This window comes from Aeromonas sp. CU5 (genome assembly GCF_002586745.1).
GTDB classification, from domain to species: domain Bacteria; phylum Pseudomonadota; class Gammaproteobacteria; order Enterobacterales; family Aeromonadaceae; genus Aeromonas; species Aeromonas sobria.
In genome coordinates this window covers 3677501-3722500 of record NZ_CP023817.1, presented here as the reverse complement: position 1 = coordinate 3722500, position 45000 = coordinate 3677501, and the positions used below count along the sequence as shown (strand labels likewise).

The window sequence follows — 45000 nt, the reverse complement described above, 5'->3', positions numbered from 1 at the left end:
GGAGATATCAGAAGTGCGAATGCTGACGTAAGTAACGATAAAGGGGGTGAAAAACCTCCTCGCCGGAAGACCAAGGGTTCCTGTCCAACGTTAATCGGGGCAGGGTGAGTCGACCCCTAAGGTGAGGCCGAAAGGCGTAATCGATGGGAAGCAGGTTAATATTCCTGCACGACTTGTAATTGCGATGGGGGGACGGAGAAGGCTAGGTGGGCCAGGCGACGGTTGTCCTGGTGAAAGTGCGTAGGCGGTATTTCTAGGCAAATCCGGAGATACAACGCTGAGACACGAGACGAACGCACTACGGTGCGGAAGCCATTGATGCCATGCTTCCAGGAAAAGCCTCTAAGCTTCAGATTACAAGTCATCGTACCCCAAACCGACACAGGTGGTCGGGTAGAGAATACCAAGGCGCTTGAGAGAACTCGGGTGAAGGAACTAGGCAAAATAGAACCGTAACTTCGGGAGAAGGTTCGCTCTTGACAGTGAAGTCCCTTGCGGATGGAGCAGTTGGGAGTCGCAGTGACCAGATGGCTGGGACTGTTTATCAAAAACACAGCACTCTGCAAACACGAAAGTGGACGTATAGGGTGTGACACCTGCCCGGTGCCGGAAGGTTAATTGATGGGGTTAGCGCAAGCGAAGCTCTTGATCGAAGCCCCGGTAAACGGCGGCCGTAACTATAACGGTCCTAAGGTAGCGAAATTCCTTGTCGGGTAAGTTCCGACCTGCACGAATGGTGTAACCATGGCCATGCTGTCTCCACCCGAGACTCAGTGAAATCGAATTCGCCGTGAAGATGCGGTGTACCCGCGGCTAGACGGAAAGACCCCGTGAACCTTTACTACAGCTTGGCACTGAACATTGAACCTACATGTGTAGGATAGGTGGGAGGCTTTGAAGCGATAACGCTAGTTGTCGTGGAGCCGTCCTTGAAATACCACCCTTGTATGTTTGATGTTCTAACGCAGGGCCCTGAATCGGGCTCGCGGACAGTGCCTGGTGGGTAGTTTGACTGGGGCGGTCTCCTCCCAAAGAGTAACGGAGGAGCACGAAGGTTGGCTAATCCTGGTCGGACATCAGGAGGTTAGTGCAATGGCATAAGCCAGCTTAACTGCGAGACGGACAGGTCGAGCAGGTACGAAAGTAGGTCATAGTGATCCGGTGGTTCTGAATGGAAGGGCCATCGCTCAACGGATAAAAGGTACTCCGGGGATAACAGGCTGATACCGCCCAAGAGTTCATATCGACGGCGGTGTTTGGCACCTCGATGTCGGCTCATCACATCCTGGGGCTGAAGTCGGTCCCAAGGGTATGGCTGTTCGCCATTTAAAGTGGTACGCGAGCTGGGTTCAGAACGTCGTGAGACAGTTCGGTCCCTATCTGCCGTGGGCGTTGGATGATTGAAGGGAGTTGCTCCTAGTACGAGAGGACCGGAGTGAACGAACCTCTGGTGTTCGGGTTGTCACGCCAGTGGCACTGCCCGGTAGCTAAGTTCGGAATCGATAACCGCTGAAAGCATCTAAGCGGGAAGCGAGCCCTGAGATGAGTCATCCCTGACCCCTTGAGGGTCCTAAAGGGCCGTTGGAGACCACAACGTTGATAGGTGGGGTGTGTAAGCGCGGCGACGTGTTGAGCTAACCCATACTAATTACCCGTGAGGCTTAACCATACAACACCCAAGAAGTGTTCTGAGACTTGTAGCAAATACCAAGTGAACTACTAACTAATTCAGTGATAGTGATGAAGCCATGAGCGACATCATTACTCACGTCAGCTTTCTCAGATTGAATTAATTTGCCTGGCGGCCATAGCGCCGTGGAACCACCTGATCCCATGCCGAACTCAGAAGTGAAACGCGGTAGCGCCGATGGTAGTGTGGCATTCGCCATGCGAGAGTAGGACACTGCCAGGCACCCAATTAAACAGTGATGTGAAGAATCACATCATTGGCCGAGAGGATGACACCTCTGATAAGCGGCAAAAGATTTAGCGAAAAGCTAACCAAATAGCGGAGCGGTAGTTCAGTTGGTTAGAATACCGGCCTGTCACGCCGGGGGTCGCGGGTTCGAGTCCCGTCCGCTCCGCCACTAATTTTAAAGGCCTTCCCGATTGGGAAGGCCTTTTTGCTATGGACGGATTTTGCCCATTGAAGCCCATGTTTGCACACCAGAGTGAGCACCAAAGCCCGGTCTCTCGACCGGGCTTTGTCATTTTTAGTGTGTTAAACAGTCAATGCTTGGCGTTTACCTGTCGGAATAGGGCTAAAAAACCTGTCATTCCCGCCATTTTTTATCTATATTCCGGCCCTTTTCGGTCGATTATCAACCACTTGAGTGAGGCTATGGTCGACCAAATTAGACTTCTGCCGCCTGTTGGCTACAGAGAAGTTCCATATTGACCACCCCATCCTCCATCTGGACATCGATCTTGAAGCCAAGCCGCTTGGCGAGGTTGACCATGCCTCGATTGCTGGGCATGGTCATGCCGGATAACTGGCCAATCCCCTGCTCTTTGGCATAACGGATGATCTTTTCCATCATCAATTTGCCGAGGCCCACCCCTTTCAAGTCCGATCGCACCAGAATGGCAAACTCGGCATCGCTCAGGTCTGGGGTCGAGATAGCGCGAACCACACCGAGGATCTGATCCTGCAGTTCGCCATCCTGCCCGACCGCCACAAAGGCCATCTCTCGGTCGTAATCGATCTGGGTCATGCGAGCCAGCTCTTCATGGCCGAGTTCGCCCACGTCGGCAAAGAAGCGCTTGTACCTGTCTTCATCAGAGACTTGCAGAACGAACTGCTTGTGAGCAGGTTCATCTTCCGGCCGGATCGGGCGCAGCAGGATATGGCGCTGATCTTTAAGCCATGCTCCCTCCTCCAGTTCGGTTGGATAGGGGCGGATCGCCAGTCGGTTGCTGGTCGGGATGGCGGGGTCAGCCAGCGTAAGGCTGGCATCCAGTACCACCATTTCGGCACCGCACGCTTGTAGCGGGTGCAGGTCCAGCTCCTGAATCTCCGGAAAGGCGAGCAATAGCTCGGAGAGCTGGCAGAGCACCTGACTGAGGGCATCGATATCCAGTCGCTCCGGCGTGGCCTGTTCACGGATTTTGCGGCTTTTGAGTGCACCGATGATCTGGTAACGAGCTAGCGCCTGATTGAGCGGCGGTAGCGCTGCGACCATCTCCTGCGGTTCGGCGCCCGACTCGCCCAGTAGGATGACGGGGCCAAAGATGGCGTCTTGCTGGATACGTACCCGTAACTCCAGGCCGCCGCTGCGGCGAGCCATCCGCTGCACCAGCAAGCCTTCGATACGGGCGCCCGGATCATGTTGTCTGACCCGATCCAGAATGGCATCTGCCGCTTGCGCCACTTCGGCCGAGGTGCGCAGGTTGAGCACTACCCCGTGTACGGCAGACTTGTGCAGGATATCGGGCGAGCGCAGTTTTACCGCCACCGGATAGCCGATCTGCTCGGCAGTGAGGGTCGCCTCGATAGCGTCGGTGACGATCCAGGTTGGCAGGGTCGAGAGACCGGCGGCTTGTAAAATCGGGTGCACCAGATGGGTATCCAATCTTAGCTGTTTGCGCTCCTGCGCTTGGCGGATCAGCTGCTGGCACAGATCTACATTGAGCTGGTTGCCATGCAGGGATGCCGGTGTCTCCATCAACTGCTTCTGGTTGCGGCGGTATTCCACCATGTGCATGAAGGCGGCCATGGCGCTTTCCGGCGTGCGGTAGGTCGGGATGCCCGCTTCGGTAAAGAGTTTGCGCCCCTCCTGCGCCGAGTATTCGCCCGCCCAGTTGGTGAGGATGTTGAAACGGCGCGCTCTGGGATGCTGTTTCAGATGGGCAATAAGATGGCTGGCCAGCGGCGCGCTCGGTGCCGTGAGCGAGGGGGCGTGGATGATCAGGATGGCGTCGATGCCATCTTCCTGCAACACGTTGTCCAGTGCCTCCTGATAGGTGGTGATGGTGGCATCGCTGCCGATATCGAGTGGCGGGCGAGCCAGCTTGCCGCCCCGCTCCAGCAGCACATCCACCGCCATATTGGCCAGTCCGCGGCCGTTGGAGATGATGGCGAGTCGCTCTCCCTTGAGGGTCATGGAGTGGCTGAGGGTTTCCACCGCGGCAAACAGTTCGTGGGTATCCCGTACCCGCAGCATGCCGGCGCGACGGATGGCGGCATCATAGACATTGTCGAGACCGTGGGCCGGATCGTGGCGCCCGCTTTTAAGCACCAGGATCGGCTTGTTGCGCGAGGCTGCCCGCGCCGCCGAGAGAAAGTGGCGGGCGTCGTGCAGCTTGTCCATGTAGATCAAGATGGCGCGGGTGACGCTGTCGCGGGAGAGCTGATCCAGCAGCTGGCCGAAGTCGATGTCGCAGTGATCACCCAGGGAGATGAAGGCGGAGAAGCCCAGCTCATGCTGTTTGGCCCAATCCAGAATGGTGGTGCTGACGGCGGCGGATTGCGACAGAAAGGCGACCTGTCCCGGTTTGGCGGCAATGGGTGAAAAGCTGGCGTTGATCCCCTGGCCGGGCAGCAGCATCCCCATGCTGTTGGGGCCGAGCAGGCGAATGCCATATTGCTGGCAGACCCGTTTCAGCTCCAGTCGCTCCTCGGGGGAAAAGTCGGCGGCCAGTATGATGGCCGCTCCCGTGCCTTTTTGGCCGAGCGCTTCCAGCAGTGGCAAGACCCGCTCCCGCCTTGTGCAGATGATGGCGAGATCCGGGGTCAGCGGCAGGCTGGCGATATCGGGATAGGCCAGCACGCCGGCGATGGCCTTATTGCGCGGGGTGACAGGAAGGATGGGCCCTTTGAACTGGCCCGCCAGCAGGTGGCGCACGATCACATGACCTGCCTTGAGCGGGTCGGTCGAGGCGCCGATCACGGCGATTGATTGGGGTTTGAACAGCCGATCCAGACCGCTTGCGTTCATGGGCACTCCCGACAAAAGGGGGAAGATACCAGTCTAATACGCCTTTGCTGCGGGTTCTGTGACCGGATCCTGATCACCGTTTGTTCAGGGCATTGGCCCGCAGATAAAAGCGTAGTTCGCCTTGCACCCGACGAATGGCGCCGAGGTGGCGTTCCTGCAGATAGATATCCTGCTCCCGGTCCAGCGCCGTGCTGGGCACCCCATGCTTTGCAGATACTCGTCAAACAGGGTTGAACCCTTGATCTCTACCAGATGCTGTTTCATGGCTCTCCTCCCTGCGCCTTGGCGTTTGTTGATGAACGCCCAGTCTGCGATGACCTGTCGGGTTTGCCTATTGTCATTTCTGACACGAGATTTGACACGAGAGCGCTCACACATCTTTCAGAGAGGGCACCGTGGAGGCGCTGGCTGGCGCATCGGCAACCGAGCAGCCTATCCGCGCCCGTAATTTTCACCCCTCTGCCATCTAACTGCGGCCTATCGCGACCGCTATCAGCCTATTTCAGCGCAGTGACCCCTGATTCTGCGCGGTATCCCAGAAGGCACGGATCAGCGGTTCCTCCAGCCGCTTCTTGAGTACCCCGATCCCCACATCAAATGGCTTGAAGGCGGGCTTGAGGTCGATGATCCGCACCTTGTCGCCGAGCGGGCTGTGGTCGATCACCGCCGCCGGTACCAGCCCCACACCACAGCCGAGCGCCACCATGGCGACGATCCCCTCGTTACCCGCCACTTCGGCGTAGATGTAGGGGGCTATCCCCTTGTTGCGAAACCACTGATCGCTGCGTTTGCGGGCCAAGCCCTGCTCGGAGAGGATAACCGGCAGTTGCTCCCAGTCCGGCTCCCCCTGGCGGAACCACTGGTTCAGCTGGGGGGCGTTGCGCGGCGCGATAAAGACCAACGGCACCAGCTGCAGGCTGGCAAATTCCAGCTTGGCGGGCAGGGCATCGGGACGGGCGGCGATGGCGAGATCGGCTTCATCGGCCAGGATCTTGTCCACCGCCAGCGCCGGGTCGCCGGTCTCCAGCTTGATCTCCAGCTGGGGGTAGCGGCGGCGAAAGCGCTCCAGCACTTCGGGCAGCAGAAAGTAGCTGGCAGTGACCGAGCAGAACACTCGTAGCCGCCCCTGCAGCGGTTCGTCGCTGCGTTTGAGCTCCTGCTTGAGCTGACGCCACTCCTGCAACAGGCCGCCGCCAAACTCCCGCAGCTTCTCGCCGGCAGGGGTGAGCCGCACCGAGCGGTTGTCCCTTTCGAACAGCACGCAGCCGGTCTCCTGTTCCAGTCGCTGGATGGCGCGGCTCAGGGTCGAGGGGCTGACCGCCATTGCATCGGCGCTCTTGCCGAAATGAAGGGAGTCGGCGAGGTGGAGAAACAGCTCGAGATTGCGAAGGTCCATTGATCACTTCCTGCTGCAGTCAGGGCATAGATTCATGCCGAACCGTTCGGCTCTGGCAACCGCCTCCCCGGATAAGTCAGCTGCAATTTTGCTGAAATGGGGAGTCACATGGGGTGAAACTGCCAAGAATCATCTTTCAATTCTTGCAACATACTGTTTCGAATATATCAGTTCAGGCAATAAGTGTCCCGCGCTATAGTGGTTCAGACAACGCCGCTACCCGGCATGGAATCAATCGAACGGAGCAATCACCATGGCTAACTATTTCAACACCTTGAACCTGCGTCAGCAGTTGGCCCAACTGGGCAAGTGTCGTTTCATGCAGCGAGCGGAATTCGCCGACGGTTGCGACGTGCTGAAGGGCAAGAAGGTGGTGATTGTGGGCTGTGGTGCCCAGGGGCTGAACCAGGGTCTGAACATGCGTGACTCCGGGCTGGATATCTCCTACGCCCTGCGCAAGGCCGCCATCACCGAGAAGCGCGCTTCTTGGCAGAAGGCCACCGACAACGGCTTCGCGGTCGGCACCTATGAAGAGCTGATCCCGAGCGCCGATCTGGTGTTGAACCTGACCCCGGACAAGCAGCACTCCGACGTCGTGAAAACCGTGATGCCGCTGATGAAACAGGGCGCCGCGCTGGGCTACTCCCACGGCTTCAACGTGGTGGAAGAGGGTCAGCAGATCCGCGCCGACATCACTGTCGTCATGGTAGCGCCGAAGTGCCCGGGTACCGAAGTGCGTGAAGAGTACAAGCGCGGTTTCGGTGTGCCGACTCTGCTTGCCGTCCACCCGGAGAACGATCCCAAGGGCGAAGGTATGGCCATCGCCAAGGCGTGGGCCTCTGCCACCGGCGGCGACCGTGCCGGGGTGCTGGAATCCTCCTTCGTGGCGGAAGTGAAATCTGATCTGATGGGCGAGCAGACTATCCTCTGCGGCATGCTGCAGGCCGGTTCCCTGCTCTGCTACGACAAGCTGGTTGCTGAAGGAACCGACAAGGCCTATGCCGGCAAGTTGATCCAGTTCGGTTGGGAGACCATCACCGAAGCCCTGAAGCAGGGTGGCATCAGCCTGATGATGGACCGACTCTCCAACCCAGCGAAACTGCGCGCCTTCGAGCTCTCCGAGCAACTGCGTACCCTGATGCGCCCGCTGTTCGAGAAGCACATGGACGACATCATCGCCGGTGAGTTTTCTCGCGGCATGATGGCCGACTGGGCCGAAGATGACGTCAAACTGTTCACCTGGCGTGAAGAGACCGGCAAGTCTGCCTTCGAAAACGCCCCGGCGTTCGCTGGCAAAATTGCCGAGCAGGAGTACTTCGACCATGGCGTGGTGATGGTGGCCATGGTCAAGGCGGGTGTCGAGCTGGCGTTCGAAACCATGGTGGCTTCCGGTATCTACGAGGAGTCCGCCTACTACGAATCCCTGCACGAGCTGCCGCTGATCGCCAACACAGTTGCTCGTAAGCGTCTGTACGAGATGAACGTGGTCATCTCCGATACCGCCGAGTACGGTAACTACCTGTTCGCCAACGCTGCTGTGCCGTTGCTGCGTCAGCACTTCATGCCGACCCTGAAAGCGGGCGATCTGGGTGCCAGCAAGGCGGAAGGGCAGAGCGTGGATAACCTGGCGCTGCTGGCTGCCAACGAGGCGACCCGCAACCATCCGATCGAGAAGATTGGTCAGGTGCTGCGCGGTTACATGAAGGACATGAAGCGCATCGCCGTTGGCGGTTAATCAGGTATGACCCGCAACCATGCCTGATGCGAGAAGATCGGTCAGGTACTGCGCGGTTACATGAAGGACATGAAACGCATCGCTGTTGGTGGTTAATGCCCCCTCATCCCCAGCCCTTCTCCCAGTGGGAGAAGGGTGAAAAATAAAAAGCCCCGCTCAGATGAGCGGGGCTTTTGCATTCAGAAAGGCCGGATAAATCAGGCTTTCCACGCTTTCCAGGTGTTGATCAGACCGTTGGTGGAGCAGTCGTGGCTGGTGACAGCCTCGGCGGTGTTGAGCTCTGGCAGGATCTTGTTGGCCAGCTGTTTGCCCAGCTCCACGCCCCACTGGTCGAAGGAGAAGATGTTCCAGATTGCGCCCTGTACGAAGATCTTGTGTTCGTACATGGCGATCAGGGCACCCAGGGTTTTCGGAGTCAGGCTCTTGAACAGGATGGAGTTGGTCGGGCGGTTGCCTTCGAACACCTTGAACGGCACCAGATCCTTGACCTGCTCCAGGGTTTTGCCAGCAGCCAGGAACTCGGCTTCGACCTGTTCTTTGCTCTTGCCGAAGGCCAGCGCCTCGGTCTGGGCGAAGAAGTTGGCCAGCAGTTTCGGGTGGTGGTCACCGATCGGGTTGTGGCTGATGGCTGGCGCCAGGAAGTCACAGGGGATCAGCTTGGTGCCCTGATGGATCAGCTGGTAGAAGGCGTGCTGGCCGTTGGTGCCCGGCTCACCCCAGATGATGGGGCCAGTCTGGTAGTCAACCGGCTTGCCGTTGCGATCCACGTACTTGCCGTTGGATTCCATGTTGCCCTGCTGGAAGTAGGCAGGGAAGCGGTGCATGTACTGGTCGTACGGCAGAATGGCTTCGGACTCGGCACCGTAGAAGTTGTTGTACCACAGGCCAATCAGCGCCAGCAGCACCGGCACGTTCTGCTCATAGGAGGCAGTGGCGAAGTGCATGTCCATCTCGAAGGCACCTTGCAGCAGGGCTTCGAAGTGTTCGAAACCGACCGACAGGGCGATAGGCATGCCGATGGCAGACCAGGAGGAGTAGCGGCCGCCAACCCAGTCCCAGAACTCGAACATGTTGTTGGTGTCGATACCGAACTCGGCCACGGCCTTGCCGTTGGTGGAGAGCGCAGCGAAGTGCTTGGCAACGTGGGCCTTGTCACCGGCGATGTTGATGAACCAGTCGCGGGCGGTCAGGGCGTTGGTCATGGTCTCCTGAGTGGTGAAGGTCTTGGAGGCCACCAGGAACAGGGTGGTTTCCGGATCGATCTTCTTCAGGGTCTCGGCGATGTGGGTGCCATCGACGTTGGAGACGAAGTGCATCTGCAGGTGGTTTTTGTAGGGGCGCAGTGCTTCGGTAATCATTACCGGGCCGAGATCAGAGCCACCGATCCCGATGTTGACCACGTGCTGGATCGCCTTGCCGGTGTAGCCTTTCCACTCACCTCCGATTACCTTCTCGCAGAAGCCCTTCATCTTGGCCAGTACGGCGTTCACTTCCGGCATCACATCCTTGCCGTCGCACTCGACGGGGCGGTCGGAGCGGTTGCGCAGGGCCACGTGCAGTACCGAGCGGCCTTCGGTCATGTTGATCTTCTCGCCATTGAACATGGCATCGATCGCGCTGCGAAGATCGGTCTCTTTGGCCAGATCAACCAGCAACTTGAGGGTATCTTCGGTGATCAGGTTCTTTGAGTAATCAACCAGAATGTCGCCGCCGAAGGTGAGGGAAAACTTGTCAAAGCGCTTCGGGTCCTGCGCGAACAGATCCTTGAGTTGTGTCTCTTTGTTTGCTGCAAAGTGGGCTGCCAGTGCCTGCCAGGCCTGGGTTTGGGTTGGATTGATATTTTTCATAGGATTCCTGAAATGCCAAGTTGTGTTTGAACCTTGCAGGCAAGGTCCCGCCAAACCTTATTATCCGAGCATTATAGCGAGCCGATCGGGCGGCCCGTGTAACAGATTTTTACCGATTGTCTTTTACCGCAATGGGTCACTGTCGGGAGCATACAACCAGAACATTGGGATTATGAGTCACTAAAGCAAGGCGGATCTTGCGCTTGCTCATGATTGGGGCCACCCCGATGGCCTGAAATTGTTTTCATCCGGTTGGCTTGGTTATGCATTGCAATGGCCATGGGCCGGGGTCAGAAACGACAATGCCAGCCCGAAGGCTGGCATTGTGTATTGCAGCAGATCCGCGATCACGCCTGCGGTTTTTGCATGTGCATCACCATCTGCGGGAAGGGGATCTCGACGCCTTCGGCATCAAAGGCCAGTTTCACCTTCTCGTGGAAGTCGAACCAGACACCCCAGTAATCAGCGGTTTTCACCCAGGGGCGTACCACGATATTAACTGAGGAGTCGGCCAGTGCGGCGACGGCGATGGTGGCAGCCGGATCTTTCAGGATGCGCGGCTCTTCATTCACCAGCCGCTCGAGGATCTGCTTGGCCTTGCGCAGGTCAGAGCCGTAGCCAATGCCGAAGGTCATGTCAACGCGGCGGGTATCCATCCGTGAGTAGTTGACGATGGTGCCGTTCAGAATGGCGGAGTTGGGCACTACCACCATCTTGTTGTCAGCGGAGGTGAGGGTAGTGGTAAAGAGCTGCACGGACTGCACCACACCCGCAGTGCCCGCCACTTCGATAAACTCACCCGCCTTGATGGGGCGGAAGATGATCAGCAGGAAGCCAGCGGCGAAGTTGGAGAGCGAGCCCTGCAGCGCCAGACCGATGGCCAGACCGGCGGCACCGATAATAGCGACGAAGGAGGCGGTCTGTACCCCGACCCGGCCCAGCGCGGCGATCACCACGAACACCAGGATGGCGTACTTGAGGATGCTGCCGACGAAGTGAGTGATGGTGATGTCGAGCTTGCGGGTTTGCATCACTTTGACCACGCCACCGCTGAGCAGGTTGGCGGCGATATAGCCGACCAGCAGGGTCAGCAGGGCGGCGGCGATATTGACGCCGTACTCGATCAGCAGTCCCTGATTATTGACCAGCCAGGTCTGCGCTTCGGTAATGATTTCGGGTTCCATAGGATGTCCTGTCAGGTTCTAAAAGGTTTATGGTGGATAAATCTAACACCGCAGCGCGACAGTCCGGGTCGCATCTGGTACTTCTTTTTTGCCATAAAAAGCTGACACAAAAAAGAAGGGAGGCCAAGGCCTCCCTGCTTTTTTGCCGAATGTCGCTAAAAAACCATCAGCTCTGCAGCAACTGGCTGCGGATAAATTGCCACTGATCCTCGAAACCGGCGGTCGGCTTGAGCTTGAACTCGGAGCGGACAAACTGACTGATGCGGCCTTCGGTGTAGGCCAGCAGCAGATTGGCCAGCATGGTCTCGTCGAGCTGGAAGCCCTGACCCTCGCGCAGCCGCTTCTCCCGCAGCACCTGTTTGAGCTGGGTCTCCAGCTTGTCGAACAGGATACTGATGCGATCCCGCAGCCGATCGTGTTCCCCCAGCAGGGCGTCGCCGTTGAGGATGCGGGTGATGCCGGGATTGCGCTCGGCAAACACCAGCAGCAGCTGAAGGATGTGGTGGCAGCGCGCCATGGTGTCCTTCTCTTCCGCCATGATCAGATTGACCCGTGACAGCAGGGAATCCTCGATAAAGTCGATCAGCCCCTCGAACATCCGCGCCTTGCTGGGAAAATGCCGATAGAGGGCTGCTTCAGATACGCCGACCTCGGCCGCCAGACGTGCCGTGGTGATGCGCTGCCCCGGACTGGTTTCCAGCATATGGGCGAGCGCTTGCAGGATCTGATCGCGCCGACTCTGTTTCTGATTACTGCTTGCCATGGATTCCCCTAAAAAAACAATGGCTTGGTTCTATTATTAGACACCGCCCAAAGGGCTGGTGTGGTCTGTTATTGACGACCAGAAGAACCAAAACCGCCTTCACCCCGTTCGCTCTGATTGAACTCATCGACCAGTTGGAAGCTGGCCTGAACCACCGGCATGATCACCAGCTGGGCGATGCGCTCGCCGGGCTGCATGGTGAACTCATCTTTGCCACGGTTCCATACCGAGACCATCAGCTGGCCCTGGTAATCGGAATCGACCAGACCGACCAGGTTGCCCAGCACGATGCCGTGCTTATGGCCGAGGCCGGAGCGGGGCAGGATGGTGGCACACAGAGCCGGATCCTGAATATGAATGGCCAGACCGGTCGGCACTAGCGTGGTATCGCCAGGGGCCAGGGTCAGCGGCGCATCCAGCAGGGCGCGCAGGTCCATACCGGCAGAGCCCGGTGTGGCGTAGGCGGGCAGCGGGTACTCGGTACCGATACGGGCATCCAGAATCTTCAGTTCAATTTGTGTTGTCATGAATCGCTTGTTCAGTTGGATCTTGTGTCGGCGCCCCTCTTGGTACGGCAAGGCGGGGCGTCATGAGTCTTGCGTTATCGGGACGCTCAGCGCTGGTAGTGGCGCGCAATCAGGGCGATCAGGTGACGTGCCAGCGTCAGCTTGTCGGCCAGCGGCAGCGGGGCCTGGCCCCCTTGCCAGAAAACGGTCAGGGCGTTGTCATCGGCGTTGAAGCCCTGCCCCTCGCGGGACACATCGTTGGCGGCGATCATGTTCAGCCGCTTACGCTGCAACTTGTCGAGGGCGTATTGTTCCACATCCACGGTTTCGGCGGCAAATCCGACGGTGAAGGGTTTGTCTGCCAGGGCACCAACGGCCGCGATGATGTCGGGATTCTTCACCAGCTTCACCACCATCTGGTCGTTGTCGCCGGTCTTCTTGATCTTCTGACTGGCCACCTGCTCGGGGCGATAGTCGGCCACCGCGGCGCAGCCGATGAAGAGGTCACACTCGCCGACCCGGCTCATCACCGCCTGATGCATCTGCTCGGCGCTCTCCACATCGACACGGGTAATGCCTGCAGGGGTTGCCAGCGTCACCGGCCCGCTCACCAGCGTCACCTCGGCACCCGCTTCACGAGCGGCACGGGCGATGGCAAAGCCCATCTTGCCGGAGCTGTGGTTGCTGATGTAGCGCACCGGATCCAGTGCCTCGCGGGTCGGCCCGGCGGTCAACAGCAGCTTGACGCCCGCCAGCAACGGCTCGGCGGCCAGCTGCTGACAGCAGCGATCCACCAGATCGAGGGGATCCAGCATCCGGCCGGGGCCCACGTCGCCACAGGCCTGGCTGCCGGCATCCGGCCCCCACAGTAGAATGCCGCGGCTGGCCAGGGTCTTGAGGTTGGCCTGGGTCGCGGCGTTGAGATACATCTGCTGGTTCATGGCGGGCGCCAGCGCGATGGGTGCCGGGGTCGCCAGACAGAGGGTGGTCAGTAATTCGTCGGCCATGCCGGCGGCCATCCGTGCCATCAGGTTGGCGCTGGCGGGGGCGATCAGTATCAGATCGGCCCATTTGGCCAGCTCGATATGACCCATGCCTGCTTCGGCAGAGGGATCCAGCAGGCTGTAGGCCACCGGATGACCGGAGACCGCCTGCAGGGTCAGCGGGGTGATGAACTCTTTGGCGGAGCGGGTCATCACCACTCGAACTTCGGCCCCCTGATCTTTCAGGCGACGTACCAGCTCGGCACTCTTGTAGGCGGCGATCCCGCCACTGACACCCAACAGGATGCGTTTATCGGCCAATCTCATCTGCTGTTTCTCTATCCGGCTCACTTTGACTGGTCGGCTAAGATACCACAGGCAATGGATGACGACAGGGGTTGGCATCAAGGGGTGTGGTCGGGTGCGCGCAATTTTTTTGCTATGTTTTCTCTCAACAGGGATGAGGGAGAGACAAATGAGCATTAAGGAGTGGCCGGAGGATGAACGACCCAGAGAGAAGCTGCTGCGTCAGGGGCCCGCTGCGCTCTCCGATGCCGAGCTGCTCGCGATCTTTTTGCGCACTGGCGTTAATGGCCTGAGTGCGGTGGATCTATCGCGCAACCTGTTGAATCAATTCGGTTCTTTGCGCAGTTTGCTGGGGGCGGATCAGCGGGCATTCTGCGAGGCACACGGCTTGGGCCCTGCCAAATATGCCCAGTTGCAGGCGGTGTTGGAGATGGCCAGACGTCATCTGGCCGAACAGCTGCAACGGGGCGATGCCCTCAGCTCACCCCAGCTAACCCGGGATTATCTGCAGGCTCAGTTGCGAGATCGGCCGCGAGAGGTATTTGCGCTGTTATTGCTCGATAACCAGCACAGAGTCATTCAATTTGTTGAGCTTTTTTACGGCACAATCGATTCGGCCAGCGTCTGGCCCAGAGAAATCGTGCAGATCGCGCTCAAACATAATGCAGCTGCGGTGATTCTGGCGCATAATCACCCGTCCGGCGTCGCCGAGCCCAGCAGGGCCGACCGCCAGATCACGGATCGGATCACGGCCGCCTTGGCCCTGATCGATATTAGAGTGCTGGATCACTTGGTGATCGGTGATGGCATCACGGTTTCGTTTGCCGAGCGCGGTTGGTTATGACTGTGCTCCGGCTCCGTATTAGTTGATCTTTGATCATGGATGCTGTATAAAATGCCGCCTTCTGTTTGCCCCGCAATCGAAGGCCAGCGGGGCAGACATTTGCTCGAGCAATTGAAGTAAGATTTGGAGAGACGGACATGTCTAGAGTATGTCAAGTAACCGGCAAGCGTCCGGCCGTTGGTAACAACCGTTCGCACGCAAACAACGCTACCAAGCGTCGTTTCCTGCCGAACCTGCACACTCACCGTTTTTGGGTTGAGGGTGAAAAACGCTTCGTAAGCCTGCGCGTATCCGCAAAAGGCATGCGTATTATCGACAAGCGTGGCGTTGAAGTGGTTCTGGCTGAACTGCGCGCCAGCGGTGTTAAGGTATAAGGAATTAGATCATGGCTAAAGGTATTCGCGATAAGATTCGTCTGAACTCCAGCGCCGGTACTGGTCACTTCTATACCACTACCAAGAACAAGCGCACCATGCCCGAAAAAATGGAGATCAAAAAGTTTGATCCCGTTATTCGTCAGCATGTGATCTACAAGGAAGGCAAAATCAAGTAATTACTTGATGCTGCATTCCCAAAAACCCGGCTTCGTGCCGGGTTTTTTTATGGGCGGAATTCAGTACACTGCCGGAGCGAAAGGAGGATTGTCATGTTCAAATTGAGCCGCAAAGGCTGGAATAACGTGATCATCGTGGTGGTGCTGATCGTGATCACCCTGTTGCACCGGATGGAGAGTGCCCAGCAGGAGAACAGCGCCAAGCGGGCGCGCCCCTTGCTGCCTGATGCGGCCGTGGTGCTCACCTGGCAGGGGCCGAGCTGGCAGGTTGAACGGATCGGCCAGGGCTGGCGCAGTGGGGCGGAGCTGGGGCTCAACAGTGAGCAGCTGGCTGCCCGTCTGGCCCGTTGGCAGAGCTGGTTACTGCCCCCCGGCGAGGCGGTGCGTGGTACGCCGGTGACCATCAAGGTATGGCTGGCCGGCCAGAACGATCCGGTCGAGATTGGCCTCTATCAGAACAGCGGTCAATATGGCGCCCAACTGCCATCCGGTCTCTGGCTCTCCCTCACTGCCGAGCAGTATCGCGATCTGTTGCGTCCTGCTCCCTGAGTTCCTTTTCCTTGCGAGGTTCCAATGCCTGAATTGCCAGAAGTTGAAGTCAGCCGTCAGGGGATCTCCCCCTGGCTCACCGGCATCAAGGTGACGCGCGTGGTGGTGCGGGATGGCCGCCTGCGTTGGCCGATCCCCGGTGAAATTCAGGAGCTGGTGGACCTCACCATCCATCGGGTGCGTCGCCGTGCCAAATACCTGCTGCTGGAGACCGATTTCGGCACCGCCATCCTTCATCTGGGGATGTCTGGCAGCCTGCGTGTGCTGGATATCGGCACCCCGGCCGAGAAGCACGACCACGTGGATATCGAGCTGGAGAATGGCAAGCTGCTGCGGCTCAACGATCCGCGCCGCTTCGGCGCCCTGCTGTGGACCCGTGAACCGGCCGAAGCCCACGCGCTGCTGGCCAAGCTGGGGCCCGAGCCGCTGACTGATGCCTTTAGCGCTGACTATCTGCGCGAGCGTGCCAAGGGGCGCAGCACCGCCATCAAGCAGTTCCTGATGGACAATCAGGTGGTGGTCGGGGTGGGCAACATCTACGCCAATGAGGCGCTCTATGCCGCTGGCATTCACCCCAAACGGGCGGCGGGCAATATCAGTGGTGAGCGGCTGGGAACCCTGGTGGCCGAGATCAAGCGAGTGTTGGCCGAGGCCATTCGTCAGGGGGGCACTACCCTCAAGGATTTCACCAGTGTCGATGGCAAGCCGGGCTATTTCGTGCAGCAGTTGCAGGTCTATGGCCGTGGCGGTCAGCCCTGTTTCCACTGTCACACCCTGCTGACCGAGATCAGAATGGGCCAGCGCACCACCGTTTTTTGCAGTCATTGCCAGCGCTGAGCGCACTTTTTGCTCCGATCCGGGGGAAGTTGTAACAGCGTATTGCCACGCTGTTGAAGATTTGCACAGCTGTCACTAATATCCCGACCGTTCAGGCGGTTTGAGAATATAAAAATGACAGTTAAATCAATAGACTGGGAATATTTATCCCGGCAGGAGCGCTATTGCGCAAAATCCATGGCCCGCTTCCTCTACCCCGAGGGATGTGACCGAAAAACCTTCAATCGTGGCAAGTTCGTGCTGCGCAGCCTGCTCTATCGCAAGTCGCTGAGCCGGGTCTTCAGCCTGTTTCAGTGCGAGTCGCTCAAGGCGCTGCCAGCCATCTACCCCGAGCTGCTCGACAAGCCGATGCGTCCTTACCGCTTCGCCTGTGCCAGCGCGCGTCAACGGGCCGAGATGCTGGAAGCTCACTATCGGTTGCTCCTCGAGTGTTACCCGCAGCTGATCGATCCGCTCTATCTGGGCGAGGGGATTGAGCTGGGGCACTATCCCCAGAGCGGCTGCCGGATCCTGCTGCGCCATGACGGCACCTTCCGCCGCGAGGCCGAGCTGGCGCTCTCCATCGCCAACGGCGAGGGGCAGCGCCTCTACAGCTGCGCCTTTTCGCTGGCGGGCAGTGCGGAGCGTTTGATTCTGATGATCGGCTCCATGCAGGGGCCGGAGCCTGCGGTCGACAATGCTCAGGATCGGGTGCGCGAGCTGACCAAAGAGGGACACGGCCTGCGGCCCAAATCCCTACTGGTACAGCTGGTGCTGCAACTGGCGCAGAGCATGGGGGCGGCAGAGGTGCTGGCGGTGCGCAAGCGGGCCCACGTGTTCCAGGCCAAGCGCTACAGCAGCAAGCAGAAAGCCAACCTGCAGGCTGATTATGACGAGCTGTGGCAGGAGTTCGACGCCCGGGATGTGGACGCCAACTTCGTCGCCCTGCAAGCGCAGCCGCGCAAGCCGCTGGAGGAGATCGCCTCCAAGAAGCGGGCCATGTACCGGCGCCGCTACGAGTGGCTCGATCTGTTGGTGCAGGGGATGACCGCGTGGTTTGCCCGCCAGTAACCGGCAAGCAGGCTGAAGTCTCCATAACGAGGCCAATGCAACAAGGGCTACCCACGGGTAGCCCTTGTTCGTTGTTGCCAGCCGGGGAGAGTTTTTACCCTTTCTGCTTGGCGGCGATGGCCTTGGCCACCACGGGATCGACAAACTGGCGGATATCACCGCCGTGCAGCGCCACCTCTTTCACCAGGGTGGAGGAGATAAAGGAGTTCTCTTCCGCCGGGGTGAGGAAGACGCTCTCCAGCTCCGGCATCAGGCGGCGGTTCATGTTGGCCAGCTGGAACTCGTACTCGAAGTCGGAGACGGCGCGCAGGCCGCGGATCAGCACATTGGCCTGATGCTCCTTGGCGAAATCGACCAGCAGGCCGGAGAAGCCCACCACCTTGACGTTAGGCAGCTGGCTGGTCACTTGCTGGACAAGCTGGACCCGCTCTGCCAGATCGAACAGCGGGCGCTTGCTCGGGCTGTTGGCAACGCCGACCACCACCTCGTCAAACAGCTTGGCGGCGCGGCCGATCAGGTCAGCGTGGCCATTGGTCACGGGATCAAATGTCCCGGGATAAATTACCCTGGTAGTCATGTTTGCAGTCCTGCAGCCTGTAAATTTGGTCGCATTATAGGGGGGATTTGGCTGTTATCGCGACAGCTGACGCCTCAGAATTTATTCACTGCGCGCTGTCTGAGGTACATTTTGGCGGTTTTAATCCATGTCAGCAGGTCTCTTCGCTTGAGAATAGCCCTGCATCAGGCAAGAATACGCCCATCGCGCATCAAGCCTCCTTGCAGTGGTGACAGGGAGCAAAGGGATTTTTATGAAACGTATTCTGGTCGTTCGCAATGACAAGATTGGTGACTTCATGCTGGCATGGCCGAGCTTCGCCATGCTCAAAGGATCCATGGCGTGTCATGTGACGGCGCTGGTTCCTGCCTACACGGCGCCGCTGGCCCGGCTCTGCCCCTGGATTGACGAGGTGATCATCGATCCGGGCGTCGGTGCCGACAAGGAGCAACAGCGTGCGCTGCTGGCGCGAGTCAAGGCAGCGGCGTTCGACGCGTCCATCTGCCTCTTCTCCAACTCCCGCAACGCCATGCTGGTATGGAAGGCACACATTCCCTACCGGCTGGCCCCGGCGACCAAGCTGGCGCAGGTGCTCTACAACCAGCGACTGGTGCAGCGCCGCTCCCGCTCCCAGAAGCCGGAGTCTGAGTACAACCTGGAGTTGATCCGCCGTTTCCTGACCGATCAGCAGGTGGCCGTGGTGGAGCCCCAGACGCCTTTTCTGCAGTTCAACTCCGCAACCCTGTTGCAGGTGCGGGAACAGCTGGCGCTCAGGCTCAAGCTCGATGCCAGCCGCCCCTGGCTGATGGTGCACGCCGGCAGCGGCGGTTCGGCCAACAACCTCTCCATCGAGCAGTATGCCCGCATCATCATCAAGCTCAATCAGGCCTGCCCAGAGCTGCAGTGCGTGCTGACCGCAGGCCCGGGTGAGGAGAAGATCGCCGAACAGCTGGCTGCCGAGCTGTTAGCCCACGGCGGCAACGGCTGGATCTACCGCTCCAGCGATGGTCTACCGATGTTCTGTCAGGTATTGGCCAACGCGGCGTTGTTCGTGGCAGGCAGTACCGGGCCGCTCCATATCGCCGGCGCGCTGGATGTGCCGACCATAGGTTTCTTCCCGATGCGCCGCTCCGCCACCCCGCTGCGCTGGAAGCCCCTCAACAGCGAAGGGCGTCATCTCGCTTTCAGCCCGCCAGAGGATAGCGACCACCCGGAGGATATGAGCCAGCTCGATCCCAAGGCCATGGTACCGGAGATGGCCCGCTGGGCGGCGCCTTTCTGGCGCAAATAACGTATGCAGCAATGCAAACAGGGCCCCGCGGGGCCCTGTTTCGTATGGCCGTTATTCCGGCTGCTGTGGCTGCTGGCGCACCCAGAGGTCGGCGTATTTGACGAAGGTGGAGTGGGCGGAGAGGATCGCCAGCAGCAGCCCCTGCTTGCCATCGAGGAAACCGGCTTTTAGCAGGTACATCTTGAGGAAGCAGCCGACGGCGTGGAGCAGCCCCTGACTGAGGGAGCCCTTCTTGCCGCGAGCGGTGCGCTGATCGGCCCAGGCACGGGCATAACCGGCGGATTTCACCAGATAGTGCTCCAGATCCCGATAGGTGAAGTGGAGCAGGTCGCCATGGAGATTGACGATCTTCATGTTGGCCCGCACCTCCACCTTCTCGTGTACCAGCGCTTCGTTGTAGCTGGTGAGTGCCTTGGGATAGAGGCGCAGCACCCGATCCGGATACCAGCCGCTGTGGCGGATAAAGCGGCCAAACACCCAGGAAAGGCGCGGGATCGAGTAGATGGTATCGCTGGCCGGATTGGTCATCACGTTGGCGATGGCGGTTTTCAGCTCGGGGGTGAGCCGCTCGTCGGCATCCAGCCACAACACCCAGTCGGATTGCACATGGGACTGCGCCAGTCGGCGCTGCTTGCCAAAGCCCGGCCACTTCTCGTTGACGAAGAAACGGGCGCCAAACTCGGCGGCAATGGCCGGTGTCTCGTCCTGGCTGCCGGAGTCCAGAATGACGAGCTCGTCAACCAGTCCGTCGAGGGAGGCGAGGCACTTGCGCAGGTTGTCGGCTTCATTCTTGACGATCAGAACGGCAGCCAGAGTCGGTTTTTTCACAAAATTGGGCTCATGGTTATTGCCCGGCTGGTGGGGCGAATGGGTATTGATGGGCCATTCTAACGGAAAAACGGGCTAAAGAGAGAGCCGCCATTGCCCGTTTCTGCCTGCTGTTTGCCTGTCTCGCTGGCGTTTCATCTCGCTCGGCAGGAAGAATGCCGTCGCTGGAAAAATGAGGCGGCGGCAGCGCCAAGCAAGGATCTTCTGTTATTTATCCGACCATTGCATGTGGCGCCTAATCTCGCGCGGTGGGCAGAAGGTCACCGCTGGAAAAATGAGGTGGCTCGGGGGATTGGCAAGGATCTTCTGTTATTTATCCAGTCATTCTTGGGGCATAATCTCGCCCAGTGATGATTAACAGTCGGGCCTGTCCCGAGAGAAGACGCGTGATGAAAATATTGGTGATCGGCCCCTCCTGGGTCGGCGACATGGTGATGTCCCAGAGTCTCTACAAGGCAATCAAGGCCAACCACCCGGAGTGTGGGCTGCACGTGATGGCGCCATCCTGGTGCTGCGCCCTGCTGGAGCGGATGCCGGAGGTGGACAAGGCGATCACCATGCCCCTTGGCCACGGTGACTTCAAGCTGGTGGCGCGCCGCCGCCTTGGTAAGCAGCTGGCGGCAGAGAAGTACGATCAGGCCATCGTCCAGCCCAACTCCATGAAGTCGGCGCTGATCCCCTGGTTTGCCAGTATTCCGGTGCGTACTGGCTGGAAGGGCGAGAGCCGCTACGGCCTGCTCAACGACCTGCGCAGCAACAAGTCTGCCTTCCCGCTGATGGTCGAGGCCTATCTGGCGCTCGCCTATCCCAAGGCGCAGATGAAGAGCCGGGCCGATATCCCGACCATTCCGCACCCGGCGCTCCACGTCGATCTGATCAACCAGAGCAAGGCGCTGGAGCGACTGGGGCTGGATCGCGCTCGCCCGGTGCTGGTGCTCTGTCCCGGTGCCGAGTTCGGCCCGGCCAAACGCTGGCCGGAGGGGCACTACGCCGTGGTGGCCCAGCAGCATCTGGACGAGGGGTGGCAGGTGTGGATCTTCGGCTCCAACAAGGATCTGCCGGTCGGCAACACCATCCGGGATCGGGTCAATCTGCTGACCCGCCCCAACTGCCATGTGCTGGCGGGCAAGACCAGCCTGCACGAGGCGATCGATCTGATGGCGCTGGCCAGCCGGGTCATCTCCAACGACTCCGGCCTGATGCACATCGCCGCCGCCCTCAACCGGCCACTGGTCGGCGTCTATGGCTCCACCTCGCCGCTCTATACCCCGCCGCTGGCAGATCGGGTCGAGATCGTCCACACCGACATCGAGTGCCGCCCCTGTTTCAAGCGCACCTGCAAGTTCGGCCACCTCAAGTGCCTGATTGACTTGCCGCCGGAGCAGGTGGTCGATGCCTGCAAGAAGCTGGAACAGAGTCAGTAAGATGCCCTACCGTCTGCTCTACAACCTGCTGATCCATCTGGGATTGCCGCTGGCGCTGCTGGCGCTCTACAAGCCGAAGAAGGGCAAGCCCGGTTTTGGCGAGCGCTGGGCCGAGCATCTCGGCCGACTGCCTGCCACCGGACAGGATGCGCCTTTGTGGATCCATGCGGTGAGCGTGGGGGAGACGCTGGCCATCACGCCGCTGATTCGTGCTCTCAAGGCGGAGCGGCCCGATCTGCCGATCCTGCTCACCACCACCACTCGCACCGGCGCTGAGCAGGCCGCCAAGCTGGGGGATCTGGTGATGCATCGCTACGCGCCGCTCGACTACCCCTGGGCGGTGGCGGCCTTTCTCGACACCTTCAAGCCGCGCGCGCTCTGGGTGATGGAGACCGAGCTATGGCCAAACTGGCTAGCCGCCTGCGAGGCGCGCCATCTGCCGGTGACCATCATCAATGCCCGCCTTTCCGAGCGATCCTGTCAGCGTTACGCCCGCTTCCACGGTGCCTTCGACGCCCTGAGCCGACCGCTGACCCATCTGCTCTGTCAGCATCAGGATGACGCCGACCGCTTCGCTCGCCTTGGCATCGGTCGCGAGCGGCTGGCGGTGACCGGCTCCATCAAGTTCGATATCCAGTTTGGTGACGAGGTGCAGGCCAAAGGGCGTGCCCTGCGTCAGCAGCTGGGGGCGGATCGGCCAGTCTGGATTGCCGCCAGCACCCATCTGGGTGAGGACGAGCAGGTGCTGGCCGCCTTCGATCTGTTGCTCAAGCGCCATCCCGCTGCGCTGCTGATTCTGGTGCCGCGCCATCCCGAGCGGTTCGATCGGGTGGCCGAGCTGTGTGTCCCTTACGGCTGTGTGCGGCGCACCAGTAACGCCGTGATGGGGGCGGAGGATAAGGTTTATCTCGGCGATACCATGGGCGAGCTGCCGCTGATGCTGGCGGCGGCCGATGTGGCCTTTGTCGGCGGCAGTCTGGTCAAGGTGGGCGGCCACAATCTGCTGGAGCCAGCGGCGCTCGGCAAGCCCTGCCTGACTGGCCCCGCCTACTTCAACTTCAGCGATATCACCCGTCAGCTGGTGGCTCAGGGGGGCGCCGCCATCGTGGCCGATGCCGCCGAGCTGGGCGAGCGGGTGAGCCAGCTGTTTGTCGACGGGAGCGCCCGCCGCGAGATGGGCGAGCAGGCCCGCGCCGTGGTGCTGCGCAATCAGGGGGCGCTGGCGCGCACTCTCTCGCATTGCCTCGCCGCGCTGGAAAACGACTGACTCCCGGCCATGCAGACAAGATGGCAGCCATAAAAAAATGGAGCGCGATGCGCTCCGTTTTGTTGTTGGCTCTGGCCGGGATTAGCGAACGATCAGCCCCAGCAGGATGCCCAGTACCCCAAAGTCGGAGTCGCTGAAGGTGGTGTTGGCAAAGCCGAGGTCGCCCAGCACCGGCAGCAGGAACACCGGCAGGATGGTGAGCAGCAGCAGGCCGTTGGCGAAGGAGCCCAGAATGGCACCACGACGACCACCGGTGGCGTTACCGAATACCCCGGCGGCCGCGCCGACGAAGAAGTGCGGTACCACGCCCGGGATGATGACGGTCAGGCCCATCACGTAGAGCAGCGCCATCCCCACCAGACCGGCGGCAAAGCTGGACAGGAAGCCGATCAGCACGGCGTTGGGGGCGTAAGGGAAGACGATGGGGCAGTCGAGCGCCGGTTTGGCGTTCGGTACCAGCTTGTCGGAGATCCCCTTGAAGGCCGGCACGATCTCGGCGATGACCATCCGCACACCCTGCAGGATGACGTAGACGCCAGCGGCGAAGGTGATGGACTGCATCAGGGAGAACATCAGCCAGTGCTTGCCCTTGGCAACGCTGGTCACAAACTCGGGACCGGCGAAGGCGGCGGTCACCAGGAAGATGATGCCCATGGTGAAGGAGATGGCCACCGGGGTGTCGCGCAGGAACAGCAGGCTCTTGGGCACCTGCACATCTTCACAGCTGTGGGCCTTGTTACCAAATTTGGCGCCGATCAGGGCGGAGAGTACGTAGGAGCAGGTGGAGAAGTGGCCCAGTGCCACATCATCGGAGCCGGTGATCTGCCTCATGAACGGCTGGGCAATCGCCGGGAAGAAGACCATGGCGACACCAACCACCAGGCTGCCCACCGCGATGAGCGGAATGCCGCTCATGCCACCGGCGGAGAGGATCACTGCGACCATCATCGACATAAAGAGGGTGTGGTGGCCGGTCAGGAAGATGAATTTCCACGGGGTGAGGCGGGCGATCAGGATATTCACCAACATGGCGAAGAACATGATCATCGCCATCTCTTTGCCAAACGAGGTCTGGGCAATGGAGACGATGGCCTCGTTGTTGGGCACGACCCCTTTGATGCCGAAGGCGTGCTGGAAGATGACGGCGAAGTCACCCAGCGAGTTGATCACCAGGGTGGCACCGGCCCCCAGAATGACAAAACCCATGATGGTCTTGACCGTGCCCTTGATGCACTCGGTCACCGGTTTTTTCTGGGCTATCAGGCCAATAAGTGCAATCAGGCCAACCAGTACGGCGGGCTCTGACAGCACGTCAAACATCAGAAAATTGAAAAATTCCATGGTCAGCTCCTGGCAATGGAAGATGCGGCCCGCAGGCCGCATGGAGGATGCTTAGAGGGCGCCCAGTTCGCGCAGGGCGGTGGAGAGCTGCTCTTTCATGGCGACCTTGTCGACCATGTTGGCGAGGGTCACCAGTCGGCCATTGACGCCCATGGATTGCAGCTGCTCGGCGATGTCGCGGGTGGCGACAAAGATCTCGGCGGTTTCGCTACCGGCGGAGGCCAGATCGCGGTGATCCACTTCGGCAGTGACTGCCAGCTCTTTCAGGATGCTCTTGATGCTCATTTCCATCATCAGGCTGGTGCCCAGACCGTGACCGCATACAACCAGAATTTTCATCGTCTCTTCCTTTGTCAGGTGCGCCTTGGCGCAGATCAGTAGCGCGCCAGAATGCGCAAGATGTCGTCTTTGGTGTCGGCCGCAATGATGGCCGCCACATCCTCTTCATTCATAAACAGCTCGGCCAGCTGGGCGATGGTCTCCACATGGGAGTTGCTGTCGCTGGCAGCCAGGGTCACCAATAGCTGGACCGGGTCGTTGCCTTCGGAATCAAAGTTGACTCCCTGCTTGATGACGGTCAGCCCCAGACCCAGCCGGTTGACCCCATCCTCGGGGCGAGCGTGCGGCATCGCCAGACCGGGGCCCAGTACGTAGTAGGGGCCGAGCTCTTCATGGGAGCGAAACAGCGCCGCCACATAGGAGGGTTCGATGGTGCCATTGGCCAGCAGGGGCGCCGTTGCCAGCTCGATGGCGTGGCGCCAGTCGCGAGCGGCAGGTTCGATGCGGATGACATCCTCGGTCAGCAGTTGAGTCAGCATGGTGGTGATCCGGCTAGTTAAGATGGGGCCAATCTAACGATCTTGTCGCCGGGAAACTGTGAGGGTGATCGCGAAAGTTAGCGCTATCAGGTAGCGCTAACATGAAACTGTGATAGCGCTATCACTTCATCCATTAACGGGAGTCATCTTGCCCCCGTGATCCGGGAAAGAGGGTAGAATCGGCCCTGAGCAAATAGTCAGTGCCGCACTTTTGCCTTAAAGTGGGCAGCCGCAAGTCAAGGATGGGATGGATGTCAGAAGCAAAGAAGCGCCGTAGCACGGGTCGGGTGACCCTCAATGATGTGGCTCAGCTGGCCGGGGTGGGAGCCATGACGGTCTCCCGCGCCCTGCGTACCCCCGAGATGGTCTCCGACAAGATGCGCGAGCGTATCGAAGCTGCGGTGGAAGAGCTCGGCTACATTCCCAACCGGGCGGCCGGGGCGCTGGCGTCTGCTACCTCCCAGACCATCGTAGTGATCGTCCCCAGTCTGGCGGAAGCGGGTTGTGGCGAGATGATCGCCGGTCTGCAGCAGACCCTGCTCGATGAGGGCTACCAGATCATGTTGGGGGATGCCCAGCACCTGAGGCAGCAGGAAGAGAGCCTGCTGACCAGCTTCCTGCAGCACAATCCGGCGGCGGTGGTGCTGTTTGGCGGCGATCTCGGCGAGACGATCCGGGCCCGCTTGAAAGCTTCTCGTCTGCCGGTGGTGGAAGTAGGGGCCATGGCCCGCAGCCCCATCGACATGAATGTGGGGGTTTCCAACTTCGATGCCGGTTATCAGCTGACCCGGCACCTGATTGAGCGGGGTTATCGCAATATCGGTTTTCTCTGTGCCCGTCAGGAGCAGTGGATGCTGCAACAGCGGATGCAGGGCTGGCAGAAGGCGCTGCTCGACAATTACCTCTCCCCCGATGCCATTATCAACACCTCGGAGCGGCCCAGCTTCAGCACTGGCGCCACCATGCTGGGGGAGTTTCTGCTGCGCTGGCCCGAGCTGGACGCGCTGATCTGCGTTAACGACGAGCTGGCGGCGGGCGTGCTGTTCGAGTGCCAGCGGCGCCATCTCGCTGTGCCCGGCAAGCTGGCCATCGCCGGATTCGACGATCTGGATGTGGCGCGGGCCTGTTATCCGACCCTCACTTCGGTCAGGATCCCCTATCGCAACATGGGGCAGGAGGCCGCCGAGCTGATCCTGCGCCAGCTGGCCGGGGAGTCCGTGAGCGGTACTGCTCTGGCTCTCGATTTTCAACTGCAAAAGCGCCAAAGCAGCTGACCCCCATTTCACACGTCATCAAAGAGGCAACCATGTTCAAGGCTCTGTTACTGGAAAACCAAGACGGCAAGACTGTTCCAACCCTGACCCAGCTGGCCGAGAGTCAGTTGCCGGACGGTGAAGTGCGGGTGGCGGTCACCTACAGCTCCATCAACTACAAGGATGGGCTGGCCATCACCGGCAAGGGCAAGATAGTGCGCCAGTGGCCGCTGGTGCCCGGCATCGACTTCGCCGGTACCGTGCTCGAATCTGCCGACAGTCGTTATCAGCCTGGCGACAAGGTGGTGTTGACCGGCTGGGGTGTGGGTGAAGGGCATTGGGGCGGCATGGCCGAACAGGCGCGGGTCAAGGGGGACTGGCTGGTGCCGCTGCCCGCCGGGCTGGATGAGCGGCAGGCCATGTGCATCGGCACCGCCGGTCTCACCGCCATGCTTTGCGTGCTGGCGCTGGAAGAGGCGGGTATTACTCCCAAAAGCGGCGAGGTGCTGGTCACCGGCGCGGCGGGCGGTGTGGGTTCCACCTCGGTTGCGCTGCTGGCAGCCCTTGGCTATCAGGTCGCGGCGCTGACCGGTCGTCCGGAAGAGCAGGGCGCCATGCTGACCGCGCTGGGTGCCAGTCGCATCGTGCCACGCAGTGAACTGCTGGTGCCCGCTAAACCGCTGGAGAAACAGCTGTGGGCCGCTGCCATCGACACCGTTGGCAGTCAGGTACTGGCCAAGTTGCTGGCCCAGATGAACTACGGCGGCGCCGTGGCGGCTTGCGGGCTGGCAGGCGGCTTCGATCTGCCGACCAGCGTGATGCCCTTCATCCTGCGCAATGTGCGGTTGCAGGGGGTCGATTCGGTGCTGTGCCCGTTTGAACGTCGTCAACTGGCGTGGCAGCGACTGGCGCGGGATCTGCCCGCCAGCTTCTTCGAACAGGCGGTCACCGAGATTGGGCTGGAGCAGGTGGTCGCGGCCGCCGAGGCCATTACGCTGGGTCAGATCGCTGGCCGCACCCTGGTCAAACTTTGATCTCACCTTGACTGGCGAGCCCGACATTTCCGGATAAAATTGGAGTGCGGGTGAACTATCCAAGGAGAGTGAAGATGGGTGGACACAAGCCGGATTACGACTCCTCTGATGACGAGTGGGATCCGGAATCCTGGGAAGAAGAGCTGGATCAATGGGAAGATGAAAGCTGGCAGGATGATGACACTTTCGATGACCAGTGAACCACAGCATTAAATGAACAGGCGGGCTTTGGCCCGCCTGATTTTTTTGCCGCGCTCACAAGGTTGACTGTTCGCCCTTGGTCAGTGCCGGGCCGCTGGGTAGAATGAACTGCCCAAATGACACTCAAGGATGACTATGCGACTCACCATCATACTGTTGGCTGCCCTGCTGGGTGGCTGCGTCTCGAACGATGATCCCTGCGAGAAGGTGTGGAGCGAGGTGGGGGAGGCGGATGGCAAACTGGGCTTCACCAGTGAGCGGATCGCGTTTCATCAGGATCAGTGTGGCAAGAAGGTGGATGCCGAGCTATGGGAGCAGGGACGCCAGAAGGGGCTGGCCTGGTATTGCCGTCCGGAGCATCTCTATCTGGCTGGCCGTTCCGGCAGTGAATATCGCGGTGTCTGCCCCAACGATATCCAGGCGCGCAGATTATTCGATCAGGGGCGTCACGGCTGGACCGATCAATAACGCCCTGGTTGAGAAGGGGCTACTCCTCTTTCAACCGCAGCGGCTGGCAGAGGTAGCCCTTGTCATTGGCACTGCGGGCACACTTGCCGCAGACAAACTTGGGTTTGCGCACTATCTTGCGCAACGCCTTGAGATCGGTGGGGATCTCGTGACGGCGCCACTCACACAGGGTTTTACTGCCCATAACGACTACCTCTACGACTCGATGGGCGTATTGTAATCGATTTTCATTTCGAATAAACCGGCGAAGCTCGCTTATTGGCCGATATGCCAATAAGCGACTGTTTCGGGAGGGATTACTGGTAGAGGAACTTGGTGAAGATGAGCTCGCGCACCGCTTTCTTGCCGGTCTCTTTCACCAGCAGCTCGTTGGCCTTGGTCTCGCACTCCTTGCGCAGCTCTTCGCGGCTGACCAGAGATTTGATCTGATCGGCGCTCTTGCTGCCCATCAGGCGGATGATGGTGTCGCGGATCAGCGGATCATGCTGCTCCAGCAGTTTGAGGTCGGCCTCATTTTCAGCCATCAGTTCCACTGTGACCCTGACGTAACCGAGGGTTTTGCCATCGCTCAGGTAGTTGGTGATGATGTCCGGATCCAGCAGGTGGTAGAAGAAGCCCGGCTTGGCGGCCGCTGCGGCCTCTCCCTCTGCGGGCGGCTCCTCTCCCCCGGATGCATATACCTGAAGTGCGCCGCAACTCAGTAACAACACCAGCAGAATTTTGAAGATCTTCATATAGATGGCTCATCAGCAAGAGATACCCCATTTTTGATGCTGCCATCGGGGCCGTCAAGCACGGATGTTCTTACATTTCGCTATTGATTTACGGATAATAAACCGGATTTTAACCTGAACACGGAAATCTCTGGATGGTGAAGCTGTGAAGTCCGAGTTGACTGTTCCCCTCACGCCATTAAGCGGCTGGTTGGCCCCTGAATGTTGCGAGTTGCCCGCCAGCTTGCGCCCCTGGCTGCTGGAGCCTGGCTCCATGACCCGGCGCCTGCGCCAGCACAATCGCCACTTCTCGGTGGCGTGGCTGGGCAATCACCCGGTCGCCCTCACTGCCGATGAGCAGTGGCTGGTGGATTCGGCTTCGCCGGTCGGTACCTGCCGCGAAGTGATCCTGCACGGGGATAGGGGGCCCGCGGTGCTGGGTTGGACCCTGTTTGCCGACGGTGCGCTGCAAGGGAGCGGCATTGCCGAGCTTGGCGAGCAGCCGCTGGGTGAGCGGATATTTGGCCATGAGCCTGCCCGCCGCGATCACCTGCAGTTGGCGCGCTTCGAGATTGCCGCCAATCCCCGTTGCCCGACAGCCATCGTCTGGGGGCGTCGTTCCCGTCTGTTTCTGGGGCAGTGGCCACTGCTGGTGCACGAGCTGTTTCTGCCCTCTCTCGTCTGTGACAAGGAGCTGGAGTGAATCTGTTAACCAAGGAGCGGGGACTTGCCTACATGCAGTTGGCCCGCGTCGATAAACCTATAGGCACTCTACTGCTGCTGTGGCCGACTCTGTGGGCACTCTGGCTGGCGGCCGGTGGCCTGCCCAATCTCTGGGTGCTGACCGTGTTTGTAGTCGGAGTCTTTCTGATGCGCTCGGCCGGGTGTGTTATCAACGACTATGCGGATCGCAACTTTGACGGCCACGTCAAACGCACCGCTGGTCGGCCATTGCCCACGGGCAGGGTCAAGCCGTGGGAGGTGCTGGCGCTCTTTTTCGTGCTGGCGATCATCTCGTTTGCGCTGGTGCTGACCATGAATCCGCTCACCATCAGCCTGTCGTTTGTCGGCCTGCTGCTGGCGGTGAGCTACCCCTTCATGAAGCGTTTTATCTCCAACCCCCAGCTGGTGCTCGGAATGGCCTTCTCCTGGTCGATCCCGATGGCCTATGCGGCGCAGGCGGATGCCCTGCCGCTGGTGGCTTGGCTACTCTTCTTCGCCAACCTGCTCTGGACCGTGGCTTACGATACCCAGTACGCCATGGTGGATCGGGATGACGACCTCAGGCTCGGCCTCAAGTCCAGCGCCATCCTGTTTGGTCGTCATGACAAGCGGATCATCGGGGCGTTGCAGCTTTCGGCGCTGCTGCTGCTGTTGGCGGTGGGCCATCTGATGCTGCTGGGTGGTTGGTATTACTGGGGATTGCTGGGGGCGGCGGTGCTGTTTGTCTATCAGCAGCGGCTTATTCGCGCGCGGCAGCGGGAAGCCTGCTTCCAGGCGTTTCTCAACAACAATTATGTGGGGGCGCTGGTGTTTGCCGGTCTGGTGCTCGACTACCTGCTGGCGTGATAGCGCGCTGAGTAAAACGGAATGAAAAAAGAAGGCCGCATGATGCGGCCTTCTTTGTTTGCGTTGCAGGTCAGAGCTGGTTGCCTGCCTGAATGGTGCGGCGGATCTTGTTGCTCAGCAGCGGCACTATGTTGTCGGCCAGCGCCTGGAAGCGGCCCAGATCCGGCTTGCACTCGGGGGAGAGGTAGCCCTCTTTGCGCAATGTGTGGATCAGGGTGCTGAACAGCTTCTGGTCGAAGAACTCGGGAGCGTTGATGCCGTGCAGGGTGCCGAGGCGCTCTGCCATCATCAGGCCGTCCGCTTCCAGCTGCTCCGCCTCGATACGGGGTTGGGCCAGTACCCGGGTCAGCACGATGGCGTAGCGTTGCAGGGTCTCCTGAATACTTTCTGCCAGCAGCAGCAGGCGCATCTGGTTGCCCGGATTAACCCAGTAACCGCCATCGCGCAGCTCAATCAGTTGCTGGGCCTGCAGGGCATCGAGCAGGCTGTCTACCACCGCTGGTAGATCTTCTTCCTCATAATGAAGGAACAGTTCTGTCTTGAGCAGCGGATAGATGTCGATGCAGCGGGCCACGATCTCGCTGTGGGAGATCCCCTCGCAACGCTCGATCAGCGCTGCCACCAGGGATGGCATGGCGAACAGGTGCAAGATGTTGTTGCGGTAGTAGGTCAGCAGGATCGCCTGATAGCGGTCCAGACTGATGATCTGCCCCAGCTTGTCCTCGCTCACCTCGAACTTGTTGAGCTCCATCGCCTGATCCAGCAGGGTCTTGGCATCCTCATCCGGAATGGTGCTCTGCGAGCTGTAGGGTACCGCCTTGAGCAGATCCAGATAGGTGTTGAGCTGGGCCTGCAGCTCGTCGCGGGTCAGGGCATGACGCTCGGCGGCCAGCAGTGCCAGCGCACTCAGGGTCAGGCCGTTGACGGCGGCGGCGGCATTGATGCGAGTCATCAATAGCTCGGCCAGATTGTTGACTGTGCCCGCCATCCACTCAGGGCGCTCCTCTTCGCCGATATGGGATTTCCACTCCGGGACGTGTTCACTGAGGTAACTGTTGAGGGTCAATGGCTCACCGAAGTTGACGAAGCCACGGCCGTAGTTACGCAGCTTGCGCAGAATCCCGAGCACCTGCAGGAAGCTCTCCTTCTCCTTGCGGCTGCCCTTGAGTTCGTTGTGGTAGGTGTTCACCTCCATCACGTGCTCGTAGCCCAGATAGACCGGCACCAGGGTGACCGGCCTGTCCAGCCCGCGCATCATCGCCTGCAGGGTCATCGCCAGCATGCCTGTCTTGGGTGGCAGCAGACGGCCGGTACGGGAGCGGCCCCCTTCGGTGAAGAACTCCACCGAGTAACCCTTGGCAAACAGCAGGTTGAGGTATTCGCGGAATACCGTGCTGTAGAGCGGGTTGCCCTTGAAGGTGCGGCGAATGAAGAAGGCACCGCCGTGGCGGAAGATCGGGCCTGCTGGCCAGAAGTTGAGGTTGATGCCTGCCGCGATATGGGGCGGCACCATCCCCTGGTGGTAGATGACGTAGGAGAGCAGCAGGTAGTCCATGTGGCTGCGATGGCAGGGGACATAGACAATCTCGTGCCCTTCCTGCGCCAGCTGGCGTACCTTCTCGGCACCATTGACCGACAAACCGCGATAGAGCTTGTTCCACAGCCAGCCGAGGAAGCTCTCGCCAAGGCGGATCAGCCGGTAGGAGAAATCGGAGGCAATTTCATCCATGTAGCCGTGGGCGCGCTTTTGCGCCTTCTCGAGGCTAATGTTCTCGCGCTGGGCTTCTTCTTCAATGGCTTGCTGGATCACCCCGGAGTCGAGCAGCTGCTTGAACAGCAGATTGCGGTTGGGCAGTTTCGGTCCGGTGGCGGCCAGCTGCTGGCGACTGAAGTGGGTGCGGGCCACGCGCGCCAGCTTGTGGGCGATCGCTTCATCGGTGCCGTGTTTGTCTGCCATGTGGCGCAAAGAGAGCGGCGGCGAGAAGCGCACCAGATTCTCACGACCCTTGAGGATTACGATCAGCGCCTTCTTCAGCCGGTTTGGCGCCAGGCTGCTGATGATGTTGAGGCCGGAGGCCTCTTCCCCTTCCCGACCCGGGGCACGGCCCCAGAACAGAGTAACGGGCACCACCTGGATATCCAGCTCGGGATCCTGCTTGTGCAGATCCAGCAGCTGGTGGAACTCTTGCAAGAACGGCAGCGGCTTGCTGCGCTTGCCGAACAGGGGAGGCGGACGATCCAGACAGACGTAGCGCGGCAGCAGCTGGCCATTGAGCTCCAGCGGGGTGAAGGGGCCGGGCAGACCGAGATCCTCGCAGCACTGCTGCAAGGTCATCAGGTCGGTGATCGAACTGGTTTTCAGGGCATAGACAATGGGTCTGTCCGGGTCCAGATTGAGCTCGGTGATGGGATTTTCCGGCAAGCTCTTGTGATTGACCAAGCCACTGACCGGCCATTGCAGGATGGCTCTGGATATCTTCTGCCCTATGGACATGTGCGTCTGCTCTCCAAAAAAATGCGGCGTGAGCATAGCAAATCGGTAGCCCCTTGTCGCCGAGAGGTACGATGAGTCGGCTGAGCGAGATCAAAACAGTGATAAATGCGGGATGGGTTGCGACAAATGTCAGCTGTGCCTTGCCTTGGCTGGCACACTGTATATACTGCCAGTGTGCTGTATAAAAAAACAGGTGCCAATGCTATGAAACCCCTTACCCCCCGCCAGGCCGAAGTGCTGGAGCTGATCAAGGTAAACATGAGCGAGACCGGTATGCCGCCGACTCGTGCCGAGATTGCCCAGAAGCTTGGTTTTAAATCGGCCAATGCGGCCGAAGAACATCTGAAGGCCCTGGCCAAGAAAGGGGTCATCGAGATCATGCCGGGCACGTCCCGCGGCATTCGCCTGTTGCTCGAAGAGGAAGAGGTACTGGCAGAGAGTGGCCTGCCGCTGATCGGCAAGGTGGCCGCCGGTGAACCCATTCTGGCTCAGGAGCATATCGAGAGCCATTATCAGGTGGATCCCTCCCTGTTCCATCCGCGGGCAGATTTTCTGCTGCGGGTACAGGGAATGAGCATGAAGAACATCGGCATTCTGGATGGTGACCTGCTGGCGGTGCACAAGACTCAGGATGTGCGTAATGGTCAGGTGGTGGTCGCCCGTCTCGATGAGGATGTCACCGTCAAGCGCTTCCAGCGCAAGGGCAGTCAGGTATGGTTGTTGCCGGAGAACGAAGAGCTATCCCCCATCGAGGTGGATCTCTCCTGCCAGCAGCTCACTATCGAGGGGCTGGCGGTTGGAGTGATCCGCAACGCCGACTGGATGTAATTCTTCCCTCCAACTGCGTTTGCCACACGGCCTCCTTCGGGAGGCCGTGCTGTTTCTGGCGCACTTTCCCTGTCATATCAAGCAGATCGTCGGCGGCGGCATTTTTGTCCTGCGCGACCGGTTACCAATCATCTATTTCAGATATATGCTCAGATCAGTGCCCTGTCGCCGAGACGGGGCTCGGCTCCTCATGGGGACAACGTCAATGAGCCGTTATGGGAGGGCCGGTAACAACGAGAATCGCGAAGTACACCTTCACGGGATATGAAGGGGGAGTGGGGAGATCCCGAGCCCTGTCGGGCAGAGGGGACCACTCGTAGAGTTGCAGCTAGTCGTGACGGGCCTGACGATCGCTCAGGCCGATGCAGCAATATGACCTGTCGGTCAAGGAGGACTGGTATGGCATCAAGATCGCCATGGGATTCAGAGGTGGTAGTTGTACCATCGGCATCGTCTATCACCCGTTGTGTCAAAGGTAGCCGGATGACCTGGTTTTATGGTCTCTGGTTACACCACAAGGGTTCACACTGGACACTCTGGTTGGGATGCCCGAAGGAGAAGGTGGTGCGTCTGGTGTTACTGTTCAAGCGGGGCCATGGCGATCGCCAGGGGGAAGAGGGCTTGCTGGCACCCGTCATTCCCATCGGCGTGCGGGCCATCGGCAAGATGTTGCAGCAGGGACGCAACGCTCGCCCCTGAGCAGAAGAGGCAAGCAGACGCACACCTAACCGGCACCCGAGGGGCCGGTTTTTTTATGGTCTGAACTGGCGATCAATTGTGCCAAATGGTCGGTTCCTGACTGTGCGAGACACAAGGTTGACCCACGTTGCTGGCTCGCTGGGGTACAATACCCCTCTTGTCCGGTCACTGCTGGCCATCTACCTCGAACTTAAAGGGTCTCTTGTGATGATAAAGCTCCGCTATCCCCTGCTTTTTCTACTGCTGACAGGCTGCCTGACCCTGGCGTTCTACGCCACCCAGCCTGAGCAGCCGCAACAGGCTGACTACTATCCTGCGGGGCGGGATATCAATGATTTCGCCTTTACCGATGCGGACAACAAGCCGTTCACCCCTGCCAACCTGAAGGGGCACTGGACCTTTCTGTTTATCGGCTACACCTTCTGCCCCGATATCTGCCCCACTACCCTGGCAGATATGCGCTCCGTGTATGACCAGCTGAAGAAGATGGCGTCCAACAGTCAGGTGGTGTTTATTTCGGCAGACCCCCAGCGCGATGACATTCCCCGTCTCAAGACCTACACCGCCTTCTTCAATCCCGAGTTCAAGGCGGCCACCGCCCCCCACGACAAGCTGTTCCCGTTCGTGCGCAATCTGGGGCTGATCTACTCCATCGCCAATCAGGGTGAGAAGGATTACCTGATCGATCACTCCGCCTCCATCGTGCTCATCAATCCCAAGGGCAAGCTGCAGGGGGTGTTCCGCCCGCAGGTGGTGCCGGGTGAGGTGCCCCGGGTGCCGATGGCTACCATGTTGTCTGATTTTTCCCGCATGATGAAGCTGGCTGGCTACTGAAAATGACCCCGCCGGTTGCCCCATGGTGGCGTGATCCCTCTCGTCACCGTGCGGTCTTTGTTCTCGCCCTGCCCATGGTCTTCTCCAATATCTCCACTCCCTTGCTGGGGCTGGTGGACACCTGGGTGATCGGTCACCTCGGTCAGGCCTGGTTTCTGGGGGGCGTCTCGGTTGGCGCGACCCTGATCAATCTCATCTTCTGGCTACTCGGCTTTCTGCGGATGTCGACTACCGGGCTGACGGCGCAGGCCCACGGCGCTGCCAACGGCCGCGCCCAGCTCGATACTCTGCTGCGGGCGCTGGGGTTGGCCATTGCCCTCGGTTTGGCGCTGCTGTTGTTGCTCTTTCCCCTGTTACCCCGACTGATCGCCCTGAGTGGCGGCTCGGCAGAGGTGCAGCTCTATGCCAGCCACTATGTTGAGGTGCGGATCTGGAGCGCGCCGGCGGCGCTCTGCAATCTGGTGATCATGGGTTGGCTGCTGGGGATGCAGGATGCCCGCAGCCCCATGGTGATGCTGATCCTCACCAATCTGGTCAATATGGCGCTCGATGCCCTGTTTGTGCTGGGGCTCGGCTGGCAGGTGCGGGGTGTGGCGGCGGCCTCGGTGCTGGCGGACTACTGTGCGCTGGCTGCCGGGATCTGGCTGGTGCGCCGTCAGCTGCGGCAGCTGGCGCCGACGGTGTGGCAGGATGGCTGGCAGCGCTGGCGGCAACTTGCCCCCATGGTGCGGCTGCTCGGCCTAAATCGCGATATCTTCCTGCGTTCCCTCTGTTTGCAGCTCTGCTTCGCCTTTATGACCCTGCAAGGGGCGCGGCTGGGGGATGTGGCGGTGGCCGCCAATGCGGTGTTGCTCAACTTCCTGATGCTCATCTCCTACGGGCTCGATGGCTTTGCCTACGCGGTGGAGGCCATGGTGGGGCGGGCCATCGGTCTGCGGGATCGGCAGAAACTGCGGGAGGTCATCGTGCTCAATCTGGGCTGGGCCGCCCTGATTGCGACCGCATTTACCTTGGGGTTCGCCCTGTTGGGTGGCTGGCTGGTGGGTCAGATTACTGACATTCCGGCGGTAGTGGCGGAGGCGAACCGCCAACTCCCCTGGCTTATCGCCATGCCGCTGCTGGCGGTCTGGTGCTTCCTGCTGGACGGGGTGTTTATCGGGGCGACCCGGGCACGGGAGATGCGTAACAGCATGATGCTGGCCGCATTTGGCGGCTTCTTCCCGATCTGGTGGCTCTGTCAGTCGTGGGGCGTGGCCGCCTTGTGGGCGGCGATGGCGGCACTGATGGTGGGGCGCGGTCTGTCGCTGGGGGTCATCTGCTGGCGGTTGGAGCGCAGCGGGCAACTGCTCGACGCCCGCCACTGATCCGCGATGGCGCTTACATGGCGCCGTCGTAACCGAGCTGGCGCCAGCTCTCGTAGACGAATACCGACACCGCGTTAGAGAGATTCATGCTGCGGCTCTGGGGCACCATAGGGATGCGCAGCCGCTGCTCGAATGGCAGGCTCTCGATGATCTCGATGGGCAGGCCGCGACTCTCCGGGCCAAACAGCAGGGCATCGCCAAGGGCATACTGGGCTGCCGAGTGCGCGGTGCGGCCCTTGGTGGTGCAGGCGAACACTCGCTTGGGCGCCACGGCTGCCAGAAAGGCTTCATAGCTTGGCCAGCGCTTCACCTCGGCAAACTCGTGATAGTCGAGTCCCGCCCGCTTCACCCGCTTGTCATCCCACTCAAATCCCAGCGGCTCGATCAGATGGAGCCGGTAACCGGTATTGGCGCAGAGCCGGATGATATTGCCGGTATTGGGCGGAATTTCAGGCTGGTAGAGGACGATATCGAGCATGACGAGTTCCTGCAAAGAGATGTAAAGCCAAGAAGGGGCGCCAGCATACCCAGCGCCCGTCCGGATGAAAAGGATCAGGCGATGGGCAAGCGGATGGTGATGGTCAGCCCGGTCGGATGATTGTTGCTGGCCGCAATGGTGCCGCCATGGCGCTGAATGGCCTCTGCGGCGATGGCCAAGCCGAGCCCGGTGCCGCCGGTTTTGGCGTTGCGAGCATCATCGACCCGGAAGAAGGGCTGGAACAGCAGTGCTTGCTGCTCGTCAGGCACCCCGGGACCGTCATCCCGAATGATCATCACCCACTCCAGCCCCTCCCGATACCAGTCTACCTTGATGAACTCGCGGGCATACTTGAGGGCGTTGCGCAGGGGGTTCTCCACCGCTCGTGCCAGCAGCTCGGGCCACATCTGGATTGATTCGGCAGGCAGCGGCTGCAATCTGAGCTGCTTGCCACTCTGGTTCGCCTCGAACATGGCATCCTCGAGGATGGGTTCCAGCAGCACTGCCAGCGGATGGATCACCGGCGCTTCTACGTGCTGTTGCACCCGCGACAGATCCAGCAGATCGCCGATCAGCTTGTCCAGCCGTCCTATCTCCGATTCGATCCGTGCCAGCTCGGCGCTGTCCCCCTGCTTGCGGCGGATCAGCGCCTGCGCCAGCTGCATTCGGGTGAGGGGGCTGCGCAGCTCGTGGGAGATATCGGAAAGCAGCTGTTTCTGCTTCTGGATCATGCTCTTGAGCGTCTCCACCATACGGCTGACGTTATCTGCAAGTTGGCCAATCTCGTCCCCCCGTCCCAGGTTGGGGATCTGCACCTCCAGATTACCGGCCGCCAGCTGGGAGACGGATTTTTGCAGTTGCAGGATGGGGCGGGTCAGCCGCCAGGCCAGCAGCAGACAGAGCGGGGTACTGACCAGCATAGAGATGCCCAGAATGCGGATCGGGTGGTCCAGCACCTGAATGAACAGGAACAGGTAAGGGTTCTCGGCATTGAGGCCGAAATAGACGTGGTAGCTGTGGCCGTGATGCTCCATCAGAAAGGGGCCGGCGATCGCCTTGCGATCCTCGTTGCCCAACATGGGGTTGGCCGGGTCATCGGCATCCACCATAAAGCGCACCACGAACTTGCGGGGATGGGCGGTGGACTGGATCTGCCCCTTCTCATCACGGATGTAGACGTTATCCACCGGCAGCATGGCGATTTTGTCCATCACCCTGCTCAGGTCGAAATCCCGATCCGGCTCGGCGGCGTTGAGCAGGGCCTGCACGTTATTCTGCATCCGCGCCGCTTCATGGGTCGGCAACGGGATCTGGTTGCGGGGATCCAGGGTTGGCAGGCTGATCACGGCGGCCAGCATCACCAGCAGCATGAACCAGAACCAGAGGAAGATGTGGGTCGAAATGCTGTTGAGGGAGCGGGGGCTCTCTATTCTTGTTCTAGCCACAGGTAACCGCGCCCCCTTACGGTTTTGAAGCGGGGCTGGTCATCGGTACGATCTGGCAGCTTCTTGCGCAAATTACTCAGGTGCATGTCGATAGCGCGATCGAAGGGCTCCAGCTTTTTGCCCAGCACCTGTTCCGAGAGGTGGCTCTTGCTGACGATCTGGCCGGGGTTGCGCAGCAGGCACTCCAGCAGGCCGAACTCGGTGGCGGTCAACTCCAGCAGCTGTTCGCCGCAGCGAGCTTGTTGCAGACCGGGTTGCAGCACGATGTCCATAAAGTGAACTTCGTCGGAGGCGTTGCCACGCTGGGGTGGGGCGCTCTGGGTGCGGCGCAGGATGGCACGTACCCGGGCCAGCAGCTCCCGATCATCAAAAGGCTTGGCCAGATAGTCGTCGGCCCCCGCCTCCAGACCGTTGACTCGGTCCTGGCTGTCGCCGCGCGCAGTCAGCATCAACACCGGGGTGTCGTGGGTCTTGCGCAGCTTGGTCAGCATGGCAAAGCCGTTTAGCCTGGGCATCATCACATCCAGCAGTACCAGGTCAAAAGTCTGCTCGGTCAGCCGCAGCAGTCCCTCTTCACCATCCTCTGCGACCGTGACCTGAAATCCCTCCAGGGTCAGAATTTCGGTAAGCAACTGGGTCAATTCAAGGTCGTCATCAACGAGGAGTATTCTGTTCATCTGGAGTTATTCCGCAGATTTTCGCGCCAAACTGGCGTCGGGGTCAGGGTATAATAAGTTTTTCACCGTCATAGGAAAGCCGGTTTTGAGCCATCAACAATATTCCCGTTGGGTTACCTTTGCCAGTATGGCTGCGGTCGCCACTGCTACCGTGCTGATTATCGGCAAACTGATCGCCTGGTTGATGACTGACTCATCGACTCTGTTGGCGTCACTCACCGATTCCTTCATGGATGTCAGTGCCTCCATCATCAACCTGTTTGCCATCCGCTATGCGCTGGCCCCTGCCGATGACGAGCACCGCTTTGGTCACGGCAAGGCGGAGTCGCTGGCGGGGCTGATCCAGTCTGCGTTCATTTCTGGCTCGGCGCTGCTGCTGGTGATGCACGGCATCTCCTCTTTGCTCAACCAGGCTCCGATCCATCGACTGGAGGCGGGGCTGTGGGTCAGTGGCGGGTCTATCGTGCTGACCCTGCTGCTAGTCAGTTTTCAGGGTTTTGTCATCCGCAAGACCAACAGCGTGGCCATCAAGGCCGACATGTTGCACTACCGCTCAGATCTGCTGCTCAATGCCGGTGTCTTGCTGGCGCTGGTGTTGGCGGGGCAGGGGTGGTACTGGGCCGACGGCCTGTTTGCCATTCTGATCGGGCTGTTCCTGTTGTGGGGAGCAGGACACATCGGCTACGAGTCGGTGCAGGCGCTGCTCGATCGTCAGTTGCCAGCCGAAGAACAAGCGAGAATAATGGCCCTCTGCTGCGCCGTAGAAGGTGTGCATGGTGTGCATGATCTGCGTACCCGTCAATCCGGGCCGACTCGCTTCGTTCAGTTGCATCTGGAGCTTGATGATCAGATCCCGCTGGTCCAGGCCCATCAGATCGCCGATGAAGCCGAACTGGCGGTGCGCCAGGCATTCGAGCGGATGGATGTCATCATCCACATGGACCCCATCTCGGTGCTGACAAAAGAACAACAGAGCCCCCACCCCGAACAACAGTAGGCTGCAACATGGATGAACTGGTTGCCAAAACCTGGCAGAAAATTCAGCAAGAAGCACAGTGCATGGTGACCGAAGAGCCCATGCTGGCCAGCTTTTTCCACTCCACCATTCTCAATCACAAGAATCTGCGGTCGGCTCTCAGCTTCCAGCTTGCCAACAAGCTCGACAGTGCCACCATGCCAGCCATCGTCTTGCGCGAAGTGATCGAGCTGGCCCTGCACAGTGAGCCGCAACTGCTGGCAGCTGTTGCGGCTGACATCTGCGCCGTGCAGGAGCGTGATCCGGCGGTCGATCTCTTCTCCACCCCGTTGCTCTATCTCAAGGGCTTCCATGCTCTGCAGGGCTATCGGGTCGCCAACTGGTTGTGGCGGCAGGGGCGGCGCTCGCTGGCCCTCTATTTGCAAAACCAGATCTCGGTGGTGTTCGGGGTGGATGTACACCCGGCCGCCCGCATCGGCAAGGGGATCATGTTTGACCATGCCACCGGCATAGTGGTCGGTGAAACGGCGGTGATCGAAGATGATGTCTCGATCCTGCAGAGCGTGACCCTCGGCGGTACCGGCAAGGAGAGCGGTGATCGCCATCCCAAGATCCGCGAAGGGGTGATGATAGGGGCGGGCGCCAAGGTGCTCGGCAATATCGAAGTGGGCATGGGGGCCAAAATCGGCGCGGGCAGCGTGGTGATCAACCCGGTGCCGCCCCACACCACAGTAGCCGGGGTGCCTGCCAAGATCGTTGGCCGCCCGGATTGCGACAAGCCTTCACTGGATATGGATCAGTGCCTCTGATCCCCTGACCGAGACAATTCGATGGCCAAGCGCTGGTCAGGTTACCTGATCCTGGGGATGTGGCTGCTCAACCTGCTTCATCTCTATCTGGGGTTATCCCCCTGGCCAGCGGCCATCGCGGCCTGGGGGGCGTCACTGCTCACCTGGCCATGGCTGGTGGGGGCCGCCAAACGGCAAGCGCTGGCTCTTTATGGTGCAGCCCTGTTGCTGCTCATTTTCTCCTGGTTGCGAGGGGCCAGCCTCGCTGCTGGCGACTGGCTGCTGCCCAACATCAATATGCTCACCATGTTTGCCGCGGTGAGCACTCTTAATCTCGCCACCTCCGGCCTGCTGACCGGCACCACCTCCTGGACCGGGCGCAAGGGGCTGTGGAGCACTATGGCCAGCCTCAATCTGCTGGGGGCCGTCATCAACCTCTCGGTGCTGTTCATCATCGGCGATCGGCTGGAGCGCAACGGGACGCTGGAGCGGCGTCAGGTGATGGTGCTGAGCCGGATTTTCTGTGCCGCCGCCTTCTGGTCACCCTTCTTTGTCGCCATGGCGGTGGCGCTTACCTATGCGCCGGGCTTGCAGCTCTCTCATATTCTGCCGTTCGGGATCCTCGCTGCCTTGCTGGCGATGGGCTTGACCGCCTGGCAGGTGGAGCGGATCGGGGTGGCCGACTTTGCCGGTTATCCGCTGCGACTGCAGACGCTGGGCTTGCCGGTCACGCTGGCGTTGCTGGTGCTGCTGATCAAGCAGATTTGGCCCCAGCTTGGCATTCTGGCGGTGATTGCGCTGGTGGCCCCTTTGTTGGCGTTGCTCTTTATGCCGAGGGTCGGGCGCAAGGCGGCCCTCAAGCGACAGGTGGTGGAGCGCTTTCCCGCCATCGGCGGTCAGCTGGTGCTGTTTCTGGGGGCCGGTTTGCTGGCGGCGGGCATTAACAGTGCGCTGTCGGTAGTCGAGTTTGATATGGGGAACGGTCTACCGCTGTTCAACCACTTTGGCTGGCTCGAAGCCTCCCTGACGCTGTTATTCATTTTGCTGGTGGCCATTGTCGGGGTTCATCCGCTGATCACTATTTCTGCCGTGGCACCGCTGCTCTGGCCGCTGTCGCCAGACCCCAGTCTGCTTGGCATGTGCTTCTTGCTGGGATGGGGGCTCGCCACCGGCACCAGTCCGCTCTCCGGATCCAACCTCGCGCTGGCTTCCCGCTACAACTTGAGTGCTGCCCTGATCCTGCGTTGGAATCTGTGTTACGGGCTGATGATGTACGCTATCGCCTGCCTGTTGTTGGGGGCCTATAGCGCCTTGTATGGATGAGGTGGAATCGATACTGATCTCACCCTTGGCCAGCCTGTTGGCAGGGGGTTGTTTGCTGGTTATCAGGCTCTTGTATCGGATCGGGCGCAGGATGCGAGAAAAATAGACGCATATTTAGACAATACATCTTTGGAAGGCGCATTTTGCAGCGCACTGGCTTGTTTGTGCCAATGCGGTCGAGGTATGCTGGCTTCACGCGCTTGAATCGCCCTCTGTGGGGCATCGCAATTGAACAAACAGGTATGCATATGTCACTAGAAGTCCTTGAGCAACTCGAATCCAAAGTACAATCCGCCGTCGATAACATCTCCCTGCTGAAAATGGAGCTGGACGAGCTGAAAGAGCAGAATGGCAAGCTGCAAGACGAGAACCATCAGCTGCGCAACGAACATGTTGCATGGCAGGAGCGTCTGCGTGCCCTGCTGGGCAAAATGGAGCAGATGGGCGAAACCATCTAATTCATTGCCATCAGGCAGAATTGAAAACGGGCCGCTCCATGAGCGGCCCGTCTGTTTTTGGCGAGTTGGGGATTACAGCGCCAGTAGCTGCCGGACTGTTTTCTCGATGCCGTCTGCCGCTTCAACAATATTGCTGGCCAGCATGTAGGCGGGGGTGGAGATCACCTTGCGTTCCTGATCCACCACGAACTCGTTGACCGGGCAGTTCAGGTGACTGCCGCCCATCGCCTCGATGGCGTTGGCGGTCCCCTCGTCATGGCCGATGGTCGCCAGCGTTCCGGCGCCATAGATCAGCGGGATCATAGCCGGTGCAATGCAGATATAGGCGGCTGGCTTGTTGGCGTTGGCAAAACTTTGGCACGCTTTCAGCACATCGGGCTGGATTTGGCACTCGGCCCCCTTGATGGCGAAGTCGCACAGGTTCTTGGCGGCGCCAAAGCCACCGGGCACCAGCAGCGCGTCATAGTCGCGTGCATCTAACTCTGCCACATCACGGATCTGGCCACGGCAGATGCGGGCCGCTTCGACCAGCACATTGCGGCTCTCTCCCTCGCTCACTTCACCGGTCAGGTGGTTGATCACATGAAGCTGTGCTACGTTCGGTGCGAAGCACTGCACGGCTGCTCCCTGGCGGGCCAGCGCCAGTAGGCTGATGACGGCTTCATGAATTTCGGCCCCGTCAAAGACGCCACAGCCACTCAAAATCACGGCCACTTTTTTCATGGCAAACTCCTCGTTGTTGAAAATGTGAGCCAAGATAGATTGTTGTACTTTTGTATGGTTATCGCTCGCCATCCGCTGGTCAAGTCATCTCGCTGTGCTAGGATTGTTTCGTTTTGGATCCTGCCTTACCTACTCCCTTAAATCTTTTTCCACATTGATCGAGATCATTCTAACGGTGTTGCGGTCTATTTATTTGATTTCAACCTGTTGTTTTATATTGGCTTTTATATTTTTGTGCACAGCTTGATCACTGATGAACATCCAGGTGGCTATTTTTGAACACAGAGTTATCCACAGCCTTGGGCGTTTGAAGTGCCCGTTTATGGTGGTATTACGCCCCTTGGTGTGAAGGGGCCCCTGTGGCATCCTAGCGGCTATTTATCTTTGGCAGGACGATTTCATGGCCTCTAGCAATCCCCTTATTCTGGTCGACGGCTCCTCTTATCTGTACCGCGCTTTCTTTGCCTCCCAGCAGGCCGACCTGCGTACCTCGACCGGTTTGCCGAGCGGCGCCGTCCGTGTCATGGCCAACATGATGCGCAGCCTGCGCAAGCAATACCCTGACTGTCATGTGGCCGTGGTGTTTGATGCCAAGGGCAAGACCTTCCGCGATGACATCTATCCCGAGTACAAGGCCAATCGCCCCAGCATGCCGGAAGACCTGCGCAGCCAGGTCGCTCCCATCCATCAGATGATCAAGGCGATGGGCTTCCCCTTTTTGATGATCGACGGGGTTGAGGCGGATGATGTGATTGGCACCTTGGCCCGCCAGGCGACCGAGAAGCAGCTGCCGGTGCTGATCAGCACTGGTGACAAGGACATGGCGCAGCTGGTCTCCGACCATGTCACCCTGATCGACACCATGAAAGATCTGAAGACCGATCGGGAAGGGGTGATCGAGAAGTTCGGCGTACCGCCCGAGCTCATCATCGACTATCTGGCCCTGATGGGTGACAAGGTCGATAACATTCCCGGCATGACCGGTGTCGGCGAGAAGACCGCACTGGCACTGCTGCAGGGGATTGGCAGCATCGACGAGATTGCCGCCAACCTCGACAAGGTGGCTGCCCTGGGTTTTCGTGGCTCCAAGGCGTTCGCCGACAAGTTCCGCGAACAGGAAGAGCAGGTTCGTCTCTCTTATACCTTGGCGACCATCAAGACCGATGTGGTGCTGGAGCAGGATCTGGAACAGCTGTTGCTCAAACCGGTCGACAAGGAGTCGTTGTTGGCGGTCTACCGCGAATATGAGCTGCGCAACCTGATCAAGGAGCTGGATTCCGGTGGCGAAGAGAGCGTCGGATCAGAAGAGGCAAGTAGCGAGGCAGCGGCTCCGGTTGTCGCCATCGAAACCGACTACCGCTGTATTCTGGACGAGGCCGAGTTTGATGATTGGCTGGCACAGCTTAAAGCGGCACCGCTGTTTGCCTTCGATACCGAAACCACCAGTCTCGACTATATGGAGGCGCGGATCGTCGGTGTCTCCTTCGCGGTAGAACCGGGCAAAGCCGCTTATGTGCCGTTTGGCCACGACTATCTAGGGGCGCCGGTACAGTTGACCGAAGCCGTGGTGTTGGGCAAGCTCAAACCGCTGCTGGAAGATCCGACCCGTCTCAAGGTGGGGCAGAATCTCAAATACGATCGCAACGTGCTGCTCAACCAC

44 protein-coding genes, 1 tRNA gene, 2 rRNA genes and 1 pseudogene (2 of these 48 only partly in view) are annotated in these 45000 nt (G+C 59.8%); 28 read left to right on the top strand and 20 right to left on the bottom strand.

From position 1 onward, the window contains the following. From CK911_RS16730 to CK911_RS16720, 3 genes are all read left to right on the top strand, one after another. Window positions 1–1669, top strand: a 23S ribosomal RNA gene (locus CK911_RS16730); it begins 1221 nt to the left of the window's first position. Between the two features lie 128 nt (window positions 1670–1797). After that, window positions 1798–1912, top strand: a 5S ribosomal RNA gene (gene rrf, locus CK911_RS16725). 98 nt (window positions 1913–2010) lie between these two features. Continuing rightward, window positions 2011–2087 (top strand) — tRNA-Asp (locus CK911_RS16720). A 267-nt stretch (window positions 2088–2354) separates the two neighbouring features. Here the strand turns inward: CK911_RS16720 and CK911_RS16715 are convergent. The 3 genes and pseudogenes from CK911_RS16715 to ilvY all read right to left on the bottom strand — a co-directional run bounded on the left by CK911_RS16715 (window position 2355) and on the right by ilvY (window position 6333). Continuing rightward, complete coding sequence (locus tag CK911_RS16715) at window positions 2355–4937, bottom strand: bifunctional acetate--CoA ligase family protein/GNAT family N-acetyltransferase (RefSeq protein WP_098971365.1); 2583 nt, start codon at window positions 4935–4937, stop codon at window positions 2355–2357. A 73-nt stretch (window positions 4938–5010) separates the two neighbouring features. Then, a pseudogene (locus tag CK911_RS16710) lies at window positions 5011–5201 on the bottom strand (hypothetical protein). A gap of 238 nt (window positions 5202–5439) precedes the next feature. Then, window positions 5440–6333 (bottom strand): HTH-type transcriptional activator IlvY, encoded by an 894-nt coding sequence (ilvY, locus tag CK911_RS16705; RefSeq protein WP_098971362.1) that lies wholly within the window; start codon window positions 6331–6333, stop codon window positions 5440–5442. A gap of 253 nt (window positions 6334–6586) precedes the next feature. Here ilvY and ilvC point away from each other — a divergent pair, with 253 nt between their 5' ends. Continuing rightward, entirely contained in the window at window positions 6587–8068 is a 1482-nt protein-coding gene (gene ilvC / locus CK911_RS16700; RefSeq protein WP_098971360.1) for a ketol-acid reductoisomerase, read from the top strand. 197 nt (window positions 8069–8265) lie between these two features. On the opposite strand, the gene pgi is transcribed toward ilvC, so the two are convergent. The 5 genes from pgi to coaBC all read right to left on the bottom strand — a co-directional run bounded on the left by pgi (window position 8266) and on the right by coaBC (window position 13678). Beyond that, window positions 8266–9915, bottom strand: coding sequence for a glucose-6-phosphate isomerase (gene pgi / locus CK911_RS16695; protein ID WP_098971358.1), 1650 nt, complete (start codon window positions 9913–9915; stop codon window positions 8266–8268). Window positions 9916–10262: 347 nt separating this feature from the next. Continuing rightward, entirely contained in the window at window positions 10263–11099 is an 837-nt protein-coding gene (locus CK911_RS16690; RefSeq protein WP_042022635.1) for a mechanosensitive ion channel domain-containing protein, read from the bottom strand. A 166-nt stretch (window positions 11100–11265) separates the two neighbouring features. Beyond that, window positions 11266–11862, bottom strand: a complete 597-nt coding sequence (slmA, locus tag CK911_RS16685) for a nucleoid occlusion factor SlmA (RefSeq protein WP_033113593.1) — start codon at window positions 11860–11862, stop codon at window positions 11266–11268. 68 nt (window positions 11863–11930) lie between these two features. Further along, complete coding sequence (gene dut / locus CK911_RS16680; RefSeq protein WP_033113594.1) at window positions 11931–12389, bottom strand: dUTP diphosphatase; 459 nt, start codon at window positions 12387–12389, stop codon at window positions 11931–11933. Between the two features lie 86 nt (window positions 12390–12475). After that, a complete protein-coding gene (gene coaBC / locus CK911_RS16675; protein ID WP_098971356.1) occupies window positions 12476–13678 on the bottom strand; it encodes a bifunctional phosphopantothenoylcysteine decarboxylase/phosphopantothenate--cysteine ligase CoaBC in 1203 nt (400 codons plus the stop codon). A 148-nt stretch (window positions 13679–13826) separates the two neighbouring features. Between coaBC and radC the strand changes: the two genes are divergently transcribed. From radC to CK911_RS16645, 6 genes are all read left to right on the top strand, one after another. Continuing rightward, window positions 13827–14501: a DNA repair protein RadC gene (radC, locus tag CK911_RS16670; protein WP_068979342.1), complete on the top strand. Its 675-nt coding sequence runs from the start codon at window positions 13827–13829 to the stop codon at window positions 14499–14501. 137 nt (window positions 14502–14638) lie between these two features. After that, entirely contained in the window at window positions 14639–14875 is a 237-nt protein-coding gene (gene rpmB / locus CK911_RS16665; protein ID WP_005321271.1) for a 50S ribosomal protein L28, read from the top strand. 11 nt (window positions 14876–14886) lie between these two features. Continuing rightward, the gene (gene rpmG / locus CK911_RS16660) at window positions 14887–15054 is read left to right on the top strand and encodes a 50S ribosomal protein L33 (RefSeq protein WP_005323752.1); all 168 of its coding nucleotides are present in this window, start codon (window positions 14887–14889) and stop codon (window positions 15052–15054) included. Window positions 15055–15147: 93 nt separating this feature from the next. Next, window positions 15148–15603, top strand: coding sequence for a hypothetical protein (locus CK911_RS16655; RefSeq protein WP_098971354.1), 456 nt, complete (start codon window positions 15148–15150; stop codon window positions 15601–15603). 24 nt (window positions 15604–15627) lie between these two features. Continuing rightward, the gene (mutM, locus tag CK911_RS16650) at window positions 15628–16440 is read left to right on the top strand and encodes a bifunctional DNA-formamidopyrimidine glycosylase/DNA-(apurinic or apyrimidinic site) lyase (RefSeq protein ID WP_098971352.1); all 813 of its coding nucleotides are present in this window, start codon (window positions 15628–15630) and stop codon (window positions 16438–16440) included. A gap of 114 nt (window positions 16441–16554) precedes the next feature. After that, on the top strand, window positions 16555–17490 hold the full coding sequence (locus CK911_RS16645; protein WP_098971350.1) for a VirK/YbjX family protein: 936 nt from the start codon (window positions 16555–16557) through the stop codon (window positions 17488–17490). A gap of 94 nt (window positions 17491–17584) precedes the next feature. Here CK911_RS16645 and coaD read toward each other — a convergent pair whose 3' ends face one another. Further along, complete coding sequence (coaD, locus tag CK911_RS16640; protein WP_042022649.1) at window positions 17585–18067, bottom strand: pantetheine-phosphate adenylyltransferase; 483 nt, start codon at window positions 18065–18067, stop codon at window positions 17585–17587. Window positions 18068–18299: 232 nt separating this feature from the next. On the opposite strand from coaD, the gene CK911_RS16635 reads away from it, so the two are divergent. Then, on the top strand, window positions 18300–19337 hold the full coding sequence (locus CK911_RS16635; protein WP_098971348.1) for a glycosyltransferase family 9 protein: 1038 nt from the start codon (window positions 18300–18302) through the stop codon (window positions 19335–19337). A gap of 51 nt (window positions 19338–19388) precedes the next feature. Here the strand turns inward: CK911_RS16635 and CK911_RS16630 are convergent, their stop codons facing one another. Continuing rightward, window positions 19389–20165 carry a glycosyltransferase family 2 protein gene (locus CK911_RS16630; RefSeq protein ID WP_098971346.1) on the bottom strand — a complete coding sequence of 259 codons (777 nt, stop codon included), beginning with the start codon at window positions 20163–20165 and terminating at the stop codon, window positions 19389–19391. 389 nt (window positions 20166–20554) lie between these two features. Between CK911_RS16630 and waaF the strand changes: the two genes are divergently transcribed. Together waaF and waaA are read left to right on the top strand one after the other, a co-directional pair. Further along, the gene (gene waaF / locus CK911_RS16625; protein WP_098971344.1) at window positions 20555–21589 is read left to right on the top strand and encodes a lipopolysaccharide heptosyltransferase II; all 1035 of its coding nucleotides are present in this window, start codon (window positions 20555–20557) and stop codon (window positions 21587–21589) included. A gap of 1 nt (window position 21590) precedes the next feature. Further along, entirely contained in the window at window positions 21591–22856 is a 1266-nt protein-coding gene (waaA, locus tag CK911_RS16620; protein ID WP_098971342.1) for a lipid IV(A) 3-deoxy-D-manno-octulosonic acid transferase, read from the top strand. Between the two features lie 81 nt (window positions 22857–22937). Here the strand turns inward: waaA and CK911_RS16615 are convergent, their stop codons facing one another. From CK911_RS16615 to CK911_RS16605, 3 genes are read right to left on the bottom strand one after another with little or no spacing between them, the layout of a single operon-like run. Continuing rightward, complete coding sequence (locus tag CK911_RS16615; RefSeq protein ID WP_068979334.1) at window positions 22938–24197, bottom strand: PTS ascorbate transporter subunit IIC; 1260 nt, start codon at window positions 24195–24197, stop codon at window positions 22938–22940. A gap of 51 nt (window positions 24198–24248) precedes the next feature. After that, window positions 24249–24536, bottom strand: a complete 288-nt coding sequence (locus tag CK911_RS16610; protein ID WP_042022659.1) for a PTS sugar transporter subunit IIB — start codon at window positions 24534–24536, stop codon at window positions 24249–24251. 35 nt (window positions 24537–24571) lie between these two features. Next, window positions 24572–25015 (bottom strand): PTS sugar transporter subunit IIA, encoded by a 444-nt coding sequence (locus CK911_RS16605; protein WP_042022661.1) that lies wholly within the window; start codon window positions 25013–25015, stop codon window positions 24572–24574. 251 nt (window positions 25016–25266) lie between these two features. Here CK911_RS16605 and CK911_RS16600 point away from each other — a divergent pair, with 251 nt between their 5' ends. The 4 genes from CK911_RS16600 to CK911_RS16585 all read left to right on the top strand — a co-directional run bounded on the left by CK911_RS16600 (window position 25267) and on the right by CK911_RS16585 (window position 27971). Further along, window positions 25267–26289 carry a LacI family DNA-binding transcriptional regulator gene (locus CK911_RS16600; protein ID WP_098971340.1) on the top strand — a complete coding sequence of 341 codons (1023 nt, stop codon included), beginning with the start codon at window positions 25267–25269 and terminating at the stop codon, window positions 26287–26289. A 32-nt stretch (window positions 26290–26321) separates the two neighbouring features. Next, window positions 26322–27302 carry an MDR family oxidoreductase gene (locus tag CK911_RS16595; protein ID WP_098971337.1) on the top strand — a complete coding sequence of 327 codons (981 nt, stop codon included), beginning with the start codon at window positions 26322–26324 and terminating at the stop codon, window positions 27300–27302. A gap of 74 nt (window positions 27303–27376) precedes the next feature. Continuing rightward, window positions 27377–27502: a hypothetical protein gene (locus tag CK911_RS21605; protein WP_256029019.1), complete on the top strand. Its 126-nt coding sequence runs from the start codon at window positions 27377–27379 to the stop codon at window positions 27500–27502. A 136-nt stretch (window positions 27503–27638) separates the two neighbouring features. Beyond that, entirely contained in the window at window positions 27639–27971 is a 333-nt protein-coding gene (locus CK911_RS16585) for a DUF2799 domain-containing protein (protein ID WP_172954040.1), read from the top strand. 19 nt (window positions 27972–27990) lie between these two features. On the opposite strand, the gene CK911_RS16580 is transcribed toward CK911_RS16585, so the two are convergent. Then, window positions 27991–28155 (bottom strand): hypothetical protein, encoded by a 165-nt coding sequence (locus CK911_RS16580; RefSeq protein WP_098971330.1) that lies wholly within the window; start codon window positions 28153–28155, stop codon window positions 27991–27993. A 112-nt stretch (window positions 28156–28267) separates the two neighbouring features. Beyond that, window positions 28268–28705, bottom strand: a complete 438-nt coding sequence (locus tag CK911_RS16575; RefSeq protein ID WP_098971328.1) for a flagellar basal body-associated FliL family protein — start codon at window positions 28703–28705, stop codon at window positions 28268–28270. 145 nt (window positions 28706–28850) lie between these two features. On the opposite strand from CK911_RS16575, the gene CK911_RS16570 reads away from it, so the two are divergent. Continuing rightward, the gene (locus CK911_RS16570; protein ID WP_098971326.1) at window positions 28851–29387 is read left to right on the top strand and encodes a chorismate lyase; all 537 of its coding nucleotides are present in this window, start codon (window positions 28851–28853) and stop codon (window positions 29385–29387) included. Next, entirely contained in the window at window positions 29384–30253 is an 870-nt protein-coding gene (gene ubiA, locus CK911_RS16565; RefSeq protein ID WP_098971323.1) for a 4-hydroxybenzoate octaprenyltransferase, read from the top strand. The genes CK911_RS16570 and ubiA overlap by 4 nt, the downstream gene beginning before the upstream one ends. 70 nt (window positions 30254–30323) lie before the next feature. On the opposite strand, the gene plsB is transcribed toward ubiA, so the two are convergent. Beyond that, window positions 30324–32747, bottom strand: coding sequence for a glycerol-3-phosphate 1-O-acyltransferase PlsB (gene plsB, locus CK911_RS16560; protein ID WP_098971321.1), 2424 nt, complete (start codon window positions 32745–32747; stop codon window positions 30324–30326). A 204-nt stretch (window positions 32748–32951) separates the two neighbouring features. Here plsB and lexA point away from each other — a divergent pair, with 204 nt between their 5' ends. The 4 genes from lexA to CK911_RS16540 all read left to right on the top strand — a co-directional run bounded on the left by lexA (window position 32952) and on the right by CK911_RS16540 (window position 36472). Beyond that, window positions 32952–33575: a transcriptional repressor LexA gene (lexA, locus tag CK911_RS16555; RefSeq protein ID WP_098971319.1), complete on the top strand. Its 624-nt coding sequence runs from the start codon at window positions 32952–32954 to the stop codon at window positions 33573–33575. Window positions 33576–34058: 483 nt separating this feature from the next. Beyond that, window positions 34059–34274 (top strand): hypothetical protein, encoded by a 216-nt coding sequence (locus tag CK911_RS16550; protein ID WP_098971316.1) that lies wholly within the window; start codon window positions 34059–34061, stop codon window positions 34272–34274. A 207-nt stretch (window positions 34275–34481) separates the two neighbouring features. Then, complete coding sequence (locus tag CK911_RS16545) at window positions 34482–35108, top strand: SCO family protein (RefSeq protein WP_172954107.1); 627 nt, start codon at window positions 34482–34484, stop codon at window positions 35106–35108. A 2-nt stretch (window positions 35109–35110) separates the two neighbouring features. After that, window positions 35111–36472, top strand: a complete 1362-nt coding sequence (locus CK911_RS16540) for an MATE family efflux transporter (protein WP_098971314.1) — start codon at window positions 35111–35113, stop codon at window positions 36470–36472. A 13-nt stretch (window positions 36473–36485) separates the two neighbouring features. Here the strand turns inward: CK911_RS16540 and trmL are convergent, their stop codons facing one another. From trmL to CK911_RS16525, 3 genes are all read right to left on the bottom strand, one after another. Then, window positions 36486–36950 carry a tRNA (uridine(34)/cytosine(34)/5-carboxymethylaminomethyluridine(34)-2'-O)-methyltransferase TrmL gene (trmL, locus tag CK911_RS16535; protein ID WP_005339545.1) on the bottom strand — a complete coding sequence of 155 codons (465 nt, stop codon included), beginning with the start codon at window positions 36948–36950 and terminating at the stop codon, window positions 36486–36488. Between the two features lie 74 nt (window positions 36951–37024). Beyond that, window positions 37025–38380, bottom strand: coding sequence for an ATP-binding protein (locus CK911_RS16530; protein WP_098972743.1), 1356 nt, complete (start codon window positions 38378–38380; stop codon window positions 37025–37027). After that, entirely contained in the window at window positions 38377–39072 is a 696-nt protein-coding gene (locus CK911_RS16525; protein ID WP_098971311.1) for a response regulator, read from the bottom strand. Before CK911_RS16525 ends, CK911_RS16530 begins: the two co-directional genes overlap by 4 nt. Window positions 39073–39157: 85 nt before the next feature. Between CK911_RS16525 and CK911_RS16520 the strand changes: the two genes are divergently transcribed. The 4 genes from CK911_RS16520 to CK911_RS21395 all read left to right on the top strand — a co-directional run bounded on the left by CK911_RS16520 (window position 39158) and on the right by CK911_RS21395 (window position 42617). Then, window positions 39158–40069 (top strand): cation diffusion facilitator family transporter, encoded by a 912-nt coding sequence (locus CK911_RS16520; protein WP_042022684.1) that lies wholly within the window; start codon window positions 39158–39160, stop codon window positions 40067–40069. An 8-nt stretch (window positions 40070–40077) separates the two neighbouring features. Then, window positions 40078–40857 (top strand): serine O-acetyltransferase, encoded by a 780-nt coding sequence (cysE, locus tag CK911_RS16515; protein WP_042022685.1) that lies wholly within the window; start codon window positions 40078–40080, stop codon window positions 40855–40857. Window positions 40858–40878: 21 nt separating this feature from the next. Beyond that, window positions 40879–42159: a hypothetical protein gene (locus tag CK911_RS16510; RefSeq protein WP_098971309.1), complete on the top strand. Its 1281-nt coding sequence runs from the start codon at window positions 40879–40881 to the stop codon at window positions 42157–42159. A gap of 248 nt (window positions 42160–42407) precedes the next feature. Then, window positions 42408–42617 carry a cell division protein ZapB gene (locus CK911_RS21395; protein ID WP_042022687.1) on the top strand — a complete coding sequence of 70 codons (210 nt, stop codon included), beginning with the start codon at window positions 42408–42410 and terminating at the stop codon, window positions 42615–42617. A 72-nt stretch (window positions 42618–42689) separates the two neighbouring features. Here the strand turns inward: CK911_RS21395 and elbB are convergent, their stop codons facing one another. Beyond that, window positions 42690–43340 carry an isoprenoid biosynthesis glyoxalase ElbB gene (gene elbB, locus CK911_RS16500; protein ID WP_042022689.1) on the bottom strand — a complete coding sequence of 217 codons (651 nt, stop codon included), beginning with the start codon at window positions 43338–43340 and terminating at the stop codon, window positions 42690–42692. Window positions 43341–43740: 400 nt separating this feature from the next. Between elbB and polA the strand changes: the two genes are divergently transcribed. Next, window positions 43741–45000, top strand: partial view of a DNA polymerase I gene (gene polA / locus CK911_RS16495; protein WP_098971304.1) — the beginning only. It continues 1497 nt past the right edge of the window; only the first 1260 of its 2757 coding nucleotides appear in the window; its start codon is at window positions 43741–43743; its stop codon lies beyond the right edge, outside the window.

Excerpts from the sequence above, each read along its gene's own strand:
- CK911_RS16600 (WP_098971340.1), top strand. The coding sequence starts at position 25,267 with ATGTCAGAAGCAAAGAAGCGCCGTAGCACGGGTCGGGTGACCCTCAAT.
- CK911_RS16610 (WP_042022659.1), bottom strand. The coding sequence starts at position 24,536 with ATGAAAATTCTGGTTGTATGCGGTCACGGTCTGGGCACCAGCCTGATG.
- lexA (WP_098971319.1), top strand. The coding sequence starts at position 32,952 with ATGAAACCCCTTACCCCCCGCCAGGCCGAAGTGCTGGAGCTGATCAAG.
- CK911_RS16580 (WP_098971330.1), bottom strand. The coding sequence starts at position 28,155 with ATGGGCAGTAAAACCCTGTGTGAGTGGCGCCGTCACGAGATCCCCACC.
- CK911_RS16615 (WP_068979334.1), bottom strand. The coding sequence starts at position 24,197 with ATGGAATTTTTCAATTTTCTGATGTTTGACGTGCTGTCAGAGCCCGCC.
- waaA (WP_098971342.1), top strand. The coding sequence starts at position 21,591 with ATGCCCTACCGTCTGCTCTACAACCTGCTGATCCATCTGGGATTGCCG.
- CK911_RS16715 (WP_098971365.1), bottom strand. The coding sequence starts at position 4,937 with ATGAACGCAAGCGGTCTGGATCGGCTGTTCAAACCCCAATCAATCGCC.
- ilvY (WP_098971362.1), bottom strand. The coding sequence starts at position 6,333 with ATGGACCTTCGCAATCTCGAGCTGTTTCTCCACCTCGCCGACTCCCTT.
- CK911_RS16550 (WP_098971316.1), top strand. The coding sequence starts at position 34,059 with ATGACCTGGTTTTATGGTCTCTGGTTACACCACAAGGGTTCACACTGG.
- CK911_RS16545 (WP_172954107.1), top strand. The coding sequence starts at position 34,482 with ATGATAAAGCTCCGCTATCCCCTGCTTTTTCTACTGCTGACAGGCTGC.
- CK911_RS16540 (WP_098971314.1), top strand. The coding sequence starts at position 35,111 with ATGACCCCGCCGGTTGCCCCATGGTGGCGTGATCCCTCTCGTCACCGT.
- coaD (WP_042022649.1), bottom strand. The coding sequence starts at position 18,067 with ATGACTACCAGGGTAATTTATCCCGGGACATTTGATCCCGTGACCAAT.
- CK911_RS16635 (WP_098971348.1), top strand. The coding sequence starts at position 18,300 with ATGAAACGTATTCTGGTCGTTCGCAATGACAAGATTGGTGACTTCATG.
- CK911_RS16525 (WP_098971311.1), bottom strand. The coding sequence starts at position 39,072 with ATGAACAGAATACTCCTCGTTGATGACGACCTTGAATTGACCCAGTTG.
- pgi (WP_098971358.1), bottom strand. The coding sequence starts at position 9,915 with ATGAAAAATATCAATCCAACCCAAACCCAGGCCTGGCAGGCACTGGCA.
- rpmB (WP_005321271.1), top strand. The coding sequence starts at position 14,639 with ATGTCTAGAGTATGTCAAGTAACCGGCAAGCGTCCGGCCGTTGGTAAC.
- waaF (WP_098971344.1), top strand. The coding sequence starts at position 20,555 with ATGAAAATATTGGTGATCGGCCCCTCCTGGGTCGGCGACATGGTGATG.
- ilvC (WP_098971360.1), top strand. The coding sequence starts at position 6,587 with ATGGCTAACTATTTCAACACCTTGAACCTGCGTCAGCAGTTGGCCCAA.
- elbB (WP_042022689.1), bottom strand. The coding sequence starts at position 43,340 with ATGAAAAAAGTGGCCGTGATTTTGAGTGGCTGTGGCGTCTTTGACGGG.
- CK911_RS16510 (WP_098971309.1), top strand. The coding sequence starts at position 40,879 with ATGGCCAAGCGCTGGTCAGGTTACCTGATCCTGGGGATGTGGCTGCTC.
- CK911_RS16595 (WP_098971337.1), top strand. The coding sequence starts at position 26,322 with ATGTTCAAGGCTCTGTTACTGGAAAACCAAGACGGCAAGACTGTTCCA.
- CK911_RS16575 (WP_098971328.1), bottom strand. The coding sequence starts at position 28,705 with ATGAAGATCTTCAAAATTCTGCTGGTGTTGTTACTGAGTTGCGGCGCA.
- trmL (WP_005339545.1), bottom strand. The coding sequence starts at position 36,950 with ATGCTCGATATCGTCCTCTACCAGCCTGAAATTCCGCCCAATACCGGC.
- coaBC (WP_098971356.1), bottom strand. The coding sequence starts at position 13,678 with ATGAGATTGGCCGATAAACGCATCCTGTTGGGTGTCAGTGGCGGGATC.
- mutM (WP_098971352.1), top strand. The coding sequence starts at position 15,628 with ATGCCTGAATTGCCAGAAGTTGAAGTCAGCCGTCAGGGGATCTCCCCC.
- cysE (WP_042022685.1), top strand. The coding sequence starts at position 40,078 with ATGGATGAACTGGTTGCCAAAACCTGGCAGAAAATTCAGCAAGAAGCA.
- CK911_RS16605 (WP_042022661.1), bottom strand. The coding sequence starts at position 25,015 with ATGCTGACTCAACTGCTGACCGAGGATGTCATCCGCATCGAACCTGCC.
- CK911_RS16585 (WP_172954040.1), top strand. The coding sequence starts at position 27,639 with ATGCGACTCACCATCATACTGTTGGCTGCCCTGCTGGGTGGCTGCGTC.
- radC (WP_068979342.1), top strand. The coding sequence starts at position 13,827 with ATGAGCATTAAGGAGTGGCCGGAGGATGAACGACCCAGAGAGAAGCTG.
- CK911_RS16645 (WP_098971350.1), top strand. The coding sequence starts at position 16,555 with ATGACAGTTAAATCAATAGACTGGGAATATTTATCCCGGCAGGAGCGC.
- CK911_RS16690 (WP_042022635.1), bottom strand. The coding sequence starts at position 11,099 with ATGGAACCCGAAATCATTACCGAAGCGCAGACCTGGCTGGTCAATAAT.
- slmA (WP_033113593.1), bottom strand. The coding sequence starts at position 11,862 with ATGGCAAGCAGTAATCAGAAACAGAGTCGGCGCGATCAGATCCTGCAA.
- CK911_RS16655 (WP_098971354.1), top strand. The coding sequence starts at position 15,148 with ATGTTCAAATTGAGCCGCAAAGGCTGGAATAACGTGATCATCGTGGTG.
- dut (WP_033113594.1), bottom strand. The coding sequence starts at position 12,389 with ATGACAACACAAATTGAACTGAAGATTCTGGATGCCCGTATCGGTACC.
- rpmG (WP_005323752.1), top strand. The coding sequence starts at position 14,887 with ATGGCTAAAGGTATTCGCGATAAGATTCGTCTGAACTCCAGCGCCGGT.
- plsB (WP_098971321.1), bottom strand. The coding sequence starts at position 32,747 with ATGTCCATAGGGCAGAAGATATCCAGAGCCATCCTGCAATGGCCGGTC.
- CK911_RS21395 (WP_042022687.1), top strand. The coding sequence starts at position 42,408 with ATGTCACTAGAAGTCCTTGAGCAACTCGAATCCAAAGTACAATCCGCC.
- CK911_RS21605 (WP_256029019.1), top strand. The coding sequence starts at position 27,377 with ATGGGTGGACACAAGCCGGATTACGACTCCTCTGATGACGAGTGGGAT.